This is a genomic window from Amycolatopsis sp. NPDC028719 (genome assembly GCF_055565395.1).
On sequence record NZ_JBVHUL010000001.1, the window covers coordinates 1167097 to 1222598 of the forward strand.

58 protein-coding genes and 2 pseudogenes (1 of these 60 running past the window's edge) are annotated in these 55502 nt (G+C 70.2%); 28 read left to right on the forward strand and 32 right to left on the reverse strand.

The genetic code is table 11. The annotated features are described in order from the left end of the window. Positions 1–120: 120 nt before the first annotated feature. The 3 genes from sepH to ACZ4TR_RS05810 all read right to left on the reverse strand — a co-directional run bounded on the left by sepH (position 121) and on the right by ACZ4TR_RS05810 (position 2960). Positions 121–963: a septation protein SepH gene (sepH, locus tag ACZ4TR_RS05800; protein WP_465285920.1), complete on the reverse strand. Its 843-nt coding sequence runs from the start codon at positions 961–963 to the stop codon at positions 121–123. Positions 964–1152: 189 nt separating this feature from the next. Continuing rightward, a complete protein-coding gene (locus ACZ4TR_RS05805) occupies positions 1153–2301 on the reverse strand; it encodes an ATP-binding protein (protein WP_465285921.1) in 1149 nt (382 codons plus the stop codon). Beyond that, on the reverse strand, positions 2298–2960 hold the full coding sequence (locus tag ACZ4TR_RS05810) for a response regulator transcription factor (protein WP_364516815.1): 663 nt from the start codon (positions 2958–2960) through the stop codon (positions 2298–2300). Before ACZ4TR_RS05810 ends, ACZ4TR_RS05805 begins: the two co-directional genes overlap by 4 nt. A gap of 113 nt (positions 2961–3073) precedes the next feature. Between ACZ4TR_RS05810 and ACZ4TR_RS05815 the strand changes: the two genes are divergently transcribed. The 6 genes from ACZ4TR_RS05815 (at position 3074) to ACZ4TR_RS05840 (ending at position 9815) form a co-directional block, all read left to right on the forward strand. Next, positions 3074–3616, forward strand: a complete 543-nt coding sequence (locus tag ACZ4TR_RS05815; protein ID WP_465285922.1) for a hypothetical protein — start codon at positions 3074–3076, stop codon at positions 3614–3616. Continuing rightward, a complete protein-coding gene (locus tag ACZ4TR_RS05820; protein WP_465285924.1) occupies positions 3613–4707 on the forward strand; it encodes a peptidoglycan-binding protein in 1095 nt (364 codons plus the stop codon). The genes ACZ4TR_RS05815 and ACZ4TR_RS05820 overlap by 4 nt, the downstream gene beginning before the upstream one ends. Then, positions 4704–5390 (forward strand): ABC transporter ATP-binding protein, encoded by a 687-nt coding sequence (locus tag ACZ4TR_RS05825; RefSeq protein WP_364516809.1) that lies wholly within the window; start codon positions 4704–4706, stop codon positions 5388–5390. The genes ACZ4TR_RS05820 and ACZ4TR_RS05825 overlap by 4 nt, the downstream gene beginning before the upstream one ends. Then, entirely contained in the window at positions 5387–6592 is a 1206-nt protein-coding gene (locus ACZ4TR_RS05830; protein WP_364516807.1) for an ABC transporter permease, read from the forward strand. The genes ACZ4TR_RS05825 and ACZ4TR_RS05830 overlap by 4 nt, the downstream gene beginning before the upstream one ends. 207 nt (positions 6593–6799) lie before the next feature. Next, positions 6800–8323 carry an amidohydrolase family protein gene (locus tag ACZ4TR_RS05835; RefSeq protein WP_465285925.1) on the forward strand — a complete coding sequence of 508 codons (1524 nt, stop codon included), beginning with the start codon at positions 6800–6802 and terminating at the stop codon, positions 8321–8323. Positions 8324–8633: 310 nt separating this feature from the next. Further along, the gene (locus ACZ4TR_RS05840; protein WP_465285926.1) at positions 8634–9815 is read left to right on the forward strand and encodes a glycosyltransferase 87 family protein; all 1182 of its coding nucleotides are present in this window, start codon (positions 8634–8636) and stop codon (positions 9813–9815) included. Position 9816: 1 nt separating this feature from the next. Here the strand turns inward: ACZ4TR_RS05840 and serC are convergent, their stop codons facing one another. Then, on the reverse strand, positions 9817–10953 hold the full coding sequence (gene serC, locus ACZ4TR_RS05845; RefSeq protein ID WP_465285927.1) for a phosphoserine transaminase: 1137 nt from the start codon (positions 10951–10953) through the stop codon (positions 9817–9819). Positions 10954–11212: 259 nt separating this feature from the next. Between serC and ACZ4TR_RS05850 the strand changes: the two genes are divergently transcribed. Next, on the forward strand, positions 11213–11530 hold the full coding sequence (locus tag ACZ4TR_RS05850) for a hypothetical protein (protein WP_465285928.1): 318 nt from the start codon (positions 11213–11215) through the stop codon (positions 11528–11530). Positions 11531–11576: 46 nt separating this feature from the next. On the opposite strand, the gene ACZ4TR_RS05855 is transcribed toward ACZ4TR_RS05850, so the two are convergent. The 5 genes from ACZ4TR_RS05855 to ACZ4TR_RS05875 are packed head-to-tail and all read right to left on the reverse strand — an operon-like array spanning position 11577 to position 16422. Further along, positions 11577–12917: a serine hydrolase domain-containing protein gene (locus ACZ4TR_RS05855; RefSeq protein ID WP_465285930.1), complete on the reverse strand. Its 1341-nt coding sequence runs from the start codon at positions 12915–12917 to the stop codon at positions 11577–11579. A 46-nt stretch (positions 12918–12963) separates the two neighbouring features. Further along, a complete protein-coding gene (locus ACZ4TR_RS05860) occupies positions 12964–13584 on the reverse strand; it encodes a response regulator transcription factor (RefSeq protein ID WP_364516795.1) in 621 nt (206 codons plus the stop codon). Beyond that, positions 13581–14738 (reverse strand): sensor histidine kinase, encoded by a 1158-nt coding sequence (locus ACZ4TR_RS05865; protein WP_465286302.1) that lies wholly within the window; start codon positions 14736–14738, stop codon positions 13581–13583. Before ACZ4TR_RS05865 ends, ACZ4TR_RS05860 begins: the two co-directional genes overlap by 4 nt. Continuing rightward, positions 14735–15586: an ABC transporter permease gene (locus ACZ4TR_RS05870; protein ID WP_465285931.1), complete on the reverse strand. Its 852-nt coding sequence runs from the start codon at positions 15584–15586 to the stop codon at positions 14735–14737. The genes ACZ4TR_RS05865 and ACZ4TR_RS05870 overlap by 4 nt, the downstream gene beginning before the upstream one ends. Continuing rightward, complete coding sequence (locus ACZ4TR_RS05875) at positions 15583–16422, reverse strand: ABC transporter ATP-binding protein (protein ID WP_465285933.1); 840 nt, start codon at positions 16420–16422, stop codon at positions 15583–15585. The genes ACZ4TR_RS05870 and ACZ4TR_RS05875 overlap by 4 nt, the downstream gene beginning before the upstream one ends. Before the next feature lie 240 nt (positions 16423–16662). Between ACZ4TR_RS05875 and ACZ4TR_RS05880 the strand changes: the two genes are divergently transcribed. After that, a complete protein-coding gene (locus tag ACZ4TR_RS05880; protein WP_465286303.1) occupies positions 16663–18357 on the forward strand; it encodes an SDR family oxidoreductase in 1695 nt (564 codons plus the stop codon). Between the two features lie 14 nt (positions 18358–18371). Then, complete coding sequence (locus tag ACZ4TR_RS05885) at positions 18372–18959, forward strand: TetR/AcrR family transcriptional regulator (RefSeq protein WP_465286304.1); 588 nt, start codon at positions 18372–18374, stop codon at positions 18957–18959. A 54-nt stretch (positions 18960–19013) separates the two neighbouring features. On the opposite strand, the gene ACZ4TR_RS05890 is transcribed toward ACZ4TR_RS05885, so the two are convergent. Further along, complete coding sequence (locus ACZ4TR_RS05890) at positions 19014–20162, reverse strand: citrate synthase 2 (RefSeq protein ID WP_465285934.1); 1149 nt, start codon at positions 20160–20162, stop codon at positions 19014–19016. 289 nt (positions 20163–20451) lie between these two features. Here ACZ4TR_RS05890 and ACZ4TR_RS05895 point away from each other — a divergent pair, with 289 nt between their 5' ends. From ACZ4TR_RS05895 to ACZ4TR_RS05925, 7 genes are all read left to right on the forward strand, one after another. Further along, positions 20452–20754 (forward strand): urease subunit gamma, encoded by a 303-nt coding sequence (locus ACZ4TR_RS05895; protein WP_013230177.1) that lies wholly within the window; start codon positions 20452–20454, stop codon positions 20752–20754. A gap of 10 nt (positions 20755–20764) precedes the next feature. Continuing rightward, the gene (locus ACZ4TR_RS05900; protein ID WP_465285935.1) at positions 20765–21070 is read left to right on the forward strand and encodes an urease subunit beta; all 306 of its coding nucleotides are present in this window, start codon (positions 20765–20767) and stop codon (positions 21068–21070) included. A 1-nt stretch (position 21071) separates the two neighbouring features. Next, a complete protein-coding gene (locus ACZ4TR_RS05905) occupies positions 21072–22787 on the forward strand; it encodes an urease subunit alpha (protein WP_465285937.1) in 1716 nt (571 codons plus the stop codon). Next, positions 22787–23467, forward strand: coding sequence for an urease accessory protein UreF (locus tag ACZ4TR_RS05910; protein WP_465285938.1), 681 nt, complete (start codon positions 22787–22789; stop codon positions 23465–23467). Before ACZ4TR_RS05905 ends, ACZ4TR_RS05910 begins: the two co-directional genes overlap by 1 nt. Continuing rightward, positions 23457–24149 carry an urease accessory protein UreG gene (gene ureG, locus ACZ4TR_RS05915; RefSeq protein WP_465285939.1) on the forward strand — a complete coding sequence of 231 codons (693 nt, stop codon included), beginning with the start codon at positions 23457–23459 and terminating at the stop codon, positions 24147–24149. The genes ACZ4TR_RS05910 and ureG overlap by 11 nt, the downstream gene beginning before the upstream one ends. After that, complete coding sequence (locus ACZ4TR_RS05920) at positions 24146–24844, forward strand: urease accessory protein UreD (RefSeq protein ID WP_465285941.1); 699 nt, start codon at positions 24146–24148, stop codon at positions 24842–24844. Before ureG ends, ACZ4TR_RS05920 begins: the two co-directional genes overlap by 4 nt. A gap of 117 nt (positions 24845–24961) precedes the next feature. Continuing rightward, complete coding sequence (locus ACZ4TR_RS05925) at positions 24962–25672, forward strand: TetR/AcrR family transcriptional regulator (protein WP_465285943.1); 711 nt, start codon at positions 24962–24964, stop codon at positions 25670–25672. Positions 25673–25720: 48 nt separating this feature from the next. Here ACZ4TR_RS05925 and ACZ4TR_RS05930 read toward each other — a convergent pair whose 3' ends face one another. Then, positions 25721–27394: a purine-cytosine permease family protein gene (locus tag ACZ4TR_RS05930; protein WP_465285944.1), complete on the reverse strand. Its 1674-nt coding sequence runs from the start codon at positions 27392–27394 to the stop codon at positions 25721–25723. 229 nt (positions 27395–27623) lie between these two features. Between ACZ4TR_RS05930 and pdxH the strand changes: the two genes are divergently transcribed. From pdxH to ACZ4TR_RS05945, 3 genes are all read left to right on the forward strand, one after another. Beyond that, a complete protein-coding gene (gene pdxH / locus ACZ4TR_RS05935; protein WP_364516771.1) occupies positions 27624–28301 on the forward strand; it encodes a pyridoxamine 5'-phosphate oxidase in 678 nt (225 codons plus the stop codon). Between the two features lie 152 nt (positions 28302–28453). Then, positions 28454–29743, forward strand: coding sequence for an MFS transporter (locus ACZ4TR_RS05940; RefSeq protein WP_465285945.1), 1290 nt, complete (start codon positions 28454–28456; stop codon positions 29741–29743). A gap of 24 nt (positions 29744–29767) precedes the next feature. Next, positions 29768–30331, forward strand: coding sequence for a DUF3558 family protein (locus tag ACZ4TR_RS05945; RefSeq protein WP_465285946.1), 564 nt, complete (start codon positions 29768–29770; stop codon positions 30329–30331). A 3-nt stretch (positions 30332–30334) separates the two neighbouring features. Here ACZ4TR_RS05945 and ACZ4TR_RS05950 read toward each other — a convergent pair whose 3' ends face one another. Genes ACZ4TR_RS05950 through ACZ4TR_RS05960 form a run of 3 tightly spaced genes read right to left on the reverse strand, consistent with a single transcriptional unit; the run spans position 30335 to position 32630 of the window. Next, entirely contained in the window at positions 30335–31159 is an 825-nt protein-coding gene (locus ACZ4TR_RS05950) for an MBL fold metallo-hydrolase (protein ID WP_465285947.1), read from the reverse strand. Positions 31160–31176: 17 nt separating this feature from the next. Then, positions 31177–32052 carry an MBL fold metallo-hydrolase gene (locus ACZ4TR_RS05955; protein WP_465285948.1) on the reverse strand — a complete coding sequence of 292 codons (876 nt, stop codon included), beginning with the start codon at positions 32050–32052 and terminating at the stop codon, positions 31177–31179. After that, positions 32052–32630, reverse strand: a complete 579-nt coding sequence (locus tag ACZ4TR_RS05960) for a TetR/AcrR family transcriptional regulator (RefSeq protein ID WP_465285949.1) — start codon at positions 32628–32630, stop codon at positions 32052–32054. Before ACZ4TR_RS05960 ends, ACZ4TR_RS05955 begins: the two co-directional genes overlap by 1 nt. Positions 32631–32696: 66 nt before the next feature. On the opposite strand from ACZ4TR_RS05960, the gene ACZ4TR_RS05965 reads away from it, so the two are divergent. The 4 genes and pseudogenes from ACZ4TR_RS05965 (at position 32697) to ACZ4TR_RS05980 (ending at position 36002) form a co-directional block, all read left to right on the forward strand. Then, complete coding sequence (locus ACZ4TR_RS05965) at positions 32697–33602, forward strand: aldose 1-epimerase family protein (RefSeq protein WP_465285950.1); 906 nt, start codon at positions 32697–32699, stop codon at positions 33600–33602. After that, positions 33569–34060 (forward strand): GNAT family N-acetyltransferase, encoded by a 492-nt coding sequence (locus ACZ4TR_RS05970; RefSeq protein ID WP_465285951.1) that lies wholly within the window; start codon positions 33569–33571, stop codon positions 34058–34060. The genes ACZ4TR_RS05965 and ACZ4TR_RS05970 overlap by 34 nt, the downstream gene beginning before the upstream one ends. A 20-nt stretch (positions 34061–34080) precedes the next feature. Beyond that, positions 34081–34302 (forward strand): annotated as a pseudogene (locus ACZ4TR_RS05975) (amidohydrolase family protein); the annotation flags it as partial. A gap of 71 nt (positions 34303–34373) precedes the next feature. Then, positions 34374–36002: a recombinase family protein gene (locus ACZ4TR_RS05980; protein ID WP_465285952.1), complete on the forward strand. Its 1629-nt coding sequence runs from the start codon at positions 34374–34376 to the stop codon at positions 36000–36002. A gap of 60 nt (positions 36003–36062) precedes the next feature. Here the strand turns inward: ACZ4TR_RS05980 and ACZ4TR_RS05985 are convergent, their stop codons facing one another. The 11 genes from ACZ4TR_RS05985 to ACZ4TR_RS06035 all read right to left on the reverse strand — a co-directional run bounded on the left by ACZ4TR_RS05985 (position 36063) and on the right by ACZ4TR_RS06035 (position 43315). Next, complete coding sequence (locus ACZ4TR_RS05985) at positions 36063–36878, reverse strand: hypothetical protein (RefSeq protein ID WP_465285953.1); 816 nt, start codon at positions 36876–36878, stop codon at positions 36063–36065. Between the two features lie 18 nt (positions 36879–36896). Then, on the reverse strand, positions 36897–37163 hold the full coding sequence (locus tag ACZ4TR_RS05990; RefSeq protein ID WP_465285954.1) for a hypothetical protein: 267 nt from the start codon (positions 37161–37163) through the stop codon (positions 36897–36899). Further along, positions 37156–37455: a hypothetical protein gene (locus ACZ4TR_RS05995; protein WP_465285955.1), complete on the reverse strand. Its 300-nt coding sequence runs from the start codon at positions 37453–37455 to the stop codon at positions 37156–37158. Before ACZ4TR_RS05995 ends, ACZ4TR_RS05990 begins: the two co-directional genes overlap by 8 nt. After that, positions 37452–37715, reverse strand: a complete 264-nt coding sequence (locus ACZ4TR_RS06000; RefSeq protein WP_465285956.1) for a hypothetical protein — start codon at positions 37713–37715, stop codon at positions 37452–37454. The genes ACZ4TR_RS05995 and ACZ4TR_RS06000 overlap by 4 nt, the downstream gene beginning before the upstream one ends. A gap of 61 nt (positions 37716–37776) precedes the next feature. Then, positions 37777–38166, reverse strand: coding sequence for a hypothetical protein (locus ACZ4TR_RS06005; protein WP_465285957.1), 390 nt, complete (start codon positions 38164–38166; stop codon positions 37777–37779). 264 nt (positions 38167–38430) lie between these two features. After that, positions 38431–38778 carry an HNH endonuclease gene (locus tag ACZ4TR_RS06010; protein ID WP_465285958.1) on the reverse strand — a complete coding sequence of 116 codons (348 nt, stop codon included), beginning with the start codon at positions 38776–38778 and terminating at the stop codon, positions 38431–38433. A 545-nt stretch (positions 38779–39323) separates the two neighbouring features. Beyond that, positions 39324–39872, reverse strand: coding sequence for a hypothetical protein (locus tag ACZ4TR_RS06015; protein ID WP_465285959.1), 549 nt, complete (start codon positions 39870–39872; stop codon positions 39324–39326). Positions 39873–40146: 274 nt separating this feature from the next. Then, positions 40147–41130 carry an AAA family ATPase gene (locus ACZ4TR_RS06020; protein WP_465285960.1) on the reverse strand — a complete coding sequence of 328 codons (984 nt, stop codon included), beginning with the start codon at positions 41128–41130 and terminating at the stop codon, positions 40147–40149. 318 nt (positions 41131–41448) lie between these two features. Beyond that, entirely contained in the window at positions 41449–41769 is a 321-nt protein-coding gene (locus tag ACZ4TR_RS06025) for a hypothetical protein (protein WP_465285961.1), read from the reverse strand. Beyond that, positions 41769–41966 (reverse strand): helix-turn-helix domain-containing protein, encoded by a 198-nt coding sequence (locus ACZ4TR_RS06030; protein WP_465285962.1) that lies wholly within the window; start codon positions 41964–41966, stop codon positions 41769–41771. Before ACZ4TR_RS06030 ends, ACZ4TR_RS06025 begins: the two co-directional genes overlap by 1 nt. A gap of 362 nt (positions 41967–42328) precedes the next feature. After that, entirely contained in the window at positions 42329–43315 is a 987-nt protein-coding gene (locus tag ACZ4TR_RS06035; RefSeq protein WP_465285963.1) for a hypothetical protein, read from the reverse strand. Between the two features lie 766 nt (positions 43316–44081). Between ACZ4TR_RS06035 and ACZ4TR_RS06040 the strand changes: the two are divergent. Beyond that, positions 44082–45086, forward strand: a pseudogene (locus tag ACZ4TR_RS06040) (amidohydrolase family protein); the annotation flags it as partial. A gap of 276 nt (positions 45087–45362) precedes the next feature. Here ACZ4TR_RS06040 and ACZ4TR_RS06045 read toward each other — a convergent pair. After that, a complete protein-coding gene (locus ACZ4TR_RS06045; RefSeq protein WP_465285964.1) occupies positions 45363–46499 on the reverse strand; it encodes an acyl-CoA dehydrogenase family protein in 1137 nt (378 codons plus the stop codon). A gap of 165 nt (positions 46500–46664) precedes the next feature. On the opposite strand from ACZ4TR_RS06045, the gene ACZ4TR_RS06050 reads away from it, so the two are divergent. From ACZ4TR_RS06050 to ACZ4TR_RS06065, 4 genes are all read left to right on the forward strand, one after another. Beyond that, entirely contained in the window at positions 46665–47246 is a 582-nt protein-coding gene (locus ACZ4TR_RS06050; protein WP_364516755.1) for a TetR/AcrR family transcriptional regulator, read from the forward strand. A 41-nt stretch (positions 47247–47287) separates the two neighbouring features. Beyond that, positions 47288–48229, forward strand: coding sequence for a carbohydrate kinase family protein (locus tag ACZ4TR_RS06055; protein ID WP_465285965.1), 942 nt, complete (start codon positions 47288–47290; stop codon positions 48227–48229). Between the two features lie 197 nt (positions 48230–48426). Further along, positions 48427–49743, forward strand: coding sequence for a citrate synthase (locus tag ACZ4TR_RS06060; RefSeq protein ID WP_286001662.1), 1317 nt, complete (start codon positions 48427–48429; stop codon positions 49741–49743). 67 nt (positions 49744–49810) lie between these two features. Then, positions 49811–51157 carry a cryptochrome/photolyase family protein gene (locus tag ACZ4TR_RS06065; RefSeq protein WP_465285966.1) on the forward strand — a complete coding sequence of 449 codons (1347 nt, stop codon included), beginning with the start codon at positions 49811–49813 and terminating at the stop codon, positions 51155–51157. On the opposite strand, the gene ACZ4TR_RS06070 is transcribed toward ACZ4TR_RS06065, so the two are convergent. The 6 genes from ACZ4TR_RS06070 to ACZ4TR_RS06095 form a co-directional block, all read right to left on the reverse strand. Then, the gene (locus tag ACZ4TR_RS06070) at positions 51147–52349 is read right to left on the reverse strand and encodes a glycosyltransferase (RefSeq protein ID WP_465285967.1); all 1203 of its coding nucleotides are present in this window, start codon (positions 52347–52349) and stop codon (positions 51147–51149) included. The two genes, ACZ4TR_RS06065 and ACZ4TR_RS06070, sit on opposite strands and share 11 nt — an antisense overlap. Before the next feature lie 17 nt (positions 52350–52366). Then, positions 52367–53557 carry an ABC transporter permease gene (locus ACZ4TR_RS06075; RefSeq protein ID WP_465285969.1) on the reverse strand — a complete coding sequence of 397 codons (1191 nt, stop codon included), beginning with the start codon at positions 53555–53557 and terminating at the stop codon, positions 52367–52369. Beyond that, complete coding sequence (locus tag ACZ4TR_RS06080; protein WP_465285970.1) at positions 53554–54468, reverse strand: ABC transporter ATP-binding protein; 915 nt, start codon at positions 54466–54468, stop codon at positions 53554–53556. The genes ACZ4TR_RS06075 and ACZ4TR_RS06080 overlap by 4 nt, the downstream gene beginning before the upstream one ends. Further along, complete coding sequence (locus ACZ4TR_RS06085) at positions 54461–55009, reverse strand: hypothetical protein (RefSeq protein ID WP_465285971.1); 549 nt, start codon at positions 55007–55009, stop codon at positions 54461–54463. The genes ACZ4TR_RS06080 and ACZ4TR_RS06085 overlap by 8 nt, the downstream gene beginning before the upstream one ends. Next, positions 55006–55275: a helix-turn-helix transcriptional regulator gene (locus ACZ4TR_RS06090; RefSeq protein WP_364516741.1), complete on the reverse strand. Its 270-nt coding sequence runs from the start codon at positions 55273–55275 to the stop codon at positions 55006–55008. Before ACZ4TR_RS06090 ends, ACZ4TR_RS06085 begins: the two co-directional genes overlap by 4 nt. 217 nt (positions 55276–55492) lie before the next feature. Further along, positions 55493–55502, reverse strand: partial view of a glycerol-3-phosphate dehydrogenase/oxidase gene (locus tag ACZ4TR_RS06095; RefSeq protein WP_465285972.1) — the 3' portion only. The gene runs 1532 nt beyond the window's last position; only the last 10 of its 1542 coding nucleotides appear in the window; its start codon lies off the right edge, out of view; it ends in the stop codon at positions 55493–55495.

Genomic DNA, 55502 nt, shown 5'->3' on the forward strand with positions numbered 1-55502 from the left:
GGGCCGCGCGGTTCACCTAGCCCCCAGGTTGGGTGTTTGGTGTGTGGAACGCACCGAACGCCACATTGGGTGCGTCTGACGCACCCAACGCCACATTGGGGCGTTGGGTGGGCTGGATGGCTAGCCGCGCTGGGAGCGGACCCCGAGCAGCACGTCCTCCCAGGACGGCACGATCGGGTGGTTCTTCTTCACCTTCGGCCGCTGCTCGGCGCCGGTGTCGTCCTCCGGGTCCGCCGGGACGCGGGGGATCTCGCGGGTGTCGTCGTCCGGGTCCGGCTCGGCGGCCGGCAGCTCGGCGTGCTCCGGGGGCACCGAGTCCAGCGTCGGCTGGAACTCCGCGTCGCGGGCCGGGTCGAGGGCGCGGACCGTGCGGGGCGCGCGGTAGGCGTTCGGGTCGAGCAGGACCTCGGCGTTCTCGTCGAGCGCCACGACCGTGCCGCCGTGCGCCCCGGGCGAGAACGCCCAGTGCGCGCGGTTGTCCGACCGGCCGGCCTTCCACCGCAGCACGACGACCCAGCGGCCGTCGTCGCCCTTCCAGGAGTCCCAGGTGGCCTGCGAATAGTCGTGCCCGCGGACGCCGAAGCTGTACGCGACGACCTCGCCGAGCGTCTGCACGTCGGGCCCGTCCTCACGGACGGGGTGGGCGCTCTGGGCGAGCTCGGCGGTCCGGGACCGCTCGAGCAGCACGGGGTAGGCGTAGCGCTCGACGCGCTGCTCCGAAATACCGGCGCCGCTCGCCACCTGCTGGACTGACTCGCCGGCGCGGATTCGCGCCTGGATCTCGCGTGGCCGCATCTGGCTCTCCAACTCGATTTCGATCTGGCCGAGGCGGGTGAGGTCACCCCGCGCCGCAGCGCGCAGTCTTTCATCGGCCGGGAGGAGGAAGCGCGTACCGCTCGCCGAGTCTTCGCACACGATGGACTTACCGTCCTCGTGCAACCCGACTACCCGAAGCGTGCGCATTGTTCGCCTTCCCCGATGCTCCACCGTTGTGGGTGCCCACGTTAGAACGGCGCGTCGGCTTGACGTGCGAGGCGCGCCGAGTCCGCGCAGAACTGCCCACTGTTCACTTTGCGACGCTCGCATCATGGATCACCCAGGTCGGCGGCCGCCGGGTGACACGCCGGACACGGTAAGTCACGATCGAGTGGATCACGAGGGCGGCAGGCGGACGGTCACCGTCAGCCCGCCGCGCCGGCCGGGCTGGGCTTCCGCGTAGCCGCCGTGGGCCTGGGCGACCGACCGCACGATCGACAACCCCAGCCCGGCGTTGCGCGTGTCGCCGGTCCGCTCCGAACCGGCCCGGCGGAACGGCTCGAACAGCGTCGGCACGGCTTCCGGCGGCACCACCGGCCCCGAGTTGCGCACCTCCAGCGCCGGGTCGCCGCGGACCTCGGCGTACACCCAGCCGCCGGCGGCGTTGTACGTGATCGCGTTCATCAGCAGGTTCGTCACCAGCCGTTCGAGCAGCACCGGGTCACCCGCCACGACGCGCGGCCGCAGCCGGGTCTCCACCTTCACCCCCGCCGCGGACGCCGAAGCGGCCGTCGCCCGGACCACCGCCGCGACCACTTCGTCGAGGCGGACCGGGGCACGCGCGGTGAGTCCGCGATCGCTGCGGGCCAGGATCAGCAGGCCCTCGATCATCCGTTCGCTGCGCTCGTTCGTGTGCAGCAGGTGCGTGCCGAGCTTCCGCAGCTCCGGGGCCACTTCGGGGTCGGCCATCGCCACTTCGACCAGCGTCCGCTGCACCGCCAGGGGCGTCCGCAGCTCGTGGGACGCGTTCGCGACGAACCGCTTCTGGCTGTCGAACGACTCCGCGAGCCGGTCGAGCATGCCGTCGAACGTGTCCGCCAGCTCCTTCAGCTCGTCGGGCGGTCCCTCCAGGTTGATCCGCCGGTCGAGCTTGCCCGCTTCGAGCCGGCGCGCCGCCGACGTGATGTCGTGCAGGGGCCGCAGCGCGCGGCCCGCCATCAGCCAGCCGAACAGCACGGCCAGCGCCGCCGTCGCGACCAGCGCGATCGCCGAGCCGACGACCAGCGTGGACAGCGTCGAGGAGCGGTAGTCCTCCAGCGAGCCGCTGAGCAGCCGCACCGTGCCGCCCTCGGCCGGCATGGCGGTGCCGGCCGGGGTCCCGTAGGTGGCGTCGGCCGAACCGATCGTCGTCAAGGCGACCCGGGCCGGGTCCGGCAGCGTGCTCTGCACCAGCAGGTAGTTGATCACCACGAGCACCAGCCCGGCGAGCAGGAAGAGCGCGCCGTACCAGGCCGTCAGCTTCGTCCGGACCGAAATGCCGTTCACGGGGTGCCGAACCGGTAGCCGGCACCGGGCACGGTCCCGATCACCGGCGGGTCGCCGAGCTTCCGGCGCAGCGTCATCACCGCGACGCGCACCGCGTTCGTGAACGGGTCCGCGTGCTCGTCCCACGCCTTGTCCAGCAGGTCCTCGGCGCTGACCACCGCGCCCTCCGCCCGCATGAGCACCTCGAGCACGGCGAACTCCTTCGGCGAGAGCAGCAGGAACCGGCCGTCGCGGGCGGCCTGGTGACGCGGGAGGTCGAGCACGACGCCGTCGCGCTCCAGCACCGGCGGCAACGCGGGCCGCGCGCGCCGCGACAGCGCCTGCACCCGGGCGACCAGCTCGGCGAACGCGAACGGCTTCGTCAGGTAGTCGTCGGCGCCGAGGCCCAGGCCGGCGACGCGGTCGGTGACGTCGGCGGCCGCGGTCAGCATCAGCACCCGCGCCTCGCCGCCCGCCCGCACCACCGCGGCGCAGACGTCGTCGCCGTGCACCTTCGGCAGGTCGCGGTCGAGGACCACGACGTCGTAGCCGTGCACGCCGACGCGTTCCAGGGCCTGCTCGCCGTCGTAACAGACATCGACGGCCATCGAAAACCGCCGCAGCCCCTCCGCCACGGAGTCGGCCAGCAGCCGTTCGTCCTCCACCACCAGCACGCGCACCCGCCCAGTCTGCGCAGGGAGGCCATAAGGACCGCATAAGCGACGTCGCTTAGCGCGCCCGAATGCCCCGATCCGTAGACCTGGCACCCATCCGGACACGAAAGGAGCGAGCCATGCGGACACGGATCATCGTCGCGGCGCTCGGGGCGGCCCTGCTGCTCGGGGGCTGCGGCGCGAAGAGCGACGACGGCGGCAAGGTCGCGTCGATCTCGACCCCGCCGAAGTCGGGCGGCCCCGCGGCGGCCGACACCAGCGGCAAGAGCGACGAAGACAAGATGCGCGACTTCGCCAAGTGCATGCGCGAGCACGGCGTCGACATGCCCGACCCCAAACCGGCCGGTGACGGCAGCGGCGGCATGGCCATCACCCTGGGCGGCGACGGCGCCGACGCCTCGAAGATCGAGACCGCGCAGAAGGAGTGCAGGCACCTCATGCCCAACGGCGGCGAGATGAAGCCGCCGAGCGCCGAGGAGCTCGACAAGATGCGCAAGGACGCCAAGTGCATGCGCGAGCACGGCATCGACATGCCGGATCCCGACCCGAGCGGCAAGGGCGCGACGCGGATCGGTGGCCCGGGCGACGACCCGAAGAAGTTCGAAGCCGCCGCGAAGGCGTGCGGTCTCGGCATGTCGATGCACTCCGAGGCCGGCAAATGACCGAAGTGACCCACCTCAAGCCCCGCCGCCGCACCCGGACGCGCTGGTTCGTCGTCGTCGCCGTCCTCGTCGTGGTGCTGGGCACCGGCTCGGTCGTGATCCTGACGCGCGTGTCGAGTGCGACGCCCGTCAAGGAGGCCGCGCCGCCGTCGGTCGAAACCGCCGAGGTCGTCAAGACCGACCTCAGCGAGGAGGAAGAGGCCGACGGCACCCTCGGTTACGGCGACGAATCGACCGTCGCCGGCCGCAAGCCCGGCACGATCACGTCGCTGCCCGACGCCGGCGCCACGATCACCCGGTGCAAGCCGGTGTACGGCGTGGACGCGAAGCCGGTGCCGCTCTTCTACGGCACGCTGCCGTTCTACCGCGACCTCGCCACCGGCGCGGACGACGGCGCCGACGTCAAGCAGCTGGAGGAGAACCTCAAGGCGTGCGGGTTCGGCGGCTTCGGCACGCCGGACAAGAAGTTCACCTCCGCGACGGCGGCCGCGGTGAAGAAGTGGCAGAAGTCGCTGGGGCTGGAGCAGACCGGCGCGTTCGGCCAGGGCGACGTCGTGCTCGCGGCGGGCGAGGTCCGCGTGTCGGCGCTGTCGGCCAAGCCCGGTTCGCCGGCGCAGGGCGAGGTGCTCAAGACGACCGGGACCGTCCGCTCGGTGCAGGTGAAGCTCGACGCGGCGAAGCAGGATCTCGCGCAGCAGGGCGCGAAGGCGTCCGTGACGATCAACGGGAAGACGACGGCGGGCACGATCACCGACGTCGGGAGGTCCGCGGTCGAGGGCAAGGACGGGGCGGGCCAGGACGACGGCAAGCCCAAGATCACCGTGAGCGTCCGGCTCGACGACCCCGCCGTCGCCGGCTCGCTCGACTCGGCGCCGGCGACCGTCCGGTTCACCAAGGACGTCCACTCCGGGGTGCTCGCGGTCCCGGTCGGCGCGCTGCTCGCGCTCGCCGAAGGCGGCTACGCCGTCGAGGTCGACGAAAACGGCCAGCGGCGGCTCGTGGCTGTCCGAACAGGACTGTTCAGCGGGGGCAAAGTGGAGGTCACCGGCACCGGCCTGACCGCGGGCATGCGGGTGGTGACGACGTCGTGACGCCCGTGCTGCGCGTCCACGAGGTCACGCGCACCTACCCCGGCGGGGTCGCCGCGCTCGACGGCGTCTCGCTCGCGTTGGAGGACGGCGAAATGGTCGCGATCGTCGGGCCGTCGGGGTCCGGCAAGTCGACCCTGCTGCACCTGATGGGGACGCTCGACCGGCCGTCGTCGGGCCGCATCGAGCTGCACGGCCACGACGTCGCTGCGCTCCCGGACCGCAAGGTGTCCGCGCTGCGGTCGCGCTGGATCGGCTTCGTGTTCCAGCAGTTCTTCCTCGACGAAGGGATGAGTGCGGTGGACAACGTGTGCACCGGGCTGCTTTACGCCGGGGTGCCGCGGCGACGGCGGCGCGAACGGGCGCTGGCGGCGCTCGACCGCGTCAAGCTGGGGCACCGGGCGTGGCACCGGCCCGGTGAGCTGTCCGGTGGGGAACGCCAGCGCGTCGCGATCGCGCGGGCGGTCGTCAACGAGCCGTCGATCCTGCTGGCCGACGAGCCGACCGGCAACCTCGACACCGGCACCGGCGCGTCCGTGCTCGCGCTGCTCGGGGAGCTGTCCACCGGCGGCACCACGATCGTCGTGATCACGCACGACCGGGAGATCGCGGCGGGGATGCCGCGCCGGATCGAGCTGCTCGACGGCCGGCTGCGGCTCGACACCGGCCTGGTGGGTGCGCGATGACGCTGGTGACACTGCCGGAACCGGCCCGGCTCAAGCCGCCGGACGTCGTCGCGCTCGGTGCCCACGGCATGCGGACGCGGCCGGTGCGCGCGGTGCTTTCCGCGCTGGGTATCGCGATCGGCGTCGCGGCGATGGTGGCGGTGCTGGCGATCCCGGCGTCCGGCGCGCAGGCCCTGCACGACCGGCTCGCCGCGCTCGGCACGAACCTGCTCACCGCCGGGCCGGGGCAGACGCTGTTCGGGAACGACGCCGTGTTGCCGGACGCCGCGGTGCCGATGGCGAAGCGGATCGGGCCGGTGCAGGCGGCGAGCGGCACCGGGAACACGTCGGCGAGCGTCCGGCGCAGCGACAAGATCGCGGCGGACGACACGTCCGGGCTCGCCGTGTTCGCCGCCAAGCCGGATTTGCTGGGCGTGCTCGGCGGGAAGGTCCGCACCGGCGCGTTCCTCGCCGCGGGCAACCAGGACTACCCGGTGACAGTGCTCGGCGCGCAGGCCGCGGCCCGCCTCGGCATCGACCACGTCGACCCGGCCCGGCCGACTCAGGTGCTGATCGGGACCCAGTGGTTCACCGTGGTCGGGATCCTCGCCCCGATGCCGCTGGCGCCGGAGATCGAGCGGTCGGTGCTGGTCGGCTGGGACGTCGCGAAGCGGCTGCTCGGGTTCGACGGCCATCCGTCCACTGTGTACGTCCGCGCGGAGGAATCCCAAGTGGACAGTGTGCGCTCGGTGCTGGGCGCGACGCTGAACCCCGAGGCGCCGAACGAGGTCGAGGTGCGCCGCCCCTCGGAAGCGCTGGCCGCCCAGAAGCTGACGGACACGACGTACAGCGCGTTGTTCCTGGGGCTCGGCGGGGTGGCGTTGCTGGTCGGCGGGGTCGGGGTGGCCAACACGATGGTCATCTCGGTGCTCGAACGCCGGCGCGAGATCGGCCTGCGCCGCGCGCTCGGGGCGACGAAGAGGCAGATCCGCGGGCAGTTCCTCGCCGAGTCGGTGCTGTTGTCGGGGCTCGGCGGGCTCGCGGGGGTGCTGGCCGGGGTGCTGGTGACGGCGGGCTACGCGCTGAGCCAGGGCTGGCCGGCGGTGCTGCCGTGGGCGACGCTGGCGGGCGGAGTCGGCGTGGCGGCCCTGGTGGGGGCGATCGCGGGGGCCTACCCGGCGGTGCGAGCGGCCCGGCTGGCACCGACACAGGCGCTGGCCTGACCCGTCACTTTCCCCATGAAAGTGCACCGGAGGGCACAGCTCCGCATCACTTTCGTGGGGAAAGTGTTGCGGAGCGTGCACTCCGGATCGCTGGGGCGGGAAAGTGCTAACTCCGAGCGTGCGGAGCGGGAAGAGCGCACGTTGGAAGATTCGCGGCCTCCCCCGGACGGGTTGAATGAGCGGCATCCCGAGCGATAGGGGGCCGCCGTGGAGCGGGTCGAGGCGAACCGGCGTGACTTCCTCCGATGGCTGGCGGTCGCCGGGGCGGGGCTCGCCGCGGCGGGGGTCGCGCCGGCCGTGTTCGCCCAGGAGGCCGCCGCGGCCGGGTCGGACGTCGTCGTCGTGCTCGGGGCCACCGTCGTCGACGGCACCGACGCCGCGCCCGCCCCGCACTCGGCGGTCGTGCTGGTCGGGGACCGGATTGCGTGGACCGGCCCCGCCGCGGACCTGCCGCCCCTGAGCGGCGGCGTCCGGGTCGTCGACGGCCGGGGCCGGTACCTCGTGCCCGGGCTCTGGGACCTGCACACGCACGGCCTCGACTACGAGACCATCTTCCCGCCGCTGTACCTGGCCAACGGCGTCACCGGCATCCGGGAGATGTGGGGCTACGCCGAGAACCGCGCGGTGCGCGACAAGATCGTCCGTGGCGAGCTGGCCGGCCCCCGGGTCGTCATGGGCAGCTCGATCATCGACGGCCCGGTGTCCCTGCTCGCGCCCCCCGTCACGCAGGTGGCGACGGCGGAGGAGGCCCGCGCGGCCGTCCGGACCGCCGAGGCCGAGGGCGCGGACTTCGTCAAGGTGTACTCGTACCTGGGCGAGGAGGCCTTCGCCGCGATCGCCGACGAGTGCCGCCGCGCCGGGCTGCCGTTCGCCGGGCACTGGCCGTACCGGGTTTCGCAGCCGGTGGCGAGCGACGCGGGCCAGCGCAGCTTCGAGCACCTCTTCGGCGTCCCCGTCTACACGTCGGCGCGCCGGGACGAATTCCTCGCCACGCTCGCCGCGACGCCGTTCGACCCGGCGCACCCGCGCGAGTTCTTCACCCTCGCCCGCGAGCTGGACCGGCAGGCGACGGAGGCCTACAGCCCGTGGCGGACCCGGGAGTTCTTCGGCCGGCTGATCCACAACGGAACCCGGCTGACCCCGACGATGGTCGTGAACCGGGTGATGTGCTCGCCCGCGGACACGTTCGCGCACGACCCACGGCTCAAGTACGTGCCCCGCGCGGTGCGGGACGTTTGGGCCGAGCAGCTGCGGACCCGCACGCCGGTCACGCCGGTGGAGATCGCGCAGCAGGACGCCTACTTCCACGCGCAGGTGGAGCTGGCGGGCGCGGCGCACCGGGCGGGCGTCGTCCTCCTCGGCGGCACCGACTGCTTGAACCCGTACGTCTTCCCCGGCTTCAGCCTGCACGACGAACTGGACCACCTCGTCGAGGCGGGATTGTCGCCCCACCGCGCGTTGCAGGTCGTGACCCGCGACGCGGCGGCGTTCCTCGGCCGCGCCGCGACGGCGGGCACGATCACGCCGGGCAAGGTGGCCGACCTGGTGCTCCTCGACGCGAACCCGGTGGCCGACATCCGCGCGGTCCGCCGGATCGACACGGTGATCGCGGCCGGGCGGGTCTTCGGCCGCGCGGCACTGGACCGGATGCTCGCCGGCGTCGAGGCGGCGGCGGACACCACGGTCAACGCCAGGTCGGCGACCGGCTTGGCGATGCACAGCTGCTGCTGACCCCCCGCGAACACCAGGTCAGTGCGGTTGCCGGTGCACGGCCGCCGCCGAGCGCCCGGTAATCTCGGCCGGTCGGAGACCGGGCTGAGGGGGACGCGTGACGCTGGCGCGACGGTTTTTCGGGGGCTCCGGGTGGCGGAGCCCCCGGCCCGGGGCGGAGCCCCGGAAGTCACAGCGGTTTTTCGGGGGCTCCGGGTGGCGGAGCCCCCGGCCCGGGGCGGAGCCCCGGAAGTCACAGCGGCTTTTCGGGGGACAGTGGGCGGGACGGAAACTGGCGTGGGCGCTCGCCGCGCTCGAGGTCGCCGCCGTCGTGCTCGTCCTCGTGCTCAAGCGGTTCGACGGCCTGGACCTCGAGGTCTACCTCGGCGGGGCCAAGGCGCTGGCCGGGCAGGGCTCGCCGTATGACGCCTGGGTGCCGACCACCCACCAGATCCTGCTGCCGTTCACCTACACGCCGTTCGCCGCGGCCGTGTTCCTGCCCGGCACGCTGCTGCCCTTCGCCGTGACCATGAAGCTGGTCAGCATCGCCTCGATCGTCGCGACCGGCGTCGTCGCCTACCTCTACGTCGCGACGCTCAACGGCTCGCTCACCGACCCGTCGAAGGTCACCGGCCGGGCGGCGGCCGCGCTCGTCGCCATCGGCGCGCAGCTCGCCGGGGCCCTGCTCGAGCCCGTGCGCTCGACGCTCGGCTTCGGCCAGATCAACGCGCTGCTCATGGTCATGGTCGTGCTCGACGTCCTGCTCCCCGGCGACCGCCGGCGGACGAAGGGCCTGCTCATCGGCGTGGCCGCGGCGATCAAGCTGACGCCGGCCGTCTTCGTCGTCTACTTCCTGGTCCGCCGCGACTTCAAGTCGGCCGCGCGGGTGGTCGCCGGGTTCGTCGCGGCCGGGGCGCTGCTGTGGCTGGTCCGGCCGTCGGCGTCGTTCACCTACTGGACGAAGCTCGTCTTCGACGCGGGCCGCATCGGCGGTGTCGACTACGTCGGCAACCAGTCGCTCAAGGGCCTGGTCACCCGGCTCGGGCTGCCGGAGACCGCCGGGAACGTCCTGTGGCTGCTGGCCGCGCTCGCCGTGATGGCCGTGGTCGCGGTGGTGATCGTGCGGGCGGGCGAGCCGGTGCTCGCGCTGACCGCGTGCGCGCTCGGCGGGCTGCTGGTGTCGCCGATCTCGTGGACCCACCACTGGACCTGGTGCGTGCCGATCCTCGTCCTGGCCGGGTACTACGCCTGTCGTTCGTGGCACTCCGACCGCGTCGTGGCGTGGTGGTCGGGCGCGGTCGTCGTGGCCGGGCTGGCGCTGTTCATCTGGGGCCCGATGTGGTTCGCGCCGCGCCCGGCGCCCTCGGCCGGCTGGTGGCTGGCCACGGAGTCCTACGAGCTGTTCGGCCTGGCGCTGCTGGTCCTGGCCGCCTTCGGCGCCCGTCGCCTGAAAGCCGTGAAGGCCTCCTTACCGGCCGAGGGAGCCGGTAAGGAGGCCTTCACGGACGTCTAGCTCAGCTGCCCAGGCGCTCGACGACGTACTCGATGCTCTGGGTGAGCTTCGTGATGTCGTCCGGGTCGATGGCCGGGAACAGGCCGACGCGCAGCTGGTTGCGGCCCAGCTTGCGGTACGGCTCGGTGTCGACGATCCCGTTGGCGCGCAGCACCTTCGCGACCGCGGCGGCGTCGACCTCGTCGGCGAAGTCCACCGTGCCGACGACCTGCGAGCGCAGCTCCGGGTCCTTCACGAACGGCGTGGTGTAGCTCGTCTTCTCGGCCCACTCGTACAGCCGCGACGACGAGTCCTTCGTGCGCGCGGTCGTCCACTCGAGGCCGCCCTGGCCGTTCATCCACTCGATCTGCTCGGCGAGCAGGAAGAGCGTGGCCACGGCCGGGGTGTTGTACGTCTGGTCCTTGCGGGAGTTGTCCAGCGCGGTGGTCAGCGACAGGAACTCCGGGATCCAGCGGTCGCCGCCGCCGATCTCGCCGATCCGCTCGACCGCGGCGGGCGAGGCCAGCGCGATCCAGAGGCCGCCGTCCGCGGCGAACGACTTCTGCGGCGCGAAGTAGTAGACGTCGAAGTCCTCGGCCTTGACCGGGAGCCCGCCGGCGCCGGAGGTGGCGTCGATCGCCACCAGCGCTTCGTCGCTGGCTGTGAGGTTCTTGGGGCGGCGGACCGGGACGGCGACACCGGTCGACGTCTCGTTGTGCGCCCAGCCGACCAGGTCCGCGCCGGCTTCGTAGGCGATGTCGGGAGCGCTGCCCGCGTCGGCCTTGACGACGATCGGGTCGGCCAGGAACGGCGCGCCCTTGGTGACACTGGCGAACTTCGACGAGAACTCGCCGTAGGTGAAGTGCTGCGAGCGCTCGCGGACCAGGCCGAACGCGGCCGCGTCCCAGAACGCCGTGGTGCCCCCGTTGCCCAGGATCACCTCGTAGCCCTCGGGCAGGGAGAACAGCTCGGACAGGCCCGCCCGGACGCGCCCGACGAGGGACTTGACCGGCTTCTGCCGGTGCGACGTGCCGAGGTAGGTGGAGCCGGACTCCGCCAGGGCGCTCAGCTGCTCGGCGCGGACCTTCGACGGTCCGCAGCCGAAGCGGCCGTCGGCCGGCTTGAGGTCTGCGGGGATGGTCAACTCAGCGTCGGTCATGTGGCCAGTCTCTCAGGTCGGGATGCGGCTGGTGAAGGTGGTTCTCGGGTGTCCGGTATGTGGAACGACGGCTGGTCCCGCCGCCGCGGCAGGGTGGGCGGCCGGCTCGCGGGCCGGCGCCGGCTTTGGCCGGGGCGGGCCGGCCTCGTGGCCGGTCTTCCGGGCGGAGACAGCTACGCCGTCGGGCTCATCGGACACCATCGCCGTGGGGGTAAAAACACGGTTCCCGCCCCGCCGGGGCACCGGTAGCTTTCCCGCCATGACGACTGTGCAGCAGACCTTCCCGGTGCCACCACAGGCGCTGTGGAACGCGCTCCCCGCCGGGGTCGCGGCGATCCGCGGGCAGGGCCCGTTCTACGACCCGCAGCGTGGTTACGTGTCCTGCCGCACCGGGATGACCATGCTCAGCTGGGGACAGGAGATCACCGCGACGGTCGCGCCGTCCGCGGGAGGGGCGACGCTCACCGTCCTGACGAAGCTGAAGTTCGGCCTGTTCGACTGGGGCGAGGGCAAGCGCCTCGCCCACCGGTTCGCCGCCGCCGTCGGGCACACGGCCGGCACCGCCGCACTGACCTGAGGGCCCCGCTCACCACCGCTCTGGGGGTGTGAGCGGGGCCCGGCAGTCAGCGCCAGCCGTCGACGCCGCCCGGCACCGGCGCCGCCGGGTCGTACGGCGTGCGGGTGAAGATGAACGTCGCGAGGTCGAGGTGCGTGGCGACGCCGTCGGAGCCGCGGCCCACTTCGAGCGTCTCGCCCGCGTAGTAGCCGTCGAGGCCGACGTAGGTGTCGCGGCCGGTGGCGCGGAACCGCGAGCTGCGCCCGGCCCCCTCGGCCGGGGCCAGCAGGAGCAGCCCGTCACCCTGGATGCGCAGGTGGTACGGCGTCGGGCCCCAGTGCCAGAGGCCGGTGAGGGCGAGCAGCGCGGGGTCGACGGCCGACGGCTGCCACTCGGCGGGCAGGCGCGGCTCCCGCTCGTCGGTCATCGTGATCAGGTCCAGGCAGAGCTGGGTGATGCCGACGCCGGCCGTCGAGTTGGTAAGCACGAGCGCGCCGGTCTGCGCGACCGGGTCGACCAGAGTGGCGGCGAGGAAGCCGGGCATCGAGCCGGTGTGACCGGCGAGGCGCCGGCCCTGGTAGCGCACGAGCATCAGGCCGAGGCCGAACCCGGTCGTCCAGACGTCGGTGTCGTCGACGGTGACCATGGTCCGCATCTGCTCGAGGGTCGCCGGCGCGAGCACACCGCCGTCGTGGCCGCCGAGGAACGCCGTCCAGCGGGCGAGGTCGGTGGCGGTGGACCACAGCTGCCCGGCGGGGGCCATCGCCCCGGCGTCGGGGCTCGGCTCCGGCAGGAGGACGTCGGCGAAGGGGTGCACGGCGAAGCCCTGCGCGTGCTCGCCGACCGGGTGCGGGGTGGTGCGGGTCATCCCGAGCGGGCCGAGGACCTCCTCGTCGAGCACGGAGAGCCAGCCCTTGCCGCGGTGGCGCGAAACGAGCTCGCCGAGCACGCCGTAGCCGACGTTCGAGTAGTGGAACTTCGCGCCCGGCCGGTGCTTGGTCGCGCCCTCGGCGAGGCTCCCGGCGAGCACGTCCCAGTCGGCGCCGGGGGTGCGCTCCCACCAGAGGCCGGGCGACTCGGAGGTCAGGCCGGAGGTGTGCGACAGCAGCTGGGCGACGGTGGCGGCGCCGAAGGGCGTGTCCGGGACGTGCTTTTCGAGCGGGTCGTTGAGGTCCAGGAGGCCTTCGTCGCGCAGCCGCATGACGGCGGTGGCGACGAGCGTCTTGGTGATCGAGCCCAGCCGGTACTGGGTGTCGGTGCCGGGCGGCCGGTCGCCGACGCGCCCGCGGCTCCCGGACCAGACGATCTCGCCGTCCCGCACGACGGCGGCGACGAGCGAGGGGGCGCGGCAGGCCGCCTGCTCGTGGGCGATCCGGCGGAGCAGGGCGTGTTCGGTCGACTCAAGCATGGGGGCATTCTGCCGCGCTCCGGCCGGTGAAGCAGGTCCCGGGCCTTCAGCCGAGCAGGTTGCGGGACATCGCCGTCGTGACCGCGGCCGTGCGGTCGGACACGCCGAGCTTGCCGAACACCCGCAGCAGGTGGGTCTTCACCGTGGCTTCGCTGATGTGCAGCGCCCGGCCGATGTCCGCGTTCGTGCCGCCCTTCGCGACCAGGCGCAGCACTTCCACCTCGCGCGCCGACAGCGACTGCGGCTCCGGGTTGCGCACCCGGTTGACCAGCTTCCCGGCCACCGACGGCGCCAGCACCGTCTCCCCGCGCGACGCCGCGCGGATCGCGTTCGCCAGCTCCGTGCGCGACGCGTCCTTCAGCAGGTAACCCGACGCGCCCGCTTCGACCGCGCGCAGGATGTCGGCGTCCGTCTCGTACGTCGTCAGCACCACGATCCGCCGGCCCGGCTGCTCGCGCAGGATCCGCTTCGTCGCGCCGACGCCGTCCAGCCCGGGCATCCGCAGGTCCATCAGCACGACGTCCGGCCGCACGACGCGGTCGAGCGCGACGGCTTCGTCACCCGAGCCCGCTTCGCCGACCACCGTCAGGTCGGGTTCGGCCTCGAGCATGCCGCGGAGGCCTTCGCGGACGACGGGGTGGTCATCCACGAGCATGATGCGGATCAAGCCGGCACCTCCAGGGTGAGTTCGGTGCCGCGCGGGCCACTCCGGACGCTCAGTCTGCCACCCACCTGCTCGGCCCGGGACCGCATGCCGCGCAGGCCGAAGCCGCTGACGCCCTCAGGATCGAAGCCGGTGCCGTCGTCCCGGACGGACAACCGCACGAAATCGTCCACAACGGACAGCCGCACCGAGACGGAAGACGCCGCCGCGTGCCGCCGGACGTTGGTCAGCGCCTCCTGCGCGCCCCGCAGCAGGACCACTTCGCCCGCCATGCCGATCGCCGGGAGCGCACCGTCCACTTCGTACTCGACCGCCACGCCCGTCTCGTCGGCGAGCCGGTCGGCCTGGCGGCGGACGGCGTCCACCAGGGACCCGGACGCGAGGTCCGCGGGCGCCAGCGCGGCGACCATCGTGCGGGCCTCGGCCAGGTTCTCCCGCGCGGTGCGGGCGGCCAGCTCGACGTGCCGCCGCGCCGCCGCCGGGTCGGTGTCCAGTTCGGACTCGATGGCCTCGGCGAGCGTGACGATGCTGGTGAAGCCCTGGGCCAGCGTGTCGTGGATCTCGCGGGCGAGCCGCTCGCGCTCGGCCGCCGTGCCCGCCTCGCGGGAGAGCCGGGCGACCTCGGCCTGGCTCGCTTCGAGCCGATCGATCAGGTCCGCCCGCCCTCGGCTCTCCTCGATGACGTGCAGGATGAACTTGCCGGACAGGATTCCGAACACGACGAGGATCGCCGTCATCGGCAGCAGGATGTGCAGCGCCGGCCCCCGCAGCCCGTCGGCCGCGATCGACGACAGCGGGCTCAGCACGATCGCCAGGGTGGTGAGCACCGCGGCCGGGCGGAACTCGAGCGTCGAAAACAGCAGCGGGCACACCATGAACAGGATGAAGCTGGACGTCGTGTTGGCGAACATCGCGACCGCGACCAGCGCCATGACCGCCAGGGCCAGCGTCCACCGCTGCTTCAGGTGCCCGTCGTCGCGCACCACCCGGCGCCCCCACAGCAGGTAGGTCAGCGCGAGCGCGGTGAGCGCCCCGACCGCGACGACGGCGCGGACCGGGTCGGTCTCGTCCAGCAGCACCAGGACCGTGGTGGCGACGTACGCCACCGCGAAGAGGATCTCCCAGAGCCAGTTGAACCGGTCCCAGGCGTCCTTCACTTCGTGTCGGTCCACCGGAAGCTCAGCCGCGCCAGCACCGCGCCCACCACGCACCAGATCCCCAGCACCAGCGCCACCCGCGGGAGTTCCCATGAACCAGCCATCTCCATTCCGACCGCGCCGTCCGGCAGGAAGACCGACCGGAAGCCCTGGCAGATCCATTTGAGCGGGAAGAACGACGCGATGTCCACCATGATCTTCGGCAGGTTCGTGATCGGCGTGACGAACACGCCGGAGATGAACTGCAGCACCAGGTACAGCATCTGCACCACGGCGACCGCGCCGGTGGTGGACCTCGCGAGCGAGCTGAGCGCGATGCCGAGCAGCGTGCACGAGACGATCCCGAGCGCGAACACCCACAGCAGTGTCAGCCACTTCGCCGGCTCGGACGGCAGTTCGAGCCCGAACAGCAGGACGGCGACCGCGGCCATCAGCACGGTCTGCGCCAGGCTGGACACCGCGACCAGCACCATCTTGCCGATGAAGTACGCCGCCGAGGGCATCGGCGTGCCGCGCAGGCGTTTGAGCGCCCCGGTTTCCCGGTCGGCCGAGACGCCGGTCGCGATGCTGTTGAACGACGTCGACACGATGCCGGAGCCGATCATCCCGGCCGCGAGCAGCTGCCCGGATGTGACGCCGGCGAGGGCCGTCGGACCGTCCAAGATGGACCCGAGCAGGATCATCAGGACGGCGGGCAGGGAGAAGGTGAAGACCACCTGCTCCCGGTGCCGGAAGAACTGCCGCAGCTCGGTGCCGCCGCGGGCGAGCCCCAGCGACAGCGGGCCGGGGAGGGCCCCCGTTGCTTTCCGGGTGGCGGAGCCCCCGGCCCCGGACGTCGCAGTGGTCATGCCTTGTCTCCGATCAGGTCCAGGTAGATGTCCTCCAGGCTCGGCCTGGTCACGGTCAGCCCGGCGAGCTCCCTACCCCCAGCAGAGAGCTCGGTGACGAGCTTGGTCGGGTACGCGGTGCGCTCGGCGTGCTCACCGCGTTCGTCGGTCCACCGCACGGTGGCCTCGGCGGCGGCGCGGCCTCCCAGGTTCTGCGGCGTGTCCTGCGCGACGATCTCGCCCCGCGCGATCACCGCCACGCGGTCGGCGAGCGCTTCGGCCTCGTCGAGGTAGTGGGTGGTCAGCAGGATGGTGGTGCCTTCCGCCGCGAGCTCGCTGATCAGCGTCCAGAAGTGCCGCCGCGCTTCGGGGTCGAAGCCGGTGGTCGGCTCGTCGAGGAAGAGCAGCTCGGGCCGGCCGATGATCCCCAGTGCCACGTCGACGCGGCGCCGCTGCCCGCCGGAGAGCGTCTTGACCCGCGCCTTGGCCTTTTCGGCGAGCCCGACCTTCTCGATCACCTCGTCGGGATCGCGCGGGTCGGGGTAGTACTTCGCGAAGTGCCGCACGGTCTCGGCGACGCTCAGCTCGGCGGCGTCGTTGGCGGTCTGCAGGACGATCCCGATGCGCGACCGCCAGGCCCGCCCGGCCTTGCCGGGGTCCTCGCCGAGGACGGTGACCTCGCCGTCGGTCCGCTGCCGGTGGCCTTCGAGGATCTCGACGGTCGTGGTCTTGCCGGCGCCGTTCGGGCCGAGCAGGGAGAAGACCTCGCCCCGGGCGATGTCCAGGTCGAGCCCGGCCACCGCGAGGTGACCGGGGTACTGCTTGCGCAGGCCGCGCACGCTCACTGCTGTGGTCATGGCTTACAGCCTGGCCGTCCCGGGTCTCGATGAGGAGCAACGCTCAGCTGAATCCCGGTGTCCACCGAACGGTGGACAGAGTCGTCAGCCGGGCCGCCCGGTTTCCCGTGGAACCACGAAAACGCTGTCATACAAGCGAAATCGCGTCGGATGCACGAACGACACCCGGCCACCAGCCGCCGCGCGGGTGAATCGTACTGTTGACAAGTTGTCTAACATGACAGAATGTCTCACAAGTGGGTGACCGCCAGTGACGGTGTCCGCCTCTCGGTCCACGTCGAAGGCCGCGAAGACGGGCCCACGGTCGTGCTCGTGCACGGCTACCCCGACAACAGCTCGATGTGGGGTGGGGTAGCCGCCGAGCTGAGCGCGAAACACCGCGTCGTCACCTACGACGTCCGTGGCGCCGGACAGTCGGGCAAGCCGCCGGGACGCGCGTCCTACCGGCTGGACCAGCTGGCCGACGACCTCCGGGCGGTCGTCGACGAGGTGCAGCCGCACGGCAAGGTTCACCTCCTCGCCCACGACTGGGGCTCGATCCAGACCTGGCACGCCGTCACCGGAGCCGGCCTGCGCGGCCGGATCGCGTCCTACACGTCGATCTCCGGCCCGAGCCTCGACCACGCCGGCGCGTGGTTCCGCGCGCAGCTCACCCGCCCGACGCCGAAGCGGCTCAAGAACGCACTGAGCCAGTTCCTCCACTCGTGGTACATCCTCGCGTTCCAGGTGCCGCTGATCCCGGACCTGCTGTGGCGCACCGGCCTGCTGGGCAAGCAGATCCAGCGCATGGAGCCCGACGCCGCGAAGCCGGACAAGGGCGACGGCCTGCACGGCCTCGAGCTCTACCGCGCCAACATGTTCACCCGGCTGTCCCGCCCCGCGCCGCGCGCCGCCGACGTCCCGGTGCAGGTCCTGGCCCCGACCGGGGACGCCTACGTCACCACGCCGCTGCAGACCGAGATCGCGCGCTGGGTGCCGGACCTGCGGATCCGCCCGGTCGTCGGGACCCACTGGGTGACCCGCGCCAAGCCGGCGGTGGTCGCGCGCGCCGCGGCCGAGCTGATCGAGTACGCCGAAACCGGCGCCGAGAGCCGGGCGCTGAAGCAGTCGCGGGTGGGCGCCGGCCGGTTCGAACACAAGCTGGTCGTCGTCACCGGCGCCGGCAGCGGGATCGGCCGGGCCACCGCGCTGGCGTTCGCCGCCGAGGGGGCCGACGTCGTCATCACCGACATCGATCCGGCGGCAGCTGCGGAAACCTTGAGGCTGCTGGGAGACCACGGCGTCGGGGAGTACACAGTGGACTCCAGTGACGGCGAGGCCGTGCACCGCTTCGCTCGCGATGTGCGCGAGAAGCACGGCGTTCCGGACATCGTGGTCAACAACGCCGGGATCGGCATGTCGGGCCCGTTCCTCGACACGTCCGTCGAAGACTGGGAACGCGTCATCGACGTCAACCTCTGGGGCGTGATCCACGGCTGCCGCGCCTTCGCGCCGATGCTCGCCGAGCGCGCCGAAGGCGGCCAGATCGTCAACCTCGCGTCGGCCGCCGCCTACCTGCCGTCGAAGATCCTCACCGCCTACGCCACGACGAAGTCCGCCGTGCTGACGTTGAGCGTCTGCCTGCGCGCCGAGCTGGCCGAGCACCACATCGGTGTCACGGCGGTGTGCCCGGGCATCGTGCAGACGAACATCACGAACACGACGCGATTCGTGGGAGTGTCCGAAGAGGAGCAGCGACGGCGTCAGCAGCAGAGCACGAAGCTCTACGCACGACGCGGGTTCGGCCCGGAAGGCGTCGCGAAGGACATCCTGCGGGCCGTGGAAAAGGACACCGCGATCGCACCGTCCACTCCGGAGGCCAAGGCCGCGCTGGTCCTTTCGCGACTGACGCCGGGACTGCTGCGGGCGGCGGCGAAGCTGGACCTGACGCCGTGAGCCGGCCGCGGCGGATGTCGCCGCAGGCCCGTCGTGACGACCTGATCCGCGCCGCACTCGACCTGTTCGGCTCGCGGGCGCCGGAGCTGGTCACCGTGGACGACATCGTCGTGCGCGCCGAGGTGTCGCGGCCGTTGTTCTACCGGTACTTCTCGAGCCTGCGCGAGCTGCAGGTGGAGGCACTGCGCACGGTCACCGACGGGCTCATCGACGGCCTGGCCGGCCTCGAGGAGGGCCCGCCGGAGACGCGGCTGCGCGCGGCCGTCCGCGGCCTGATCGACGTCGCCGACCACTACCGCGCGGGCTACATCGCGTTGCTGCGCAGCGGTTCGGTGATCGCGACGTCCGAAACGGACGCGGCGATCGACGAGGTCCGCAACCGCGCGGTGGCCCTGATCCTGGACGCCCTGGGCGTCGAAGATCCTTCACCGCTGCTGTCCCTGACCCTGCGCTGCTGGACCGCGGTGGTCGAAGGCGCCCTCCTGAGCTGGCTCCAAGAGCGCACGCTCCCACGCGAAGCCCTGGACACCTGGCTGGTCGACCAGCTCACGGCGATGCTCGCCGCCACCTCCGCCCACGACAAGGCCGGCCCTTTCACGTGAAAGTGAGGTGGAGGGACCCTCCGGCTCACTTTCACGTGAAAGTGCGGGTTGGGGTCAGTGCTTGGTGACCAGTTCCCAGCCCTCGACGTCCTCGGGCGTGCGGGGCGCCGGGCCGACGTACTTCGCGGAGGGGCGCACCAGACGGCCGGTGCGCTTCTGCTCCAGGATGTGCGCGGCCCAGCCGGCGGTGCGCGCCGAGCTGAACATCGACGGCATCATGTGCGGCGGGACCTGCGCGAAGTCCAGGATGACCGCGGCCCAGAACTCGACGTTCGTCTCGATCGGGTGGTCCGGACGGCGCTCGCGCAGCTCCTTCAGCGCCGCCTGCTCCAGCGCGGCGGCCGCCTCGTAGCGGGACGAGCCGAGCTCCTTGCAGGTCCGGCGCAGCACGCGGGCCCGCGGGTCCTCGGCCCGGTAGACGCGGTGGCCGAAGCCCATCAGGCGTTCCTTGCGGTCGAGGATGCCCTTGACCAGGGCCGCCGGGTCACCGGTGCGCTCGACCTCTTCGATCATCGGCAGCACGCGCGCCGGGGCGCCGCCGTGCAGCGGGCCGGACATCGCGCCGATGGCGCCGGACATGGCCGCCGCGACGTCGGCGCCGGTGGACGCGATGACGCGGGCGGTGAAGGTCGACGCGTTGAGGCCGTGCTCGGCGGCCGACACCCAGTAGGCGTCGAGCGCCTTGACGTGCGCGGGGTCCGGCTCGCCGCGCCAGCGGATCAGGAACCGCTCGGTGATCGAGTGGGCCTCGTCGACGCGGGTCTGCGGCACGGCGGGCTGGCCGATGCCGCGCGCCGACTGCGCCACGTAGGACAGTGCCATCACCGAGGCGCGGGCCAGCTGCTCGCGGGCCTCTTCGTCGGTGATGTCGAGCAGCGGGCGGTAGCCCCAGATCGGCGCGAGCATGGCCAGCGCGGCCTGGACGTCGACCCGGACGTCGCCGGTGTGCACCGGCAGCGGGAACGGCTCGGCGGGCGGGAGGCCGTGGCCGAACCGGCCGTCCACGAGAAGGCCCCATACGTCACCGAAGGTCACCTTGCCGGCGAGGTCCTCGATGTCGACGCCGCGGTACCGCAGCGCACCGCCGTCCCGGTCGGGTTCGGCGATCTCGGTGTGGAAGGCGACGACGCCTTCCAGACCCGGTCGGAAGCCGTCGTCGGGTTCGCCGGACGGCTGTGGCTTGGTGATCGTGGAGGTAGTCACTGTTTCGCGGAACCTTTCGGTGCGCTTTCTTCCCCGTCTTGGTGGTGGTGCTCGCGCGGACGGAATAGCGCAAGGAAAGCGCGCACCATCGCACGGATGGATAGACCTTGCTCCCTCGATCGCCGGGGGGCAATCGAAAGATGCGGTGGTTTCGGTCACGATTACGAGAACGATTCAGTCACCGAGGCTGTACGGCCGGAGGATTTTCGGTACGCAGTGTGACGAAGCCCAGGTTAAAGGTATGTTTCCGAACCACGCGGGATCGTGGTCCGGGTGATAGACCTGAGCGATGCACCTCAGCCCGCAGGAGCGCGACAAGCTGCTGATCCACGTGGCGGCCGACGTCGCGCGGAAGCGGCTGGACCGCGGCGTCCGGCTGAACTACCCGGAAGCGGTCGCGCTGATCACCGACCACGTCCTCGAAGGGGCCCGCGACGGGCGCACGGTCAGTGAGCTCGTCGCCGGCGGCCGGACCGTGCTCTCGCGGGCGCAGGTGCTCGACGGCGTACCGGAGATGGTCGACTCCGTGCAGGTCGAGGCCACTTTCCCGGACGGCACGAAGCTCGTCACCGTGCACGACCCGATCGTCTGAGGAGGGCCGGATGCACCCAGGTGAGATCATCCCCGGCGACGAGCCGGTCGAGCTGAACCCCGGCCGCCCGCGCGTCCGGCTGCTCGTGCGCAACCTCGCCGACCGGCCGGTCCAGGTCGGCTCGCACTACCACTTCGCGGCGGTGAACCCGGGCCTCGAATTCGACCGCGACGCCGCCCGCGGGCACCGGCTCGACGTCCCGGCCGGCACGTCGGTGCGGTTCGAGCCCGGTGTCGAACGGGAAGTCGACCTGGTGCCGCTCGCCGGAGCGCGCCGCGTTCCCGGCCTGCGGTCCGAATTCTCGGGAGAGTTCTGAAATGCCGCAGATCGACCGCGAGCGCTACGCCGAGCTGTTCGGCCCGACCACCGGCGACCGGATCCGGCTCGCCGACACGGACCTGCTGATCGAGGTCACCGAAGACCGCTCGATGGGGCCCGGCGGCTCGGGCGACGAGGTGCTCTTCGGCGGCGGCAAGGTCATCCGCGAATCGATGGGCCAGGGGATGGCGACGCGTGCCGAGGGCGCGCCCGATCTGATCATCACCGGCGCCGTCATCCTCGACCACTGGGGTGTCGTCAAGGCCGACGTCGGCGTGCGCGACGGCCGGATCGTCGGCATCGGCAAGGCGGGCAACCCGGACACGATGGACGGCGTCGACCCGGCTCTGGTCATCGGGCCGTCGACGGAGATCCTGGCCGGCAACGGCAAGATCCTCACCGCCGGCGGCATCGACTGCCACGTCCACTTCATCTGCCCGCAGCTCGTCGACACGGCGCTGGCCGCGGGACTGACCACTTTGGTCGGGGGCGGCACCGGGCCCAACGAGGGCACGAAGGCCACGACCGTCACGCCCGGCGCGTGGAACCTCGGCCGGATGCTGTCCGCCATGGACGGTTACCCGGTCAACGTCCTGTTGCTGGGCAAGGGGAACACCGTCCGGCACGAGGCCCTGCGCGAGCAGCTCGCGGCCGGTGCGGGTGGCTTCAAGCTGCACGAGGACTGGGGCACGACCCCCGCGGCGATCGACGCCTGCCTGACCGTGGCCGACGAGTCCGGCGTGCAGGTCGCGATCCACACCGACACGCTCAACGAGGCCGGGTTCCTGGAGTCCACTGTGGACGCGATCGGCGGCCGCTCGATCAACGCGTACCACACCGAAGGTGCCGGCGGCGGGCACGCGCCGGACATCATCGAGGTCGTCTCGCTGCCGAACATCCTGCCGTCGTCGACCAACCCGACCCGGCCGCACACGGCCAACACGCTCGACGAGCACCTCGACATGCTGGTGGTCTGCCACCACCTCAACCCGTCGGTGCCCGAGGACCTCGCGTTCGCCGAGAGCCGGATCCGGCCGTCGACGATCGCCGCCGAGGACGTGCTGCACGACCTGGGCGCGATTTCGATGATGAGCTCGGACTCGCAGGCGATGGGCCGGATCGGCGAGGTGATCATCCGGACGTGGCAGACCGCGCACGTCATGAAACGGCGTCGCGGTGCCCTGCCCGGCGACGGCGCGGCCGACAACCTGCGCGCGCGTCGCTATGTCGCCAAATACACGATCAACCCGGCCATCGCCCACGGCATGGAGACCGAGATCGGCTCGGTCGAGGTCGGCAAGCTCGCCGACCTGGTGCTGTGGGAGCCCAAGTTCTTCGGCGTCCGGCCGCACGTCGTCCTCAAGGGCGGCTTCCCGGCGTGGGCGGCGATGGGCGACGCGAACGCGTCCATCCCGACGCCGCAGCCGGTGCTGGCCCGGCCGATGTTCGGTGCGAACATCGGTGCGGCGCTGAGCCTGCACTTCGTCGCGCCGTCCGCTTTGGACAGTGGACTGCGCGAGACGTTCGGCATCACGCGGCCACTGGTCGCCGTGTCGAACACGCGGGCGCGGACCAAGGCGGACATGGTGCTCAACGACGTCACGCCGGACGTCCGCGTCGAGCCGGACAGCTTCGCGGTGCACGTCGACGGCGAGCTGATCGAGCCGCAGCCGGTGACGGAGCTGCCGATGGCCCAACGCTACTTCTTGTTCTGATGGACCTCTCGGCGCTGATCCTCGCGGACTCCCGCTTCCCCGGCGGCGGGCACGTCCACAGTGGCGGGCTGGAGGAGGTCGTCGCCCGCCGGCTGGTGACTTCGGTGCGCGATCTGCCGGGATTCCTTTCCGGACGGTTGCGGACGGCGGGCTTCCTGGCGGCGGTCTTCGCTGCGGCCGCCGCCCATGCCGCCGCGCGAGAAGTCCCTGATGGACACTGGGCTGTGCTCGATGCCGAACTCGACGCGCGGACGCCGTCGCTCGCGCAACGAGGGGCCTCGCGAGCGCAGGGCCGGGGGACCGCGCGGGCCGGCCGGATCGCCTGGCCGTCTCCCGTGCTGGACGCGTTGCTGGCGGAGACGCCGCGGCCGCACCACCCGGTGGTGCTGGGCGCGCTGGTCGGCGTCGCGGGCGGGGCGCCGTACGACGCCGCGATGGCCGTGGCCTACCTCGCGGTGAGCGGGCCGGCGAGTGCCGTGGTCCGGCTGCTGGGGCTGGATCCCTTCGCGGTCAACGCCGTCGTCGCCCGGCTCGACCTGCGGTCGGTCGCGGAGGAAGCGGCGGCCGTGGCGGGGGACGACCCGGCGTCCCTGCCGTCGCCGGGGTCACCGGCGTTGGACCTGTTCGCCGAGGCGCACGCCCGGCACCACCAGGAAGAGGTGCGTCTCTTTGCCAGCTGAGCACGGACACGGGCACGGCCACGTCCACCCGGTCAACTTCGACCCGACGGCCGCCGAGCCGGACCACTACGACGCGGCGCCGGCGGCCGGGCGCGCGTACCGGATCGGCATCGGCGGCCCGGTCGGGTCGGGCAAGACGGCGCTGACCGCGGCCCTGTGCCGCGCGCTGGGCGACGAGGTGAACCTCGCGGTCGTCACCAACGACATCTACACGACCGAGGACGCGGACTTCCTGCGCCGGGCCGGAGTCCTGGACCCGGCCCGGATCGAAGCGGTGCAGACGGGTGCGTGCCCGCACACCGCGATCCGCGACGACATCACCGCGAACCTGGACGCGGTCGAGCGGCTGGAGGAGAAGTTCCCGGCGCTGGACCTGGTGATCATCGAAAGCGGCGGCGACAACCTGACGGCGGTGTTCAGCCGCGGGCTGGCCGACAGCCAGATCTTCGTGGTGGACGTCGCGGGCGGTGACAAGGTGCCGCGCAAGGGCGGCCCCGGCGTCACGACGGCGGATCTGCTGGTGATCAACAAGATCGACATCGCGCACCTGGTCGGCGCGGACATGGACGTGATGACGTCGGACGCGCACCGGATGCGGGGGCCGCTGCCGGTCATCACGCAGTCCCTTGTGGACACCCCGGACGCACCGGCGGTCGCGGAGTGGGTGCGTTCGCTGCTGTGAAGGCCCACGCCCGGCTGACGGCGTGCTTCGACGGCACGCGGACGGTGCTGCGCGAGCTGCGGTCGATGGCGCCGCTGACGCTGTTCCCGCGCCGGGGCCGCGGTCCGGTGGCGGTGGTGCACCTCGTCAACTCGGCGACGACGCCGTTGGGCGGGGACGACCTGCTGCTTTCCGTCCACGTCGGGCCGGGTGCCTCTCTGCGTCTCTCCGGGGTCGCGGCCACGCTCGCTCTGCCCGGTCTTCACGGCGAGGGTTCGGTGTCGACCGTTTCGGTGGTCGTCGAGGAGGGTGGCTCGGTGGAGTACCTGCCCGAGCCGACGGTGATCACCGCGCGTGCCCGGCACACGGCTGTGTTCCGCGCTTCCCTCGCGGCCGACGCCTACCTGCACACGCGGGAAGTGCTGGTGCTGGGGCGGGCCGGGGAACGCCCGGGGTCGCTGACGACGTCTTCGCACGTGACGCGGGGTTCCGCGCCGGTGCTGCGCCAGACGTTGTCGATCGGCGATTCCACTTTGGACTCCAGCCTGGCGGTGCTGGCGGACCGCCGGGTGCTGGCGACGGACCTGGTGGTCGGCGGCCCGGACCTGCCGGCGGCGTCGGGTGAGTGGTGGTCGCGGACCCCGCTCGCCGCGGGCGGCACGCTGACGACGTCCCTCGCGCCGGACGCGGTGACGGCCCTGCGCCCCTTCGCCTGACCCGTTCGCCGGAGAAGACCCCCTGCGGCCTCTCCGGCGAACCGTTGGTAATCGCGATTTTCACAAAGTAGTCACCCGGGTAGGATCTGGCAATCCCTCGGAAGGAGGAGAGAACCGGTGGCTCGCACGTACGGCGGCGTCGCACCCGAGCAACGCCGTGCCGATCGCCGTGCTCGCCTGCTCACGGCCGGCCTCGAGCTCTTCACCTCGACCGGCTTCCGGCACACGAAGATCACCGACGTGTGCGCCCGCGCCGGCGTGTCGACGCGGAACTTCTACGAGGAGTTCGCCGGCAAGGAGGACGTGCTCCGCACCCTCCACGACCAGATCAACAGCCTGGCGCTCGCGCACGTCACCGCGGAGCTCGACAAGGTCGCCGACGCCGACGCGCTCACCCGCATCTCGACGCTGCTGGACGTTTTCATCGCGACGGTCACCGTGGATCCGCGGATGCCGCGCCTCAACTACGTCGAAGCGGTCGGCGTGAGTCCCGAGCTCGAGGCGCAGCACCAGGTGTGGGTCGACCGCTGGGCGAACTTCATCGCCGCCGAAGCGACCCGGGCCGCGGAGCACGGTGTCGCGCCCAAGCGGGACTACCGGCTGACGGCGATCGCGCTGGTCGGGGCGGGGACCGGGCTGCTGCGGGAATGGCAGGCGCACGACCCGCCGCTGCCGGTCGAAGAGATCGGCGCGGAGTTCCGGGCGATGATGCTGTCCGCCATCATGCGGCCGGAAAAGATCTTGGAACTGCCGGGCAACCCCGGCGCCCGCTCCGGCGTGGAACAGTCAAGCCGGGCGGGGGCACGGGGGGACGCCCGGCGAACGTGAAGGCCCGCTCACCCGCTGCGGACGCGGGTGAGCGGGCCTTGACGGACTTTACGCCTGGCGCGGCGCGGGCAGCCCGAGCGGAACCGGGCCCGTCGTCTGGCAGACGTCGTGGCAGGTGTTGTCGAGCGTGCAGCACAGCGAACAGATCGGGCCGTCCTGCTTCGCGCAGTCGGCGACGTCCGGCAGTTCGTACGGATCGCCGCAGACCGAGCAGGCGTGCGTCGCCCGCAGGTCGGCGTCGACGTCCGGGCCGGCGACCGTGTTCGGCCGGGCCAGGTAGTACTTCCCGCGGGTGGCCACGGCCAGCGCCGGCACCAGCACGACGGCGATGACCAGGGCGAGCAAGGGGCTGAACGCGGCCAGGAACTCGCCGAACGCCCCGAAGTACGCCGCGATCGACACCGTCGACGCGACGACCATCGAGCCGAACCCGACCGGGTTGATCTTGTGCAGGTACGCCCGCTTGAACTCGATGTACTTCGGCGAGAGCCCCAGCGGCTTCGCGATCACCAGGTCCGCGCACACCGCGCCGATCCACGCGATCGCGACGTTCGAGTAGAAGCCCAGGATCTTGTTCAGGAACCCGAACGCGCCGAACTCCATCAGCGCGAGCGCGATCCCGCAGTTCACGAGCACGTACCAGACCCGGCCCGGGTGCTTGTGCAGCACGCGGGAGAAGAAGTTCGCGAACGACAGCGAGCCGGAGTACGCGTTCGTCGTGTTGATCTTGATCTGCGAGACGACGACGAACAGCGCGGCGAACGTCAGCGCCACCGGGCCGAGCGCGGGCTTGACCGCCTCGAGGTACGGCGCGATCGGTTCCAGCGCGTGCGTCTTCCCGACGACGCCGAGGGCGAGGAACGCCAGCAGCGCGCCGCCGATCTGCTTCGCGGCACCGAGGATCACCCAGCCGGGTCCGGCGGCGAGCACCGCGGTCCACCAAGCCCGCTTGTTCTCCGCCGTCTTCTCGGGCATGAACCGCAGGTAGTCGGCCTGCTCGCCGATCTGCCCGATCAGCGACAGCGCGACGCCCATGCCGAAGCCGAACCCGACGGCGGAGAACCCGGCGCCGGCGCCCTCGGTGCCCGCGAAGCGGGTGAACTCGGCGAACTTGCCCGGCTCGCGGACCAGCACGACGATGAACGGGAGCACCAGGCCGGCGATCCACAGCGGCTGCGTCCAGGTCTGCATCTTCGCGACCGCGCCCATGCCGTAGAGCGCGAAGGGCAGCACGATCAGCGTCGCGAGGAGGTAGCCGATCGGCAGCGGGATGCCGAGGGCCAGCTCGAAGGCCTGCCCCATGATCGAGCCCTCGAGCGAGAAGAAGATGACGGTAAAGCTCGCGTAGACGAGCGACGTCAGCGTCGACCCGAAGTAGCCGAAGCCGGCTCCGCGGGTCAGCAGGTCCATGTCCACTCCGGACTTCGCGCAGGCGGCCGCGATGGGCACGCCGGTCCCGAAGATGACGACGGCCGCGGCGAGGATCGCGAGGACCCCGGACGTGAAGCCGTAGGAGAGGACGATGCTGGCCCCGATCGCGAAGTCGGCGAGGTAGGCGATGCCGCCCAGCGCCGTCGTCGCGACCACGAACGGTGACCATTTCCGGAACGAATGAGCGGCGAACCGCAGTGAGTAGTCCTCGCGGTTTTCGTTGGCCGCGAGCGGGGCGTACCGGCGTTTCGGTGGGGCGCTTTCTTCGGCGTTCGACAGGGTCTCGGTCATGCCTGCCTCCGGGGTGGTGGGGAACGGGCCGAAGGTAGGTGCGTCCTGTATCGATCCTGGTCCGGCGGGTAACGCGGGGGTTACGGCTTGTTGTCCAGCGGTTACGGGCTGGTGGCGCCGAGGTCGTGGCGGGTGTCACCGTTCAGTGGGTTCCGCCGCAGCTCGGAAGGCCCTAACGTGCCTAAGGCCGAAGTCGACTGATGCCCCGACCGGGCGTGGAGGTTTGGCGATGATGCCGGAGATCAAGGATCAGGTGGAAGACGCCGTGGTTCGCCTGCCCGGAATGCGCGTGGCCTACGACGGTGCCGCGTTCGACGAATCCGCGCTGGCGGCCACCTGGACCGATCAGCTGCAGGGCTGGCTGAACCAGGCAGTCGCGGCCGGGATCGCCGAACCGAACGCGATGGTGCTGGCGACGGCGGACGCCGAAGGCCGGCCGTCGTCCCGCACGGTGCTGTGCAAGGGCCTCGACGAGCGCGGAGTCGTGTTCTACACGAACTACACGTCGGAGAAGAGCCACGACCTGACGGCGACGCGGTACGCGTCGGTGACGTTCCCCTGGTACGCGCTGCACCGCCAGGTCCACGTCCGCGGCGAGGTCGAAAAGGTCGGCGTCAAGGAGACGGCGGAGTACTGGGCCCAGCGTCCCCGCGGTTCGCAGCTGGGGGCGTGGGCGTCCCCGCAGTCCCGGGTGGTCGACGGCCGGCGGGCGTTGGACAACGCGCTGAGCGGCATCGAGCGCCGGTTCGCGGACGTGGAGCAGATCCCGGCGCCGCCACACTGGGGCGGCTGGCGGATCCGGCCGGATCTGGTCGAGTTCTGGCAGGGGCGCGAGGACCGCATGCACGACCGGCTCCGGTACGTCCGGAACGACGACGGGTGGACCATCGAGCGCGTGGCTCCCTAGGTTTCCAGCGCCCCAAGGCGGCCTTGGTTGCGTCTCACGCACCGAAGGCCGCCTTGGTTGCGTCTGACGCACCGAAGGCCACATTGGGGCGCTCTCCCGGGCGACGGAAATCACGCGACCCCAGATAGTTAGCCGAGCTAAACTCATCCGTTGTGACCTCTGAGCCCGAGACCTTGCCGCCCCGTCGAAACGGTGTCCGCAAGCTCCTCGGGCGCATCATCGTCGACACCCGGCCGCTGAAGATCCCGGCCTTCCGGCGGCTCTGGCTGTCCACTGTGGTCACCGCCGTCGGTACCCAGCTGACCGCCGTCGCCGTGCCGAAGCAGGTCTTCGACCTCACCGGGTCCTCCGCCTACGTCGGTCTCACCGGGCTCGTCGCCCTCGTGCCGCTGCTGGTCTTCGGGCTCTGGGGCGGCGCCGTCGCCGATGCCGTCGACCGGCGGAAGCTGCTCGTCGTCACCAACGTCCTCGTCGCCATCACCTCCGCGCTGCTCTGGCTGCAGGCGTTCCTGAACTTCGGCTCGGTGTGGCTCGTCCTCGCTCTCCTGGCTGTCAACCAGGCGCTCTTCGCGATCAACATGCCCACCCGCGGCGCCGTCGTCGCGCGGCTCGTGCCCGGTGAGCTGCTGCCGTCGGCCAACGCGCTGAGCTCGACCATGTCGACCTTCGGCGCCGTCTTCGGGCCGCTGCTCGCCGGGGCGCTCATCCCGGTCCTCGGCCTCTCGACCCTCTACCTGATCGACGTCGTCGCCCTCACGATCACGCTGCTCGCGGTCTGGCGGCTGCCGGCCCTCCCGCCGCTCAACGGCCCGTCCCGGCGCGCGGGCGTCAGCGACGTCGTCGAGGGCTTCCGGTACCTCGCGACGAAGAAGGTGCTGCTCGCCTCGTTCGTCGCCGACATCATCGCGATGGTCTTCGGCATGCCGCGCGCGCTGATCCCGGAGATGGCCGAACGCACGTTCGGCGATCCACCCGGCGGTGGCCCCGCGCTCGGCTGGCTCTACGCCGCCCTGCCCGCCGGCGCGATGCTGATCGGCCTGTTCTCCGGCTGGCTCACCCGCATCCAGCGCCAGGGCGTCGCGGTCGTCATCTCGATCTGCGCGTGGGGCGCGGCGGTGGCGGCGTTCGGGCTCGCGCACTCGCTGTGGCTCGCGGTCCTCTTCATGGCGGCGGCCGGCGCGGCCGACATGGTCAGCGCCGTCTACCGGATGGCGATCCTGCAGGTCGCGACCACCGACGAGATGCGCGGCCGGCTCCAGGGCGTGTTCACGGTGGTGGTCGCCGGGGGTCCGCGGATCGCCGACCTGGTCCACGGCTGGGGTGCGGCCGCGTTCGGCACGGCGGCCGCGGCGAGCGTCGGCGGCTTGCTGGTCATCGTGGCGGTGTGCGCGTCGATGTTCCTGCTCCCGGCGTTCTGGCGATACCGGGCGCCCACGGCATAGTCCGTTCGGACTAGGGTGCCCGGTATGCGTACCCTCGCCGTCGTTTTGGTCGCTTTTGCCGCATTGACCGCCTGCTCCTCGGGCGACGAGCCGTCGAAGACGCCTTCGCCGTCGAAGCCCTCGTCCGCACCCAAGCCGAGCTCGAGCGCCGGCCCCGCCGCGGCGGCGGCGCTGGACCCGTGCAAGCTGCTGCCCGCGGCCGCGGTGTCGAAGGCGCTGTTCCTGGACAACCTCCAGGCGGTGGCGGGCCCGGTCCAGGACACCACCGCCAACGGCGGCAAGGCCCGCAGCTGCGAGTACCAGCTGAACGGCAAGGCCGCGGGCGCGCTCGCGGTGACCCGCTACGAAGGCCGCGAGGGCAAGCCGGGCGAGATGGTGGCCTCGATCAAGAAGGCGAAGCCGGGCGCGAAGGACGTCGCCGGCTTCCCGGACGGCGCCGTCTACTACGTCGACGAGCAGAAGACGGCCACCCTCGCCTCGGCGGAGCTGGTCTCGGGCACGCCGGTGCTGGTCAACTACACCGGCCCGGCGAAGATGACGCCGGAGCAGATGGCGCCGCTGGTCAAGCAGGCTCTCGACGCGAGCTGACGCTCACCGGCGCAGGGCCGCCAGCTCCACGGGGCTGTGCGCCGAGAACACCGTGACCTCGTCCTGGTGTTCGCGTGCGAGTTCGTACAGCCGCGCGAGGTTCGCCAGCCGCGCCTTGCGGTCCGACTGGACGAGGTTCTGGAACGCCGTCATGCCGGGCGGGCAGTGCGGCGCGACCGGGTCGAGCTGGCCGTGGAAGAAGTACGCGTCGCCGGCGTGCAGCAGCCAGCCGTCGCCCGTGTCGACCGCGACGCCCGTGTGGCCGCGCGTGTGGCCCGTGAGCGGGACCAGCAGGATCTCCTCCGGCAGGCCCTTGAGCGACCGGACCGCCTCGAAGCCGAACCACGGCTCGCCCAGCTCGTCGTACGTGCTCCACAGCGGGCGGTGGGCGAACTGCGCCGCGCGGTAGCGGTTCTTCTCGGCCGCGTTCGCCGGGGACGTCGCCGCCCGGTGCTCCTCGGCACGGACGTGCACGACGGCGTTCGGGAAGTCCGCCAGCCCGCCCGCGTGGTCGACGTCGAGGTGGGTCGCGACGATGTGCCGGACGTCGGCGGGGTCGAGGCCGAGCGCCCGGATCTGCGCGACGGCCGTCTCGGCGGCTTCCAGCCGGGCGCCGACCATCGCCATGAACGGCCGGCCCAGCCACTCGCCCGGGCGGGCCACGGCCTGGGCGCCGAACCCGGTGTCGACCAGCACCAGGCTGCTGCCGGTCTCGATCAGCAGGCAGTGCGCGACGAGCTCGGCCCGCCGCAGCAGGCCGGGCTCGCCGTCGAGCAGCTTGCCGCCCGCCGGACGCATCGATCCGCAGTTCAGGTGGTGCACCTTCATACCCTGCTCCTGCTCGTTTATCGGGGGTCCGGGTGGCGAAGCCCCCGGCCTGGGGCGAAGCCCCGGTTGGCACTGGAGCTCAGCCGGCGGAACTCGGTCTCGTCGTGCGCGGCGAAGACGGTCACCTCGTCGCCGTGCTCCTGCACAAGCTGGCGCAGGCGGCGCTGATTGTCCAGCCGGGCACCCTTGACCGTCTCCACGCGGCCCTCGAACCACTTCAAGCCGGGCGGGCAGCGCGGGGTGGCGTCGACCTGTCCGTGGAAGAAGTACGAGTCGCCGGCATTGAGCAGCCAGCCGTCACCGGTGTCGACGGCGACGCCCGCGTGGCCGCGCGTGTGCCCGGAGAGCGGGGCCAGCAGGATCTCCGGCGGGAGGCCGTCGAGCTGCCGGACCGCGTCGAAGCCGAACCACGGTTCGCCGGTGTCCGCATAGGACGTCCACTGTGGACCATGGGCGAACTGGATCGTGCGGTAGCGGCCGCGTTCGGCGGCGTCACGCGGTTCCCGGAACGCCCGCAGCTCCTCGGCGTAGACGTGCACGCGTGCCCACGGGAAGTCGATGAGCCCGCCGGCGTGGTCGAGATCGAGGTGGGTCAGCACGATGTCGCGGACGTCGGCGGGGTCGAAGCCGAGCGCGCGGACCTGGGCGATCGCGGTCTGCGCGGGATCTTCGACCGGGTTCGACTGGCGGACGAAACCCGCGCCCAGCCAGGCGTTCCGGTCGACGGCGGCCGGTGTGCCCATGCCGGTCTCGACGAGCACGAGTCCCGTGTCCGTCTCCAGGAGCAGGCAGTGGCAGACCATGGTGGCGCGCCGGAACAGGCCCGGCCGCCCGTCGATCAGCCCGCCGCCGAGCGGGCGCAGGGTGCCGCAGTTCAGGTGGTGGACGCGCATCAGGAGAACTCCCGGTCGAGGGTGGCGTGCAGGTGGGTGGCGACGGCGCGCAGCGGCGCGAGGTCACGGCGGGTGCGGGCCAGCAGCAGGCCGCCTTCGATCGCGGCGAGCACCACGGTGGCCAGCTCGTCCGATCGTTCGGCGGAAAGCCGTTGTGCGCCGAAGTAAGCGGCCAGCACTTCGTGCCACGACGAGTAGCCGGCGGCGCAGGCTTCGCGGATCGGCTCGCTCTCCGCGGCGGCGTCGAGCGCGACCGTCGCGAGTGGACACCCGCGCTGGAAGTCCGATTCGGTCAGGAAGCTCGCGAGCGCTTCGACGGTGCGGTCGATCGCGGTCACGGCGTCGGGCGCGTCGCGCAGGATCGCTTCGAGGAGCGCGCCCGTGCGTTCGCTCGAAAGCCGGACGGCTTCGGCGGCGAGCTGCTCCTTGCCGCCGGGGAAGTGGAAATAGAGCGACCCCTTCGGTGCGCCCCCGGCCGTGATCAGCTGGGTGAGGCCGGTGGCGTGGTAGCCCTGCGAGTGGAACAGGTCGGCGGCGGTGTCGAGCATCCGCTGCCGCGTGTCGGTGCGACGGACCATGGCGCCGACTGTAACTCAAACTATGACGACCGGTCTAGTGAGTTCGGGTCTCGGTAAGGTCGTCGCATGGGCAACCCGACCGGTCAGCAGTTCGAAATCACCCGCGGCAACGCGCGCGCCGTCGTCACCGAGATCGGCGCGGGGCTGCGCGCGTTCGAGGTCGGCGGAGTGCCGTACGTCGAAGAGTTCCCCGAAGACGCGAAGCCGCCGAAGGGGGCCGGGCAGGTTCTGCTGCCCTGGCCGAACCGGACCAAGGCCGGCAAGTGGACGTTCCAGGGCGAGGAGCAGCAGCTCGAGATCACCGAGGAGGCGCGCGGCAACGCCATCCACGGCCTGACCCGCCACCTCGAGTGGGAGCTGCTGGAGCACGCCGAGTCGTCGATCACCCTGGCCGTCGACGTCGAGGTGCAGCCGGGCTGGCCGGTGCCGCTGCGCGCGACGGTGACGTACGAGCTCGCGCCGCGCGAGCTGACCATCACGCACGAGATCCGCAACGAGGGCGAGCAGCCGATCGGCGTCGGTGTCGGGACGCACCCGTACTTCCGGATCGGCGACGTCCCGACCGACGAGCTGACCCTCACGCTGCCCGCGAGCCGCGTCCGGCCGTACCTGGGCGACGAGCAGATGCCGTATGCGCCGGAGCAGGATGTGGAGGGCACGGAGTACGACTTCCGCGCCGGCCGGGTGCTGGCGGGCGTCGGCCTGGACACGGCGTTCGGGTCCCTGTCGGCGGCCGACGACGGCACGCACCACTTCGTCCTGGGCCACGAAGACCAGCGGCTGGTGGTCTGGACCGGCCCGGACTTCCGCTGGGCGCAGGTGTTCACCCCGGACGACCTGGTCGGCCGCGGCCGCGCGGTCGCGATCGAGCCGATGACCTGCCCGGCGGACGCGCTCAACACGGGCACCGACCTGATCGAGCTCGAGCCGGCGGCGTCGTGGTCGGGCAGCTGGGGCATCCGAGTCGGGTGAAGCGGCTGGGCGTGGCCGACGCGGGCGAAGTGCTGACGCTGCAACGCGCGGCGTACCTTACCGAAGCTCGCGCGCACGACGACTGGAACCTGCCGCCGCTGCTGGAGACCCTGGACGAGACGCGGGCGGCGCTTTCGTCGTGTTTGTCCTGGGGGATCCGGGAGAATCACCGGTTGGTCGCGGCGGTCCGCCTGACGGTGACGGGCGAGGTCGGCGTGCTCGGCCGGCTGGTGGTGGCACCGGACCGGCAGGGGTGCGGCCTGGGTGGCGGGTTGCTGGCTTTCGCCGAGTCGGCGGCCCCGCCGTCGGTGACGGTTTTCCGGCTGTTCACCGGGGCGAAGAGCGCCGGGCCGCTGCGCCTGTACGCGAAGCACGGCTACCGCGAGACGCACCGGACGCCGGAGAACAACCACGAACTGGTGCACTTGGAGAAGGCCCGCGTGCGGCCGCCCGAGTGAGTTCGTTAGCGTGGCGAACTATGGCGAAGGCAATTGTCGGGGGCCATGTCGTCCCCATCGACGGTGATCCCATCGAAGGCGGCACGGTCCTGATCGACGACGGCAAGATCGTCGCGGTCGGCACCGAGGCGGACGTCGACATCCCGGAGGACGCCGAGCTGATCGACGCGGCGGGCACCTGGGTGCTGCCGGGCTTCATCGACGCCCACGCGCACCTCGGCGTGCACGAAGAGGGCGAAGGCTCGCCTTCTTGCCTTCGTGCACACTGTACCTCAGGGCCCGCCGCTGGGCCGGGAACGAGGAGGTCAGGGGCATGGCGAGAATACTTGGACGTATCCGGCTGAGCCGGGTCACAGACGAGTCCACCTCTGTCGAGCGGCAACGCGAGGCAATCGAGAAGTGGTGTCGGGACAACGGGCACGAAATCGTTGATTGGGCTACGGACCTTGATTTCTCCCGATCCGTGAAGCCGTTCGACGCCCCGAACTTCGGTAAGTGGCTGAACGACCCGGAGAAGGTGGTTCAGTGGGACATTGTCGTTGCCTATCGAGTTGACCGCCTGGGGGCGGGCCTCAAACTGTCTCCGCTTTATCAGTGGTGCTTGGACAACGATAAGGATCTGATTTGCACCACCCAGCCATTCAACCTCCGTACTCCGGAGGGGCGCATTGTCGCCACAGTATTGGCGGAGATTGCTCAGGGCGAATGGGAAGCCACCCAGGAACGCATTCTCAATACCCGCATCTTTCTGCGGGGTGAGGGCCGATGGCCCGGCGGAACCCCGAAGTACGGTTTCTGGCCCGTGAGGAGTGGCGCGGGATACAAGCTGATTCACGACGAAGAGTCAGCCCCGGTGGTCCGGCGAATCGTCGGCGAATACCTGGACGGCGTGCCGCTGGAAGCCATCGCGCATCGGCTGAACCAAGACGGCATTCTGTCTCCGCTGGACCACTATCGGACCCGGAAGATGCGTGCGGCACACGCGGCCGGAGAGGAGTACGTGGGGACGCCTCCGGCGGGAACCAAGTGGGGTCCCACGACTGTCAGCAAGATCGTGCGGTCCAAGTCCCTCATGGGCGAAGTGGTGCACAACGGCAAGACGGAGCGGGACGAAGAGGGAGCCCCGATCACGTACAGCGCCGAACCGCTGATCGATCCGGCCGAATACCAGCGGCTCCAAGGGGAAATTGCCCGCCGGGCCGATGGGAAGACGCCCCGGGAACGTAACACCGGTCAGCTTCTCGACGTGGCCAAGTGCCTGGAGTGCAACGGAAACCTCCACCACCGCACCCAGCGCAAGAGGCCCACGAAGGCAGGGAAGCCGGGCCAGATCTACCGGTACTACTACTGCCCGAACAAGCACACCCAGCACATCCGGGCCGAAGACCTGGAGGGCTACGTGGGCAGCATGTTCCTCATGCTCCTGGGCGACTTCCCGCGTATGCGCCGGGTCTACATCCCAGCAGAGGACCACACGGCCGACCTAGAAGCCGCTGTAAGCGCTCTGGAGGACCTGACGGCCGACGCTGCGGAACTGAGGTCCGAGAGGGCCAAAGCGACGCTCAGGAAGCAAATCAGGGCCCTTGACGCACGCATCGCGGAGCTAGAGGCGCTGCCCCAACGACCGGCCCGGACTGAGCTTCGGCCGGACGGGGCTACGTACCGCGAAGAGTGGGAGCGGCTAGACGAAGTCGGACGGCGGAACCTCCTCCGGGAGTCCGGTATCACCGTGCCCGCCATGTTCAGCGGCAGGGAGGCCAGGGGCCGCAAGGTGATCAGCGAAGGTGAGCTTGAACTGAAGGTGCTTGTGCCGCCGGACATCCGGGACCGGCTGAAGCTCCCAGTGCCCGGGGATCACAAGGGCCTGGCCTACTTCCCGGGGTACCGGGAGTTCATGGCACAGGCCGAAAATGCAGGGATCGTGAACCGGCCGAAGTCCTGAAACGACGGAAAGGCCCCGGCAACCTCCGAAGAGGGAACCGGGGCCTTCGTCATGTGTGGGTCAGGAGGGCCGGATGCTCTGACCCGGGCCCATCGACTTCACGCGCTGAACCTGTCCGTCCGTGACCTCAAAGGTCTGGCGAGACGCGTAGGCAGCCTTCAGGCGCTCCACCTGATCGGCCACGGTGTGAATGACCAGCTTCGAGCCAGCGGCGCGCAGAGCCACCAATCCGCCCGGGGAAACAACATCCTCGTACCCACGCGGCGTCTTAAGGGCCTGCTGAACTCCCCACAGCTCATTGAAGTTCACCGAAACATCGGCCAGCCGAATGAGGTTGAACTCCACATTGCCGATGAGAACACCCTCAGCGTTAGCCGCTCCTCGGATGTACGAAGCGGTGTACTTGACCACCTGGGAGATCTCGGCGAGAAGCACGCGGAGCCGGGCCGCATCGGCAAGCTTGGCCGGATCGTTGGTGCTGTTCAGGTCAGCCGCCACGGAGCGGGAAACCTTCTCTGCCAAGGTGTTGGCCTCTTCGACCTTGCCAGCGATCCCGGACAGGATGTCATCCAGGAGACCCGGCTTCGCGACCGTCCACGCGCGGGCCAAGCGGTCCCCGGCCGTAGTCATCACACCGGAGCGCTTCAGCGCCTCACGGGCGGCATCCTCCGTCGCAATCTGGTCAAGGAGTGCCGGAACATCCTTCGGCGCAACAGTCTTCAGTTGTGCCGTCAAGGAATTCTGAGGGTTCGGACGGGTGTTCACCTTCGTAGCAACCGTCTCGTACACAGCCTGTGCGTCCGTGACTTCCTTGGGGAGCTTGACTCCGAGGACGAGTGCGTCCCGGATATCAAGCTGTGCCTGAGTTACGTTCATTCGTTGTCTCCCTTGGGATCAGCGGTCTTCGGCACGAATGGCAGCGATACGCTGTCCCAGCGCCTGAATGTCTACTTCGGGTTCGGAGCCGGAAACGTCGGCCTCGTTCGCCTCGATGGCCTGATCGATGTAGGCCAGAAGCGGGTTCTGGTTCTCTGCAACGTTCTTCACGTGTGCAGCAACGGAGGCAAGGTCACCGGTCACCGGCTCTTCAGCCGCCTTCCGGAACGCCTCCTGCTGTGTGAGCACCTGGACCAGTTCGTCCATGCTCAAGGGTTCAGTCATCGGAGAATTCCTCGTTTCCTGTCAGGATCACGCGGCCAGCCAAGGTCTCCACCCGGCCATCCGCGTACGTCATCCAATAGGTCTCAGGCCCTTCAGGGGCCTCTACGCGCACAGGGTCCTTGCCCCGTAGCAACTTCGCGCGGTGTTCGAAGATCTCAGCAATCGTGCGCCAGGTCTTCCGGGCAGCGGCTGACTGAGGAGCCTCCAGACGGGCCCGCATCGCGGCGGCGGCATCTAGTGCTGCCTCAGCGAAAAGCTCCCGGACCGGATGCACATCGGCGGTGGTCTTCACTTGCCCTCCAATCGCTTCATGGCCCTGCGGGCCGCTCGGTTCGGGGCGAAACCCCCACCCGGGCCCTCCAGGGCTTCGTATTCGGTCAGGTCCGCGCCTTCACCGGCGCGAGCCCTTGCAGCGGCGGCAGTCAGCAACTCAGCCTTCAGGCTGAAGTGCTCCGCCCACCTGTTGTGGCCCTTGGCAGCAGCAGACTTGCTGTAGGTGACTAGGGTCTTCACCTTCGAATCGCACTCGTCCGCCCACACCAATTCGGCCAAGGTGGCAGCGCGAGGACCCTGGGGCTTGTTAGGACGCTTCGGCATCTCTCATCATCTCTCATCACTTCCAACGGGCACGGGCCGCCTTGCGGGCGGCATCGGATCGGGCAACGGCCGGAGAAACCGGGGTCTCGTCGTCGGACTCCTCGGTTGGCCAGTCGAGCCGGTTCAGCAGAATGGAAACCTGGTTCCGCAACTGGCGAAGCTCACCGATCAACGGGTGCGCGACCCGGCCCCGGGGGCTGGTCACGATCAGCTCCGCGTCGGCGGTCCGCAGTAGCTGAGCCTCTAGGCGGTCGGCAAGGGTCATCAGGGTGCACGCGGAACGGACCGTTTCCAGCTCGAACGGCTCGAACTCAAGACCGGAATCCACCACCAGGGCACGCCACAGTTGCCGGGCACGCTCGTTCAGGCCGTTAGGGGCCCGCTTCGGGGACTTATCTTCGCTCATCTGGGCCTCTTCTCGGCTCAAAACCCTGGATCTGCCAGGGGATACGGGTAGTTACGGGTGTCAAACCCGCTGCTAGGACAGGGAAAAGGCCCCTGAGGGGTACTCAGGGGGCTAGATGCGCGCACGCATCTGCCTGACGGCCGAACCCCTCGGGTGGCGTGAAAACAGGGCCGGGGAGGGCGGAAGCCCCAGGGGTAGGGGGGCCCATTGCTGGCCCTCAGGTCCACGCTCCCGGACTTTTAGGCTCAACATGAGCACGCGTACTCACTGGGGCCTCAGGCCCTCTGAGGGGTGGGCCTCGGGTGGACGCTTGCCCTTGGCCCGCCAGGCTTGGTATCCGGCCTGCCGCTCAGCCTTGGACTTGGGCTTGTGGCAGTCCCTGCACAGGAGCCACAGGTTGTCAGGTGTGTGGGTTCCTCCCTGTGCCACAGGGATTCGGTGGTCTACCTCAGCACCGGGCGCACCACAGCTCTGACAGATGCCTTCGTCCCGTGCCCAGATGACACGGCGCAGAGGCTCAGGGACTGACACGTCACGCTTCTTGCTGGCCCAGGGTTCAGCCACGGGGGTACCTCGTTTCGGGGGAATTGGTCTGGTGTTCCGTGCCGACACAGGCCAAGGATCCCCAGGTCAGAAGGGGGTCGGATCTGGCCGGCTGGAGGCTGGACCTGCACACGTGGTCTAGCGCTCCTGGATCGCCTGCCGGTTCCGGGCCTTCAGCGTCTGGTACTCGGCATCGGCCTTTGCCTCCGGGCTAATGGGCCGGACCGGGTCAGGGCATCGGCCCTGTACCAGGTGGGCATTCCAGCCCTGGGCGTCCGGCCACTCGGTTTGGCACACGGCGCAACCCCAGGTGTTCGAACCGGGGGTGTGCTTCATGCGTGTGGACATGGCTTCTCCAATCGGAAATCAGTAAGAAGGGCAGCCGGAGGAGCGCAAGGCGGAAAGGAAGGAACACCCGCGCTCTACTCCGGCCCTTCAGCTCTAGGCCAGGGAGGAGGTTCCAACCAGAGCTGAAGTGAGTCCGGACCAGGAACGCCTTCACGCGGAAGGTGAGTAGTAGACGCGTCTTACGTCCCTGGTCCGGAGACTAAGAAACCCGGGTCACTTGGTCTTCCCAAGCAAACCGGGCTCATAACACGCGGGAGCCGGGGACATCACACCGTGGCAAGCTCCCGAATCGCTGAGATGGCCTCCCAGTCGGACCGGGCCTCAGACACTGCGGGCAGGAGCTTCTTGCGTAGGCGCTGCCAGCGCTTCTTCGCCGTCTCATGGTTGATCCCAAGGGCTGTAGCTATCCCGGGCAGGAACTCACCCATCACGCTCCGGCCGTCCAGGAGGAGGACCAGGAGGTCCCGGTCCGCGTCCGTGAGCCCATCGAATGCAGGATCGTGGGTGAGAAGGTCCTCAACGGCCTCTGAGTCATCGGCAGTGTCCGAGGCTGCCCATGGGGCTTTCGGCTCCACAGCAAGGCGCTGAGCCCCGGGACGAGCCCTGTAATCCGTACGTGCCAGAGTCAAGACGCCTTCAGCCTCACCCTGTTCGTAGGAGACCAGGCCCCGCTTCTGGGGATCCTGGAACCAACTCGGGTCCACAGGTGGAGCCTTGCCATCGGCGGACTTGAGCAAGGCATTGGCCTGCCGGATCAGGTCAGCTCGATTGCGAGGTACAGGGCCCCCGTGTGACTTCGGTACTTCGTTCAGCATGATTGCTCCATTCGAATTGAAGGCCCGGACCCTTGGCGACCCGGACCCCGGCTCCTTCGGACCCGCCGGGGTGCCGGGCGCTAAGAACCCGGAGGCTCGTTGGCGAGGTTCAGGGAGCTGGACGCCTGGACCATCCGGAACCGAGGGAGGATGGTCCAGGTCGTCAGGGCTCTGGATCTCGATGGCTTGGTTCCTACCTGACCCCCGCCACTGCCCCGGATACGTGCGACGGGGGGGTTTATCTATAGGGGGGGGTCGCAGTGTCGCACCCTGGTCACGCGGCCTCCGGGTACTGCCACCGGCCGTCTCGGTACTCGCCCTTGACGGCATCGCGGGCCCGCTCAAACGCCTTCTCCGCAGCAGCGGCCGACTTCCACCGGCCCGGGTACTCGGTCAGTAGTGCCCGGCTCACAGCGCGCTTGGAGTCGAGCACGGACAGGGTGGGGCTATCCACCACATCCGCGAACAGGCTTCGACGCTCCGCGTAAACCTCATCGGTGCGCCTCCGGGCCGTGGTCGGTTCCCGCTCGTTCAGCAGAGACCAGGTTGCCGACGCCCGACCGAACTCCGCTTGCACGAGTAGGTCCCGCTGCCCGTGGTCGTTGGACTTGACCGTGATGGACCGCGTGAACTCCTCGGTCTTGTCGTGCATGTGGAGGTTCAGCCGTTCCCACGCCTGGTACACGGTCGAACCCATGACTCCGGTAGGCGTGTACCGGCCGGAGATGGCTTCGGTGTTCTTGGCGGAGTGCGCGATCAGGAGCACGGTGCACCCGTTCTCGGCAATCTCTGCTAGTGGCGTGCAGACCCCTCGCGCCGCAGCGTCATCACCAATCGATGCGTTGCCAAGCATCCCGGTCAGGTTGTCGAACACGATCAGCCGGGCCCGGCGGGCTTCGGCCTCGTACATCCGCGTGTCCAACGGGTTCCACTTCGTGATGGCCACGCGGCTGGACTCAACGCCGTGCTCCCTCATGCGAAGCCCCCACTTCCGGGTCTCACCCGCGTCCGAGGACACGATCAGCACCGGGCCGGACTCCACCACCTTGGACCCGCAGAACTCGTTGTCCCCGTTGGCAATCGCGGCAACCATGCCGGACACCAGACGGGTCTTTCCCACCGTGGGCTTGCCCGTGACCGTGTTGGTCTGGGCGTGCAGCAAGCCCTCAATGAGGAAGTCCGGCTCAGTCTCCGCGAGGTCAGCCCAGTACTCATAGGGGCGAAAGGGCGGCCCCCAAACGAGATCCGTCATGGTCATTCGTTGTCTCCCTTAAGCTTCATGCCCTCGGGGAGGGCCTTTCGAGTCACGGCGAAGACCTGGTGTGCCTGCCGTTCGCATGGACCGCAGCAAACCCAGTTGAGGACCTTTTCGGCCTCTGGCAGGGAGTCCACCACCACGGCGGACGGGACCCGGCACCAATGCAGCACCACGAGACGGCCTTTCCGGCCGTCCAGGTGGCCCAGGTGCGGCACAGCGCAGCGAACCCAGCCAGCGGGGCTCCGGTGCTTCTTGGGACAGCGACAGGGCAACTGGGCCACCGTGCCCGGTGCGGACACCCATGCGTGTCGGTCGTACTCAGTCACTGAACACCTCTACTAGTTGCCGTAGGTACTCGTCGTGCGCATGAGAAGGCACGCAAGCCGTGTAGTTGAGGACTCTGCCGGGGTCGCCAGGATCTGTTACGGGGCAAACGAAGCCATGCAAGATCAGATCCCGGAGGCTCGCACGGTTGACCCGCTTGTCCGGCTTCCAGAAGAGCACCATGTGTTTCGGTGTCATGGTCAGTTCTCCGTGTGCAGCAATGGTTGCCGCCGCTGAGAGTCCGTCCGTGGTGTGCTCTTCGATCAGCCGGAACCACTGGAATACGTCCGCCGGGCGGTGGAATGCCTGTGTCATCAGGCAGCCTCAGCTTCCGCGTTGTCGGCAAGCTCCCGGAGGGCTCGCAACGTGGGCTCGTTCGGGACTTCGCGGTGGTTGATGAACGCGCGAACCAAGTTCTCACTGACGCCCATGTGCTTCGCCAACTTGGCCTCACCACCGACCGCCTTGGCGGCCCGGTCGACTACCCGGGCACTCTCATACGTGTTCTGCATGTCTTGTTCTCCGTGATAGGGCAAGGCAAACAGGCCACAGGCGTGGCTAGATGCCTTGCAGGACATGGGGTTTCAACCGGCAGGGTCTTCCCTCTGCCGGGGGCGGCCTGCTTGCACAGGCGGCGAGAACTACGGCTCCCCATGCCCCGGTGCCCTCACGGTGGAGGCAGGCAATGGCCTCCGGGCTGACCGGGTTCCCTTGGCGGGGTTGGTCCGTGGTGCTGGAGATGACTTTACGTGTAGGTATCCGCCTGGCACGGCACGCTACCCGCCCGGGAAGCGCCGAGACCTGGTTCTGACCAGGCAACAGTTACGTTCTGTGTCCGAGTCGTATGTCAAGCGTGTTCACTCGGATGGAGCAATCACGCTGTGATCTCGTCCAACCGATGGTGAGCCTGCCGGAGCCTCAGGGGCAGGGTCGGCGCGTACTCAGGGAGTAGCCGCCGGGCCTCCTGGACCGCAGGACCAGCCGCCGAATCACCCAGTGCCGACAAGGCGAACGCGCGATGCGCCACGTAGTAGCCCGGGGTGTGCCAGGATCCAGGCTTGACCTTGGCCGCCAGGGTGTCAGCCACCCGGAGAGCGCTCAGTGCGTCGGTACGCTGCCCGTCCTGAGCCAGGAATTCCGAGCGCTGGTAATGCAAGTAGGCCCGAAGCCCAGCGTTCACCCGAGGGTCCCGGGCCGCTGCTGCTGTCTGATCGGCCGCTGTGATCAGGTCTCCCCGACGCTGGGACCGGTACGCCAGAAAGGAAAGCGCGGTACTGAGCCGGTTCGGGTGGTCGCCCATGAGCGCGTATTCGCAAGCCTTGTCCAGGTGCCCGCGTGCCTCAGAGCTGTTGCCCACGTTCAGGTTCAGCCACCCTAGGTAGGTCTCCACGTTGGCCATGAGGTCCAGTCCGGCCCGCCTGGTCTCGCCACGGGCTTCCGTGGTCAGCCGGGCAGCAAGGGCCCGCTGAGCCTGGACTGTGGGGAGTACGTCAGCCGCCCCGGATGCGACTTCTAGCCGACGCACGGAGGCCAGCACACCCGCTATCGCTTTGAGGGACCCGTAATCGGGCCTCAGAGGCTCCGCGACAGCCGTGGAAGGCTTGGGGCGCACCAACCCTAGTTCAGTCTCAGTACGGCCCAGGATGGCGCACAGGGCGGCACGCACAGCCGGAGCCGGACGGCGGACCGCGCCACGCTCAATCTTGCCCAGGTGCCGAGCGTCGAACGGGGACAGGCGGTGTTCCCGCTTGCTGATCCAGTCGCGGACGAGAACCGCCAACTCATCCCGGCCCATCGCGGTCCCGGGGTGCAGGCGCGACGGCGTCGCCTCGCGTGCATGGATCAAGAGGTTGTTCGGCACAAGCCCATCGTACGACTCTTCCCCTAACTTACCCCGCGTCTTCTCTCCCGGATGGGGGAGCGTGCGCCGACGCTTAGAAGATGATCCACATATCGCCCGCGTGGGGCCTCACTCTTGTCTTATCCGGCATGTTCGCTCTACCGGTGGCCGTGGTGGTCGTTCCCCCGGTCGTGGAGCGTTGGCAGAAGAGGGGCAGGCCGTGACAGTCCGGCTCACATTCCTCAGGCTCAAGTCCGGCATGGCGGGGGAGAGCCAACGGACCGTGCATCTATCCGAAGCGGGGCCCACCGGACAGCCTGAGGTGATTCCCGAGGGCGTGCGGGTCCTCTGCGGCATCTACTTGCAACCGGGCACGTTCGATCAGCTTTCCGGCATGGTGGGGGCACCGTGCGAAGCTTGCCTCATCAATTCCCCCGGGCCGGATCATCAACCGGCCATCCCACAGGCCCGCCGGGCCCTTCCACCTCCCCTCGCGAAGGTCCCGGCATGAGGAAGGCCCACCTGGATATCCGCCAGGTGGGCCTTCTGCTGTGCTCTGATTCAGTTAGTGGATAGACGGCCGGAGAAGCCTGCCGATCCCGTACAGGAGGGCCAGGAGCAGGCCCACGAACAGGAGCACGCTTATCGGCTGGCCTCCGTTGTCGGCACGGGCCGATCCTGGGGAGCGCTGGGCCGATAGGGTGTGGTCCTGATGTCCTCTACCCAGGCTCTGACCAGGCGTTCTAGGGTATCCATCGATCCTCCGTTTGGTTACGGAAGGCCACCCGGCGAGGGCTGGTCGGGCAACGACACGAACGAGATGACCGACCCGAACGGCGCCCGCTTCCGCGCCGTCGACGGCATCGACCCGTACGAACCCGGCTTCGACGACGCGCTGGCCGGCGGCGTGACGAGCGTCGTCATCAAGCCCGGGTCGGGCAACCCGATCGGCGGCCAGACGATCGGCGTCAAGACCTGGGGCCGCAGCATCCTCGACATGATCTTCGCGGAGCACGTCAGCGTGAAGAGCGCGCTCGGCGAGAACCCGAAGCGCGTGTACGGCGACAAGAAGCAGACGCCGTCGACCCGGCTGGGCGTCGCGGCGATCCTGCGTGAGGCGTTCACCAAGGCCCGCAACTACCAGGCCAAGCGCGCGCACGCGGAGGCCGAGGGCAAGCCGCACGAGGTCGACCTGACGATGGAGACGCTGTCGAAGGTCCTCGACGGCGAGCTGTACTGGGACCAGCACGTCCACCGCGCGGACGACATCGTGACGGCGCTGCGGCTGGCCGACGAGTTCGGCTACAAGCTGGTGATCAACCACGGCACCGAGGGGCACCTGATCGCGGACCTGCTGGCTTCGCGCGACGTGCCCGTGATCCTGGGGCCGCTGTTCACCACGAAGTCCAAGGTGGAGCTGCGGAACCGGACTTTGCGGTCGGCAGGCATCCTGGCGCGGGCGGGGGTGAAGATCGCGATCACGACGGACCACCCGGTGATCCCGATCAACTTCCTGGTCTACCAGGCGGCCCTGGCGGTCAAGGACGGCCTCGACCCGGCGACGGCGCTGCGTTCGCTGACCGTGAACCCGGCCTCGATGCTGGGCCTCGACGGCCGGATCGGGTCGCTGAAGCCGGGCCTGGACGCGGACGTGGTGCTGTGGAGCGGAGATCCGCTCGATGTGATGAATCGGGCCTTGCGAGTGTTCGTCCGGGGCGACGAGGTGTACCACTTCGACGAGACTCTGGGCGAGGGCGTGTCGAAGGACCGCCGCTACCGCGAGACTCGCTGAGTTTCGGACGGCACGCCGGTAACCGGGCGGTTCCGGCGTGCCGTCCGTCTGTCCACGCGAGATGCCCCGGCAATCACGCGCGATGCCCCTCTGATCACGGGAGATGCCTTCCCCAACACGCGAGATGCCTCTCCGATCACGCGAGATGCCGAACGGAGCACGTGCCGGACCGGCGAGCTCGGGTGCCTGGAGGGTCGGCTCGCGTACCCAGAGGGTCGGCTCGCGTGATTGAGCGGACGACACGCGTGTCCGAAGGGACGACACGGCGTGCCAAGATCAAGCCTTCTTCAGTTCCCGGGCGATGACCAGCCGCTGGATCTGGTTCGTCCCTTCGAAGATCTGGGGCACCTTCGCCTCGCGCATGTACCGCTCCACCGGGAAGTCCCGCGTGTACCCGGCCCCGCCGAGGACCTGCACCGCGTCCGTCGTCACCTTCATCGCGCCGTCCGTCGCCACCAGCTTCGCGATCGATGCCTGCCGCTGGAACGGCAACCCGCGGTCACGTCGCCGGGCCGCCTCCAGGTACATCGCCCGGGATGACTCCACCGTCGCCGCCATGTCGGCCAAGAGGAACTCGATCCCCTGGAAGTCGATGATCGACCGGCCGAACTGCTGCCGCCCCTTCGCGTACGCCACGGCTTCGTCCAGCGCCGCCTGCGCCAGGCCCACCGCGCACGCCGCGATCCCCAGGCGACCCGAGCTCAACGACGACAGTGCGATCCGGAGGCCGTCGCCCGGAGCGCCTACAAGCCGCGAAGCGGGCACCCGGGCATCGGAGAACATCATCTGGGCCGTCGGTGACCCGGTGAGGCCCATCTTGCGTTCGCGCGGCGCCGCCGTGAGGCCGTCGGTCGCGGAAGGGACCAGCAGGCAGGAGATCTCCGAAGCGCCCGTGCGGACCATCGTCGTGTAGAAGTCCGCCACTCCCGCGTGCGTGATCCACGCCTTGGTGCCGTTCACGACGTAGTCCGGACCGTCGAGACGCGCGCGTGTCGACAAAGCGGCCGCGTCCGAACCCGCCTGCGTCTCCGACAGCGCGTACGCGCCCAGCATTCCGCCTTCGAGCATGTCCGGCAGCCACTCGTCGCGCTGCTCGTCCGTGCCCCACTGAGCCAGCGCGTAGCAGGACATCGTGTGCACCGACAGCCCGACGCCGACCGTCATCCACGCGCTCGCGATCTCCTCCAGCGCCTGCAGGTACACCTCGTACGGCACCTCACCGCCGCCCCAGCGCTCGGCGTACGGCAGGCCCAGCAGGCCGGACTTGCCCAGGAGGCGGAACTGCTCGCGGGGGAACTGCTCGGCCTCCTCGGCCGCCGCCGCGCGCGGGGCGAGCTCGTCGCGGGCGATCTCCCGGGCCAGTGCGACGAGGTCCTCGGCGTCCGAGTCCGGCAGCAAGCGTTCGGCGGGCATCGTCGTCCTCCAAAACAGCGGCTTTGCGGGGGTTCCGGGTGGCGGAGCCCCCGGCCCGGGGCGAAGCCTCGGAGCAATACGGTACTGAAAACAGTACTGTGGGCTCGATTAGAGTACAGTAAGACGGGCCTGGGGTGGCCGGAAGACGTAGGAGATAGTGAGCCTGTGCCCCCCGAACCCCGCCGACGGCCGACCGCGCGCCAGCGCGCCCTGCTCGGTGACCTCGAGGCGCTGTTCCTCGCCGAAGGCTTCGCCGGCTTCACGCTCGACGACCTCGCCGGCCGTCTCCGCTGCTCGAAGTCGACGCTCTACGCCCTCGCGCCCAGCAAGGAGCAGCTCGCGTTCAAGGTCGTCACCCACTTCTTCCGGGGCGCCGGCGAGCGGATCGAGGAGCGGATCGCCGGGATCGACGACGCCCGCAAGCTCATCGGGGAGTACCTGGCCGGCGTGGCCGAGCACCTGAACCGGGCGTCGCCGTCGTTCATGCGCGACCTCGCCGAGTTCGGCCCGGCCCGCGAGGCCTACCAGGTCAACAGCCGGTTCGCCGCCCAGCGGCTCCGGCAGTTCATCGACAAGGGCGTCGCCGACGGCGTCTTCCGCGACGTCCACGCCCGGCTCGTGGCCGAGATGACCGGGCTGATCATCGAAGGCATCCAGACCGGCGTGCTCGGGCAGCGGATCGACGTCTCCGACGCCGAAGCGTTCACCGCCCTGGGTGAACTGCTCCTCGGCGGGCTCGACAAATAGCGGACAGGAATTGTCAGCCCGAACTCCATTAAACTCCCCGCGTGATCGTCGTAGGCGGAGAAGCTCTGGTCGACCTGGTCCCCGGCGACCCCCTGGATTCCACTGTGGACGGTGGGCTGCGCGCGCTGCTGCCGCGGCTCGGTGGTGGCCCGTACAACGTCGCACTGGCGGCCGGCCGCCTCGGCGTGCCGACGGCCTTCCTCTCGCGCGTCTCCACCGACCGCTTCGGCGACGCGATGGTCGACCGGCTGCACGCTTCGGACGTCGACACGTCGCTGCTGCAGCGCGGCGACGAGCCGACGACGCTCGCCGTCGTCGCGCTCGACGCGAAGGGCGCCGCGCGCTACACGTTCTACGTCGAGGGCACGGCCGACCGGCTCGTCGCGGACCCGGGACCGCTTCCGGAGAACGTGACCGCGCTCTCGCTCGGCACACTCGGGATGGTGCTCGAGCCCGGCGCGTCGGCGTACGAGGCGATGCTGCGGCGCGAGGCCGCCCGCGGCGTGCTGACCGTCCTCGACCCCAACATCCGCGAGGCGCTCATCACCGATCCGGCCGCCTACCGCGCCCGGTTCGCGTCCTGGCTGCCGGACGTCCGGCTGCTCAAGATCTCCGACGACGACGCCGCGTGGCTCACCGAAGGGGCCGACCCGGTCGCCGCCGCGAAGACGTGGATCGAGTCCGGTGTGGACGCCGTGGTGCTCACCCGGGGCGCCGACGGCGTCGCGGTGATCACCGCCGCAGGTGAGCTGGCCCACGTGCCGTCGCGGAAGGTGACCGTGGTCGACACCATCGGCGCCGGCGACACCGTCCAGGGCGCCCTGCTGGCCTGGCTGCACACCCGTAAGGTCGCCGACCTGGCCTCTCTCGACGCCGGGGCGTGGCGCGAGGCGCTGGAATTCGCGGCGAAAGCGGCGTCCATCACCGTTTCGCGAAGCGGGGCCGAGCCGCCCACGTCCGCCGATATGGCGGCCACTGTGTGAACCTGGTCCCAAAGGGGCACCCAGGAGCAACGTCACCGCTGCGCGAACACCCGTTTCTCGACTAGCGTAGAGGGGCATTCTTCATACCCCAGCGGGGCGGTGTGCAGCGAGGCGCCAGTGTTTCCTCGCGTTAACACTCGGCTACCTGTGGAACCCGCAGGCGCCGCCGCCCCGTGCCGAACGTGAGAGGGACTTGCATGTCCGACGCGACGACTGCGGGGCAGTCCGGCGGCGAAACCGCGAAGCTGACCCTGCCGAGTGGCGAGCACGAGTTCAAGATCGTCCACCCGGTCGAGGGCGCGCCCGGGATCGAGCTGGGGAAGCTGCTGGCGCAGACGGGGTACATCACCTACGACCCCGGGTTCGTCAACACCGGCGCCGCGTCGTCGGCCATCGCCTACATCGACGGTGACGCCGGGATCCTCCGGTACCGCGGTTACCCGATCGAGCAGCTGGCCGAGAAGTCGACCTTCGTCGAGGTCTCCTACCTCCTGATCTACGGCGAGCTGCCGACCGAAGCCCAGCTGGCCGACTTCACCGAGAAGATCCAGCGCCACACGCTGCTGCACGAGGACCTGAAGGCGTTCTTCAGCGGCTTCCCGCGCGACGCGCACCCGATGCCGGTGCTGTCCAGTGCGGTGTCGGCGCTGTCGACCTTCTACCAGGACTCGCTCGACCCGTTCGACGAGCCGAACGTGGAGCTGTCCACCATCCGGCTGCTCGCCAAGGTCCCGACCCTGGCCGCCTACGCCTACAAGAAGTCCGTCGGCCAGCCGCTGCTGTACCCGGACAACTCGCTCGGCCTGGTCGAGAACTTCCTGCGGATGACGTTCGGCTTCCCGGCCGAGCCGTACGAGGTCGACCCGGACATCGCGAAGGCGCTCGACCTGCTGTTCATCCTGCACGCCGACCACGAGCAGAACTGCTCGACCTCGACCGTGCGCCTGGTCGGCTCGTCCGAGGCGAACCTGTTCGCGTCGATTTCGGCCGGCATCAACGCGCTGTTCGGCCCGCTGCACGGTGGCGCGAACGCCGCGGTGCTCGACATGCTCGAGGGCATCAAGAACGACGGCGGCGACGTCGCCAAGTTCGTCGAGCGGGTGAAGAACAAGGAAAAGGGCGTGAAGCTGATGGGCTTCGGGCACCGGGTCTACAAGAACTACGACCCGCGCGCGAAGATCATCAAGAACACGGCCGACGAGATCCTCGGCAAGCTCAAGGGCGGCGACCAGCTGCTCGAGATCGCCAAGAAGCTCGAAGAGACCGCGCTTTCCGACGACTACTTCATCGAGCGCAAGCTGTACCCGAACGTGGACTTCTACACCGGCCTGATCTATCGGGCGCTGGGCTTCCCGACGAAGTTCTTCACGGTGCTGTTCGCGCTCGGCCGCCTGCCGGGCTGGATCGCGCACTGGCGCGAGATGATCAACGACCCGGCCACCAAGATCGGCCGCCCGCGGCAGATCTACACCGGCCACGCCTCGCGTGACTACACCCCGATGTCGGAGCGCTGAGCCTGATCAGCTGACCGAGAGCGCCCCGTCGTGCACTGGCACGGCGGGGCGCTTATCGTTGGGCCGCGTGACCAGAGAAGCACCCGTCGTCCTGTGGTTCCGCCGCGACCTGCGGCTGGGCGACCACGCCGCGCTGCTCGAAGCCTCGAAGCACAGCAAGCACGTCCTCGCGCTGTACGTCCTCGACGAGGCGCTGCTGAAGCCGGGCGGCGCCCCGCGGGAGGCGTTCCTCTACGGGTGCCTGGAGAAGCTGAACGAGCAGCTCGGCGGACGGCTGATGCTGGTGCGCGGCGAACCGGCGGCCGAGGTCGTGCAGGCCGCGAAGAAGATCGGCGCCGCGGCGGTGCACGTCAGCACCGACACGGGTCCTTATGGCCGCCGCCGGGACGCCGAAGTCGCGAAAGCGTTGGCGGAGAACAACATCGAGTGGGTCGAGACGGGCTCGCCGTACGCCGTGACGCCGGGGCGCGTCACCAAGCCGGACGGTGACCCCTACCGCGTCTTCACGCCGTTCCACCGGGCGTGGACCGCGCACGGCCGGCACTCTCCCGCCGACACCGGACCGTCCCTTGTGGACTGGGTGGAACCGCCGCGCTCGCTGGAGATCCCGAAGCCGCCGCAGGTGTCCGCGACCCTGCCGGAGCCGGGCGAGCAGGCCGCGCTGGACGCGTGGCACGCGTTCCTCGACGAGGGCATCGAGACCTACGACGAAGACCGCGACCGGCCGGACCGCGAAGGCACGACCCGGCTTTCGCCGTACCTGCGCTGGGGGTGCGTCCACCCGCGGACGCTGCTGGCCGACCTGGAGGGGGACGACCGGGCCGGCGCGAGGTCGCTGCGCAGCGAGTTCTGCTGGCGCGAGTTCCACGCCGACGTCCTTTGGCACCGCCCGGAAACCGCGCGCAAGAACTACGACAAGCGCTTCGACCTGATGGAGCACGACGACGACCGCGAGGCCTTCGAGCGGTGGTGCGCGGGCAAGACCGGCTACCCGATCGTCGACGCCGGGATGCGGCAGCTGCTGGCCGAGGGCTGGATCCACAACCGCGTGCGGATGGTCGTCGCGAGCTTCCTGGTCAAGGACCTGCACCTGCCGTGGTGGCTCGGCGCGCGGCACTTCATGAAGCACCTCGTCGACGGCGACCTCGCGTCCAACCAGCTGAACTGGCAGTGGGTCGCCGGCTCCGGCACGGACGCGGCGCCGTACTTCCGGATCTTCAACCCGACGACGCAGGGGGAGAAGTTCGACCCGAACGGCGACTACGTCCGCAAGTACGTGCCGGAGCTGCGCGGCGTCGGCGGCAAGGCGGTCCACAAGCTGAAGGACCGCCCCGAGGAGTACCCGGAGCCCATGGTCGACCACGCCCACGAGCGCCAGGTTTCCTTGGAGCGGTACGGGAAGATCACTTCATAGCGTCGAGGACCAGGTTCGCCGCCACCTCCGCGCCGTCGGTCCGGATCGAGGCGGCGACGGCGGCCGCTCGCGGCTGGGCCGCCAGGGCCGTCTCGAGCGCGTCGGACAGGGAGGCGACGGTCGGCACCGGGCCGTCGTGCGCCGCGCCGATGCCCAGCTCGGCGACCCGGCCGGCCCAGTACGGCTGGTCGCCGCTCTGCGCGACGACCACCTGGGGCGCGCCCGAGCGAGTGGCCGTCGTCGTGGTGCCCGCGCCGCCGTGGTGGACGACGGCGGCGCACCGGCGGAACAGCGCCTGGTGGTTGACCTCACCGACAACGAAACAGTCGCCCCGGTCGTCGGCCAGGCCCAGGTCGGCCCAGCCCTGGCCGACGACGGCGCGGCGGCCCTGCGCGCGGATCACCTCGATGGCGACGCGCGCCGCGTCCTGCGAAGCGCGCATCGGCATGCTCCCGAAGCCCGCGTACACCGGTGGTTCGCCCGCGTTCAGGAACGCTTCGAGATCGGCCGGGAGCGGGCGGTCGTCCGGCACGATCCACGCACCGGTCTGCACGACGTCGAGGTCGGCGGTCTCCTGCCACGGGTCGAGGACCGGGTCCGACGCCAGCAGTGGGCGGTCGCCGAGCACGTAGCCGAGGACGCTGCCGACCGGCGGCAGGCCGTGGGCCGCGCGCTGGGTGTCGAGCGCCGCCTTGAACAGCGCGTCGATGTTCCGGGCTTCCAGCTCCCACAGCGCCCGGTTGCCCGTCTCCGGCGGGAGGGCCAGGCCCGCGTGCGTCAGCCGCGGCGGGTGGTGCGGCGTCGGCAGCGTGAGCTGCTGGAACGTCGCGTACAGGTACGGGATGCCCCGCTGCTCGGCGACCGACCGCGCGCCGGCGACGGCGGGCACCAGGCCCGTCGCCACCACCGCGTCGCACCCGTCGGCGCCCGCGGCGAACTGCGCGGCGATCAGCTCGGCCGCGCGTTCGGGAAGCCCTTTCGCCGTCGGCGGTTTCGCCCCGGTCACCAGCGGCCGCACGGCTTGGCCCACCGGCACCATCTCCACGCCGACGCCCGCCAGGCGCCGGGCGAACTCTTCGTCGGGCGGTGCGCACACCCGCACCTCGACGCCGTGCTCCCGCACCTTCACCGCGAGCGCCACCAGCGGCTCGACGCCCCCACGCGAGTCGTACCCGGACAACAGAACACGCACTTCAATCGCTCCCCAGTTCAGCCGCGCAGGGCTTCCGACAGTTTGATGCGGCTGCCGATGCGCAGCACGCTGTTGCCGTAGATCTTCCCGCCGAGCCAGGTCAGCAGGGCGACGAGCGCGGCCGTCAGCCCGAGCGACAGCGCGATCTCCCAGCCCGCCGCGGCGCCGGTCGCGATCCGGGCCGGCATCAGGATCGGCGAGAACAACGGGACCAGCGAGACGGCCTTCGCCGCCGTGCCGGACGGGTCCTGCAGCAGCAGGTTGAACCCGGTCACGAACCCGACGATCAGCACGATGTTGAGCGGCCCGACCACCGACTGCGTGTCCTCCTGCCGCGACACCAGCGACCCCAGCGCGCCGTAGATCGTGGCGTACAACAGGAATCCGAGCAGGTACCAGAGCAGGCCCCACAGCATCGCGCCGGTGGCGAAGCCGGACAGCGTGAACACCCCGGTCACCGACGCCGCGACCAGCCCGGCCGCGGCCAGGATCACCAGCTGCGTCAGCCCGACCAGGCCGAGCCCGATCACCTTGCCCAGCAACAGCTGCCACGGCCGCACGCTGGCGAGCAGGATCTCCACGACCCGGCTCGACTTCTCTTCGACGACGCCTTGGGCGACCATCATCCCGTAGGTGATGATGCTGATGTAGAGCAGGAAAGCGACGATCAGCCCGACGACGAGCCGCTGCGTGTGGTCCGCGGGCTCCGGCGAGATCGGGTCGTCCTGCACGTGGGTGCCGTCGACCTGGGCCATCACGTCGGCCGGTTCGAGCTGCGCGGACGACAGCACGCCGTCGAGCACCTGCTGCTGCGCGACCTGGTCGAGCACCTTGCGCAGCTGGTCGTCCAAAGAGGACTTGTAGGTGGCGGTCAGCTTCGCGGCGCTGCCCGAGACGAGCGCGTCGAGGTCGCCGTCCTCGACCTTCTTCCGGCCCTCGGCCGGGTCCGTGATGGTGACCGTCGAGATCTGCCGGCCGGACTGCGCGGCTTCGACCTGCAGCTGCCGCGCGATCCCGGTCGCCTGGCCGGTGAGCCCGACCGTGCTCTTGTCCGCCGACCCCGCCAGCGACGTCTGGAAGCCCACGTATCCCAGCAGCAGCACCAGCATCACGACGGTGCCGATGACGAACGAGCGGGTGCGCAGGCGCGTGTTCAGCTCGCGCTTCATCACCAGCCAGACGGCTCGGCGGCCGCTCAACGTCCTCATCGCGATTCCCCCTTGTCTGACACGGCATCACGGAACAGTTCGGTCAGCGACCGGTGCCGGCGGCTGAACTCGGTGACCGGTCCGGTCGCGAGTGCCGCGGCGAGCACGGCCTGGTCGTCCGCGCTCGGTTCGAGGCCGAGGACCGTGGTGGCGCCGTGGCTTTCCAGGACGCGCACGCCGGGCAGGCCCGCGGCCCAGCCGCCGGGCGCGGCCGGCGCGGTGACGACGAGCTTGCTGCTCGCGCCGGCGGTCAGCTCGCCGACGGTGCCGACGGCGACCATCCGGCCGCCGCGGATGATCCCGACGCGGTCGCACAGCCGCTCGACGAGGTCGAGCTGGTGGCTGGAGAAGACGACCGGGACACCGGCCGCGGCTTTCTCGCGCAGCACGCCGCTCATGACGTCGACGGCCAGGGGGTCGAGGCCGGAGAACGGCTCGTCGAGCACCAGCACGGCCGGGTCGTGCACCAGCGCGGCGGCCAGCTGGACGCGCTGCTGGTTGCCGAGGCTCAGTTTCTGCACCTCGTCCTTGCGGCGCTCGGTGAGGCCGAGCCGGTTGATCCAGTTCTCGGCGTTGCGGTGGGCCTCGTTCGCGCTGAGGCCGTGCAGTTCGGCGAGGTAGACCAGCTGCTCGAGGACCTTCATCTTCGGGTAGAGCCCGCGTTCCTCGGGCATGTAGCCGATGTGGTTGCGCGCTTCGTGCGTGATCTTCTCGCCGCGGAACCGGACCTCGCCGGCGTCGGCGGCCAGCACCCCCAGCGCGATCCGCATGGTCGTGGTCTTGCCGGCGCCGTTGCTGCCGACGAAGCCGAACAGCTCCCCGGCGCGGACGTCGAACGTGACGCCGTCCAGCGCGACCTTCGTGCCGTAGCGCTTGGAGATCCCGTCGATCTCCAATGTCCCCTCAGTCATTCCGCAGCCCCTCTTCGAAGTCCTCCGGGTCGTCGTCCGGCAGCGACCAGCCCAGCACGACGGTCGGGATGGTCGTGCCGGTGACCAGGAGCGCGGACAGCATCAGCGCGCCGCGGAAGCCGCCGTCCTCGGTGTGCGAGATGACCACGAGGTAGCCGAGCGCGGCCACCATCAGGTAGCTGAGCACCTGGTAGCCGATGTAGGTGACCCGGTGGCGCCACTCGCGTTCGCGTTCGTCGAGCAGCCGCGAGAAGCCACCGCACATCCGGCCGGTGAGGATCCGCAGCAGGAAGAACGCGGCCCCGCCGGCGACGATGCCAATGCCCCACAGGCCGAAGAAGAGCCCGTCGCCGATCTTGGTGTACCCGGCGGCGGCGCCGACGAGCACGAGGTCGGCGGCGCTGAGCACGGCGGTCAGCGCGCGCCGGTGCTTCCGGTCGCGCCAGCCGGGCAGCCGGCGCGACTTGTGTTCTTCCCGGTCGTCCAGCTTGTCGAGCTGGTGTTCCCAGTAGGCCGCGAGCCGGCCCGGTTGCTCGGTCATGCTCCCCCCTCGCGGTAGACCTGAGTGGACAGTGGCGCGAACGGTGCGCGGCTGAACACCGCTTCGACGGGCAGGTCGAAGACCGCGCAGATCCGGAAGGCCAGGTCCAGGCTCGGATAGTGATCGCCCCGCTCGAGAGCACCGATGGTTTGAGGGTTGACCTCGACGGCACTCGCGAGCGCGGCCCTGCTCAGCCCGCGCTCGGCCCGGAGCACGGGGAGCCGGTTGTAGATCGGCAGCTCTTTGCCGCGTCTGACCGGGCTCATGAGAAGTACTGTTGCAAAAACCCAACGAGTCGTCAAGTTAAGTGAACATCAAGGATGGTTTCTGTGGAGCCGCCGGCCCGCGTGCCGTGCCTGGCGGCCACTTGGACCGGTCATCGAGAAAGCGCCCCAATGTGGCGTTCGGTGCGTCAGACGCACCGAACGCCACATTGGGTGCGTCTGACGCACCCAATGCCACATTGGGGCGCTTGGGGCCGGGTCAGGCGAGG

What these genes read in the sequence shown, in the direction of transcription:
- ACZ4TR_RS05830 (WP_364516807.1), top strand. Translation starts at nt 5,387, where the DNA reads ATGACGCTGGTGACACTGCCGGAACCGGCCCGGCTCAAGCCGCCGGAC.
- ACZ4TR_RS06080 (WP_465285970.1), bottom strand. Translation starts at nt 54,468, where the DNA reads ATGACTGAGGGGACATTGGAGATCGACGGGATCTCCAAGCGCTACGGC.
- serC (WP_465285927.1), bottom strand. Translation starts at nt 10,953, where the DNA reads ATGACCGACGCTGAGTTGACCATCCCCGCAGACCTCAAGCCGGCCGAC.
- ACZ4TR_RS06025 (WP_465285961.1), bottom strand. Translation starts at nt 41,769, where the DNA reads ATGACACAGGCATTCCACCGCCCGGCGGACGTATTCCAGTGGTTCCGG.
- ACZ4TR_RS05905 (WP_465285937.1), top strand. Translation starts at nt 21,072, where the DNA reads ATGCCGCAGATCGACCGCGAGCGCTACGCCGAGCTGTTCGGCCCGACC.
- pdxH (WP_364516771.1), top strand. Translation starts at nt 27,624, where the DNA reads ATGATGCCGGAGATCAAGGATCAGGTGGAAGACGCCGTGGTTCGCCTG.
- ACZ4TR_RS06075 (WP_465285969.1), bottom strand. Translation starts at nt 53,557, where the DNA reads ATGAGGACGTTGAGCGGCCGCCGAGCCGTCTGGCTGGTGATGAAGCGC.
- ACZ4TR_RS05870 (WP_465285931.1), bottom strand. Translation starts at nt 15,586, where the DNA reads ATGACCACTGCGACGTCCGGGGCCGGGGGCTCCGCCACCCGGAAAGCA.
- ACZ4TR_RS05965 (WP_465285950.1), top strand. Translation starts at nt 32,697, where the DNA reads ATGGGCAACCCGACCGGTCAGCAGTTCGAAATCACCCGCGGCAACGCG.
- ACZ4TR_RS06005 (WP_465285957.1), bottom strand. Translation starts at nt 38,166, where the DNA reads ATGAGCGAAGATAAGTCCCCGAAGCGGGCCCCTAACGGCCTGAACGAG.
- ACZ4TR_RS05900 (WP_465285935.1), top strand. Translation starts at nt 20,765, where the DNA reads ATGCACCCAGGTGAGATCATCCCCGGCGACGAGCCGGTCGAGCTGAAC.
- ACZ4TR_RS05950 (WP_465285947.1), bottom strand. Translation starts at nt 31,159, where the DNA reads ATGAAGGTGCACCACCTGAACTGCGGATCGATGCGTCCGGCGGGCGGC.
- ACZ4TR_RS05945 (WP_465285946.1), top strand. Translation starts at nt 29,768, where the DNA reads ATGCGTACCCTCGCCGTCGTTTTGGTCGCTTTTGCCGCATTGACCGCC.
- ACZ4TR_RS05820 (WP_465285924.1), top strand. Translation starts at nt 3,613, where the DNA reads ATGACCGAAGTGACCCACCTCAAGCCCCGCCGCCGCACCCGGACGCGC.
- ACZ4TR_RS05980 (WP_465285952.1), top strand. Translation starts at nt 34,374, where the DNA reads ATGGCGAGAATACTTGGACGTATCCGGCTGAGCCGGGTCACAGACGAG.
- ACZ4TR_RS05910 (WP_465285938.1), top strand. Translation starts at nt 22,787, where the DNA reads ATGGACCTCTCGGCGCTGATCCTCGCGGACTCCCGCTTCCCCGGCGGC.
- ACZ4TR_RS05960 (WP_465285949.1), bottom strand. Translation starts at nt 32,630, where the DNA reads ATGGTCCGTCGCACCGACACGCGGCAGCGGATGCTCGACACCGCCGCC.
- ACZ4TR_RS06090 (WP_364516741.1), bottom strand. Translation starts at nt 55,275, where the DNA reads ATGAGCCCGGTCAGACGCGGCAAAGAGCTGCCGATCTACAACCGGCTC.
- ACZ4TR_RS06020 (WP_465285960.1), bottom strand. Translation starts at nt 41,130, where the DNA reads ATGACCATGACGGATCTCGTTTGGGGGCCGCCCTTTCGCCCCTATGAG.
- ACZ4TR_RS05875 (WP_465285933.1), bottom strand. Translation starts at nt 16,422, where the DNA reads ATGACCACAGCAGTGAGCGTGCGCGGCCTGCGCAAGCAGTACCCCGGT.
- ACZ4TR_RS05855 (WP_465285930.1), bottom strand. Translation starts at nt 12,917, where the DNA reads ATGCTTGAGTCGACCGAACACGCCCTGCTCCGCCGGATCGCCCACGAG.
- ACZ4TR_RS05990 (WP_465285954.1), bottom strand. Translation starts at nt 37,163, where the DNA reads ATGACTGAACCCTTGAGCATGGACGAACTGGTCCAGGTGCTCACACAG.
- ACZ4TR_RS05885 (WP_465286304.1), top strand. Translation starts at nt 18,372, where the DNA reads ATGTCGCCGCAGGCCCGTCGTGACGACCTGATCCGCGCCGCACTCGAC.
- ACZ4TR_RS05850 (WP_465285928.1), top strand. Translation starts at nt 11,213, where the DNA reads ATGACGACTGTGCAGCAGACCTTCCCGGTGCCACCACAGGCGCTGTGG.
- ACZ4TR_RS05930 (WP_465285944.1), bottom strand. Translation starts at nt 27,394, where the DNA reads ATGACCGAGACCCTGTCGAACGCCGAAGAAAGCGCCCCACCGAAACGC.
- ACZ4TR_RS05985 (WP_465285953.1), bottom strand. Translation starts at nt 36,878, where the DNA reads ATGAACGTAACTCAGGCACAGCTTGATATCCGGGACGCACTCGTCCTC.
- ACZ4TR_RS06030 (WP_465285962.1), bottom strand. Translation starts at nt 41,966, where the DNA reads ATGCAGAACACGTATGAGAGTGCCCGGGTAGTCGACCGGGCCGCCAAG.
- ACZ4TR_RS06085 (WP_465285971.1), bottom strand. Translation starts at nt 55,009, where the DNA reads ATGACCGAGCAACCGGGCCGGCTCGCGGCCTACTGGGAACACCAGCTC.
- ACZ4TR_RS06045 (WP_465285964.1), bottom strand. Translation starts at nt 46,499, where the DNA reads ATGCCCGCCGAACGCTTGCTGCCGGACTCGGACGCCGAGGACCTCGTC.
- ACZ4TR_RS06015 (WP_465285959.1), bottom strand. Translation starts at nt 39,872, where the DNA reads ATGCTGAACGAAGTACCGAAGTCACACGGGGGCCCTGTACCTCGCAAT.
- sepH (WP_465285920.1), bottom strand. Translation starts at nt 963, where the DNA reads ATGCGCACGCTTCGGGTAGTCGGGTTGCACGAGGACGGTAAGTCCATC.
- ACZ4TR_RS05815 (WP_465285922.1), top strand. Translation starts at nt 3,074, where the DNA reads ATGCGGACACGGATCATCGTCGCGGCGCTCGGGGCGGCCCTGCTGCTC.
- ACZ4TR_RS05955 (WP_465285948.1), bottom strand. Translation starts at nt 32,052, where the DNA reads ATGCGCGTCCACCACCTGAACTGCGGCACCCTGCGCCCGCTCGGCGGC.
- ACZ4TR_RS05895 (WP_013230177.1), top strand. Translation starts at nt 20,452, where the DNA reads ATGCACCTCAGCCCGCAGGAGCGCGACAAGCTGCTGATCCACGTGGCG.
- ACZ4TR_RS06060 (WP_286001662.1), top strand. Translation starts at nt 48,427, where the DNA reads ATGTCCGACGCGACGACTGCGGGGCAGTCCGGCGGCGAAACCGCGAAG.